The following is a 57,671-nucleotide window of genomic DNA, read 5'->3' on the forward strand; positions in this document are numbered from 1 at the left end:
AAGAGCAGTTGAACAGAAAGGAGTTTTTTGCATGGTAAATGCGACTGTAAAGCACGTCGTTAAACATTCTTTCTTATACAGCTATGCACTTAGTCAACCTTTTTTAATGAATGTTGAAGCATACCCTGCACTTCAAAATCAGCAATTATTGGATTCTTACCGTATGCAACATGGTGAACAAGGTGAAACCGTACGAATGTTGCAAAAAAAGCTAAATAAATTGGAGTACTATGATGATGAAATAGACGGTAAATTCGGTATCCTAACGGAACACGCAGTTAAAAAATTTCAATCGTCTAGGAACATTAAAGTGACCGGGAAGGCGAATATGGAAACTATGAAGCAATTAATTAAAGAAGAAAAACAGCAATATTTAGATCAGATCAAAAAGCTTTCTGGATCTATCTACCCTGGCTTACATAGTGAAGATGTTAAAATAGTCCAACAGTCATTGTATTATTTTGGTTACTATGAAGCTAATATTGATGGGATATATGGCCCTTTGACAAAAAAAGCTTTGGAACTTGCTGAGGAAGAACACGGTATTGAATTAACAAATCGTGTAACAAAGCAATCATTAACTTCATTATATGAGGCGAATGACGAAAAAGAAAAAGAAAAAGCCTTAAATACAACCGTAAAAGAAACAAAAATTGAAGCCGCTGAAAAAGAAGTGAAGCAAGCTTCCGTTAGTGGTGTAGGTAATCAATCGGGTATTATTCAAGAAGCAAGGGCTTATATTGGAACACCATATGTATGGGGAGGAGAATCCCCTGGTGGTTTTGATTGCAGTGGATATATTCATTTTGTTTACAAGCAACAAAATCGTACGATTCCGCGAACGGTTTCTGACATATGGAATTTTGCTACTCCAGTTGATACGCCGTCCGTTGGAGACCTCGTTTTCTTTCAAACGTATAAAAAGGGGCCTTCACATATGGGCATATATTTAGGAAATGGCACTTTTATTCACGCGGGTGAGTCACGAGGAGTAGAAGTTAGTAACATGAATAACTCCTATTGGAAAACGAGATATATAGGCGCAAAGCGAATTCAATAATTTTGAGATTTTGAATGCGTGAATTTTCACTTAATTAGCCGGAATGATCTTGACTACCAATGTAAAACAAGTTATATTGGTATCAAGCGAAGAAGATGTAAGGATTCATTACAAAAGGCAGCTTCCATAGAGGTGGATGTTTGTATGATCCAATCTTCTATCGAGGCTGCTTTTATTTTAAATGTATTCTATTTATTTTCTTTGTATTACCACGTTACCTTTTTTACGTGAAAGAATTTAGGAGGATTATTTACATGCAAAATGGAGTAGTAAAATGGTTTAATGCTGAAAAGGGATATGGCTTTATCCAAATGGAAGAAGGAGACGATGTATTCGTTCACTATTCTGCCATTCAAGAAGAAGGATTTAAGTCGTTAGAAGAAGGACAAGAAGTAACGTTTGAGATTGTTGAAGGAGAACGCGGGCCACAAGCCGCAAATGTTTCAAAAGCATAATACGATTCAAACATATAAAAGTGGTAATCTCTTATAGATTACCACTTTTTCAGGTTTCTTCACAGACTTTTATTTGTACGCTTTTGCTAAAGCTGCATTTTCTTCTGGTATACGAACCGTTAGTAATAAAATATGCAACAACGGGAAAATTAAAGCTGTCCAAACGGCTCCAAACAGTAATGGAATTATAAACAATTCTACGCCAACAATTATATAATTCGGGTGCTTTACATACTTATATGGGCCTTTCTTTATGAGCGCTACTTTCGGTAAAACGATTATTTTTGTGTTCCAAAATCTTCCTAACGTTTGGATGCACCAAATTCTAGCTACTTGAGTTAAGCAAAAGATGAAAAGTAAAAAGTAATTAATCGATAGTTGTGCAGGTGTTTTGTATAATACTTCTAAAATCATCGTTATAAAAAACATCGTATGTAATACGATAAACCATTTATAATGCTTTTGACCGACCTCTAGACCACCTCGTTTTTTCATCCATTCCTCGTTTCTTTTTGCGATATGAAGTTCTGTTAATCGCTGTCCGATAATGAATAATACTATTCCTACAAAAAACCAGTTCTCCAACTACTCATCCCTCCATTCTAGCAATGCTAGCTCTGAACTGAATCCTGGGCCGAGCGCGCTTATCATCGTAGGCTGGTGTAGTGTATGTTCCGCTAATAGCCATTCATAAAGCACATAAAACACAGTCGCAGAGGACATATTTCCATGATTGCGCAACACATTGTATGAATGATTGAGCTGCGTCTTAGATATACGTAATGCCTTTTCCATTGCTTGTAGAACCTTCGTTCCACCTGGGTGAGCAATATATTGTTGGAATCCCTGTTCCTTCCAGATTGTATTTGTTAAAAACTGTTCAACATGACCCTTCCAAATTGATTCAACTAATTGAGGGATCTGTTTAGAAAATAGTACTTCAAAGCCGTTATCACCTATATCCCACCCCATAATGTCGATGCTATCTTTTTTAGTAAACGAGCTTGATTTTGTTATTTTCGGTGCTGGTCTTTTTTGATGATTAACAATGGAGGATTGTTCACCTATTAAAAGAACTGCTGACACACCGTCCCCAAATAATGCCGTCCCAACAAGATTTCCCATACTTAAATCATTTTTTTGGAACGTTAAACTACATAACTCACAGCAAATAATTAAGGCGTTTTTTTCTTTATTTGCTTTTATCCATTCGGTTGCTCTAGAGAGCCCCATTGCTCCACCAGCACACCCTAACCCCCAAAGCGGCATACGAATCATATCTTCCCTAAACGTACGTGCATTTAATATGTGTACATCAATTGATGGCGTTGCAATTCCTGTACTTGATATAAACATAAGCATATCAATTGCTTCATATGGAATCGTATTATTTAAAAAGCTTGAATTTGATAAACAATGATCAATTGCTTCTAACGACTTTTTAGTAGCCCACTCAATATACAAATCATTTTTCTCTTTGAATGAATGTTCTTTAGTAAACCAGTTAATGTCTACTGCAAGCTGCCTTTCGTTAATCATTGTATTATCAAAAACCGGGAGTAATTTATTCAATCCCCTATCATTTCTAGGGAAAATTTCTTTTACAAATTGCTTCACTTGTTGCTGTTTGATGTTGTGGTCCGGAATGCCGAGCCCAATGGAAGAAATATAAGCCAATTTTTAGTCACCTTTTTTATCTTAGCTTTTACTGGAATTCAATATTTATTCTTCAAATGGCCACATATTTTTCACAAACTTTTTAAACATAAATGTTCGTAAAATCATCCTTTCAGTTTGTTCCAGCGTAATTGAACAAATTGTGAAGTGTTGCCACTACTGCTAATTCGGCTTGTATATTTGTGTATCATTAAAGTAGAACGAAGGAGTTAATGGGTAGCTATTTTTCGTTCGAATCGATTACGTACTACCATTACTTTTTAATTTAGATGAAGGGAGCAGTTGTTCATGGAGAAATTAATAAAAACGGACCGTTCAAAAGAAGCACATGAAAAACAAGAAACTGCATTCAAAGGAACGTTTATTTCTGTAATGATTTTAGGTTTGTTTTTAATTGTGTCATGGGTTGGAGTATGGGCATTGTTTTTATCACGTTAAAGAAGGGAGATTTGACAAATGAACATGCATAAATACGAAAAGATTTGGCTTTTATTTGGTACGGCTACGCTATTAATTTTTCTAATTATTGTAGGAATTAGTGCTTTTTATATGGGGAACCAACCGCCAAGCTGTGCGGTCACACTTGATCCAGAAAAAGTGGATGAGACTGCACCTTTCGATGATCCAGGATTGAAGCAAATTGGAGATAATGAATACCAATTAACAATTGTTGCTTCTGCATTTAATTATGATGTCGGTACGGATGATAAGATTGTTCAAATTCCAAAAGGAGCAACTGTTCATTTTAATGTGACAACAAAAGATGTTATACATGGCTTCGAGCTAGCAGGTACGAATGTAAACATGATGCTTGAACCTGGCTATATTAGCACGTATACAAACACGTTTAAAAAGGCTGGGAAATTTACTTTAGTGTGTAACGAATACTGTGGTGTCGGTCATCATTTAATGGCAGCTACAATTGAGGTGATTGAATAATGATAAAATCAATAAGAAGTATTCAAACAGCTGATGCAAAGTTAACAATGGCACATATGTACGTTGCTTTTGCAGCTCTATTCGTCGGTGCCACATGTGGACTCTTGCAAACATTGGAACGTTCTGGTCACTTTACATTACCGGCAGGCATTGGGTATTATCAAATCTTAACTGTGCACGGGGTTGTCCTTGGTTTAGTATTAACTACATTTTTTATTTTAGGGTTTATGCTTGCTGCTCAGAGCAAAACGACTGGCGGTTATAATTCATTCGAACGTAGAGTCGCATGGTTTGGCTTTGTATTAATGACAATAGGTGTAATCATAACTACTATATTTATTTTATTGAATGAGGCAACGGTTTTATATACGTTTTATGCGCCGCTAATGGCTCATCCAGGCTTTTATATCGGGTTAACGCTCGTTATTATCGGTAGCTGGTTAATTGGTTTTGTAATTTTTCGGCGACATGCACGTTGGAGAAAGGAAAATAAAGGCGAACGTAGCCCTTTATTAAGCTACATGGCTGTTATCACAATGTTAATGTGGCAAATAGCAACGTTAGGTGTTGCTGCAGCAGTTTTAGTTCAGTTTTTACCATGGTCTCTCGGAATTACCGATTCAATTGATGTATTAGTTAGTCGTACCCTATTTTGGTACTTCGGACATCCACTTGTTTACTTTTGGCTTTTGCCCGCGTATATGATGTGGTACGCAATTATGCCAAAAATAATTGGCGGGAAAATATTCTCTGATTCTTTAGCTCGTTTATCATTTATTTTATTGCTACTCTTTTCCATTCCAGTTGGGTTTCACCATCAGCTGACAGAACCAGGAATTGATCCGTTTTGGAAGTATATACAAGTAATTCTAACCTTTTTAGTCGTTATTCCTTCACTAATGACTGCGTTTTCTATGTTTGCAACATTTGAAGCACGTGGACGTCAGCTTGGAGGTACTGGACTATTTGGCTGGCTTAAAAAATTGCCATGGAAGGATGTCCGATTTCTTGCCCCTTTCATCGGTATGGTTTGGTTTATCCCCGGCGGTGCAGGAGGAATAATAAACGCTTCAAACCAAATGAACCAAGTCGTTCATAATACGATATGGGTAACAGGGCATTTTCACTTAACTGCTGCGACTTCCGTTATGTTAACTTTTTTTGGAATCGCATATTGGTTGATACCATCTGTAACCGGACGTAAGTTAACAGACAATATGAATAAATTGGGTATCGTTCAGACAATTGTATGGTCCGTCGGTATGGCGATCATGTCTGGCGCAATGCATTGGCAAGGCTTATTAGGAGGCCCTCGTCGTTCTGCTTATTCAGAATACGTTGGAAATGCGGACACTGCCGCTTGGGGAAGCTATCAAATAGCCCAAGCGATTGGAGGATCCATCTTATTTATCGGGATGATTATAATGCTAATTATCTTCATTAACCTAGCATTCTTTGCACCAAAAGGAGAGCAAGAATTTCCAATTGCAACCGTTTCAGAAGCATCTGGAGAAACGCCTAAAGTATTTGAAAAATGGTCACTCTGGATTGGAGTCACAATCGCACTCGTTTTATTTGCATATACAATTCCGTTTATTGATATTATTCAAAATGCACCTCCTGGATCTCCTGGGTTCAAACTTTGGTAACTATAAATAAGGAGACGACACGTATAGATAGCGATCATTAGGAGGGAAGATTTTGAAAAAAATATACATTGTGTTTGCAAGTCTACTTGTTTTAGGAATATCAATTGGCATATTTTATTTGCAAGTAATTCGACCTGGAAATGCTGAGTTGCCAGCCGATGTAGTTATGGAAACGATCTTTGAAGAGGAATATACTTTTTCAAATAACGATAACAAGGCGAGATTAATTGAATTTATGTATACAAACTGCCCAGATGTCTGTCCGTTAACGACGTTAGAAATGGCTAAATTGCGAAATACACTTGTCGATGAAGGAGTATTTGGCGACAATGTAGAATTTATTACAATAACAATTGATCCAAGCTATGATACACAGGAAGTTCTTTCAGATTATGCGAGCCGATTTGAAGTTACTTCACCCGATGATGGATGGACGTTTATCCGAGGGTCTGAAGCAGATACTAAAAAAATTGCCGATGCTTTAGGTTTCATGTATCGTGATCCAGGTACTGGAAATATAATTCATTCAACCTTCACATACTTTATCGATGAGAATAATAATTTAACAGAAAAGTTCACTATGGGAAAAGGATTTGATCGCGATAAAGTATATCGCAGAATTATGAGTACAATCAATTAACTGCATAAAAGGATAAAAAAATAGCTCCTCTCTATTTACGAAAACGTATGTATAAGAGGAGCTTTTATTTAATTTTTTTTGCCAAAGTATTGGTAATAATCGGTACGAACAAATCCATTAAACAGCTTTCTTTTTTTTGTAGCTTTTTTTCCTATATAGCCTTCAATATTTTCAAATGCTGTCATAATGTATATACTCCATGTTGGATTTTCTTTAATCAACTTACCGAGTGCTTCGTAAATATCTTTAATTTCTTTAGTATGTCCGAGACGCACTCCATAAGGTGGATTGCTAATCATATACCCGTTTTCTTGTTTGAGTAGAAGATCGCTTACTTGCATTTGCTTCCAACTAATTAATGTTCCAAGACCTGCTTCTAAAGCATTAGCATTAGCAATGCCAACCATTTTATGATCGATATCTGAGCCCACAATATGAAGATCGACATCATAGTTTGCTAAATCCTCTGCTTCCTCCAACGCTTGTGCCCACAATTTTTGCTTCACAAAATGCCAGTTTTCAGACGCAAATTCCCGATTAAACCCTGGTGCTATGTTTTGACCGATCAATGCCGCTTCAATAGGAATCGTCCCCGACCCACAAAATGGATCGATGAGTGGATATTCCGGACGCCAGTTCGTTAGTAAGACTAATGCCGCTGCTAACGTTTCTTTTAATGGTGCTTCTCCTTGTCCTACGCGATACCCTCTTTTATGTAAACCAACCCCTGAAGTATCTATTGATAATGTCGCCTTATCTTTAAGAATAGCCACTTCTACTTTATATAAAGCACCTGTTTCCGGCATTCTCGATGCAAGACCGTGTTTTAGCTTTAATCGTTCAGCAATCGCCTTTTTCACAATGGCTTGGCAATCCGAGACGCTAAATAAAGTCGATTTATGTGACTTCCCTGATACAGGAAACTGTCCATCCTCACTAATAAACTGCTCCCACGGTAACGCTTTTGTAGCTTCAAACAGTTCATCAAACGTTGTAGCTTGAAATTCACCAACAACTAACTTTAAACGATCTGCAGTTCTTAACCATAGATTACTACGAGGAATAGCTATTATCGGCGCTTCAAAAATAACCTTTCCATTATCTACCTCTGGTTCATAACCAAGCTGTCTTACTTCTTGTGCTACGATCGCCTCTAATCCCATGGCAGCTGTAGCAATTAGTTTTATTGATTGATTCATAACCATTCCCTTTCCCTTCTTACTCCGTTAAATAAGTGTAACATAGTTATTATTTAATGTGCTATTTAAACGAAACGTACGATTGAGTCACGTATTTGTGGGTGTGTTATTTTAAGAAGTTAAAAAACCTCTCTCTTTAGTATTCGTTAATTTTAGTATTGATTCCTACCGACCGCAGTAGATATACACTACGCTTCCTGTGGGCAGTGAAAATCAACGGTGTTATTCATGTGTATATCGTTCGAAGTAAAATTGATCACATATTATCTAGTTAGATTCGTGCATCTGTTCCCCCACAAACATGTTACTCATACGAAACGTACATTGGCTCCAAAAAACGCAAAAAAACTTATTTAACAGTTTGCACTACTAAATAAGTTCTCCGTATGACCATTAAATACTCGATAAGCCATGTTCTGTTCCTTTGTACTATATCGGTGGTCAGCCTTGTACGCCGGTCGTAATCATTTATCTACAAGCTATTACTTGTCCCTTTTTCGGTTCATTTCCCTAATCAAGGATGCCCCTACCATAGTTTGGGTTGCTCACTCATGGGGTTTACCCGTTCCACTCAAAACGTTTCCATTCTGATTTCGTCACTGTGGCACTTTCAAGGCTTTCATCCATATCACTAGGTGACTTAGGTATGAATACCTGCCGTTAACCTAAAAGGTTACCTTGACTTATGATTTCGTCAAGCATGAACACTACAAACATCTCAGTTTGTGTGAGCATGGACTTTCCTCTACACAAAACGTGCAGCGATTACGTGAGTATTTAATTGTGTATGAGCTATTATAACATAAAGACAGGCTTCATTCATTAGTAAAGATTAACAATCACTTCTCCTGTTTCCAAATGATCATCGGTTTAAAAAGAATCAGAATCAATTTCATTGTATTTCTTTCCAAACACAGCCTTCTCCAAATTTGACAGCCTTTTAAGTACATCATAATTTACTTGATGCACAGAATTCGCTGGTCGAGATCTTGTGTGCTCGGAATTTTTCCGTAACCGTTCATTTTCTTGCGTTAATCGCTCAATATGCTGCTGAAAAACAGAATAGTCTTTTATTATAATATCAAGAAACTCATCTACTTCTTCTTGTTTATACCCACGCATCGCTATTTTAAATTCTTTATCTAAAATTTCTTGGTTGCTTAATTGTATGTGATCAAGTTTCATATATAACACCTCATTATGGTTTAATACTATCCAGCCTCTTTTACGATATCAACAATAGTTTATTATCCAGTTTATAGTATTATGCTAAGCTATCTAACATTATAGCATAAAAAAAGAGACACAAAGCTGTCTTCCGATAATAGCCTTTCTTTGCTTAATCCATATCATCCGCATTGAATGAAAATGGTAAAAGCGCCTCCAATGTAACGGTTTTCGTTTGTTCATTTCGGTTTGTAAGATGAATTTTCATATTTGGATCAAAAAATTCACTCATTACTTGTCGACAAGATCCACAAGGTGGCACAGGCCTTTCCGTATCTGCTACAACTGCAAATTCTACAAAAGCAGAATCACCGTTCGCTAACGCATTAAAAATAGCAACCCTTTCAGCACAACATGTAACAGGGTATGCCGCATTTTCAATATTACACCCTGTATAAACTTGCCCTGATTCAGTAAGTACTGCAGCACCTACAGCGAAATTAGAATACGGAACATATGCGCGCGTTCGAGCCTTTTTCGCAGCTTTGATCAATTTCTCTTTCATAACGCCATTCCCCCTATTATAATTCATTCAATAATTGATTAAAAATGTAATTACACGATTTATTTAGTTCCATGTATCGTTTACGCCTTGCGTCAATATAGTAACTATGCAATAAGAGTAACTCCATATTTTCTTTGGTAGATACGATTTGATGCGGATGAACATTAACCTTTCTTTGTTTGATCGCTTGTAAGGAAAGTTCTTGCCACTGTTCCAACAATAAATAGATCGGGTTCGTTTCCTTTTTGACATACAAAAAAAATTGCTTGTCATTCTTATCTTGAGGCTTCAAGCCATTATCATATCGTATTTTTAATGCATCTAGCTCTTTTATTAATTGTTTCGTATTGTTTTTTAATTCAAGCATGTAAAAACCTGCCTCATCATTTACTCTATGTATCAATGTACCATTTTTGGCAAAAAAATAACACCTATTTGACGCAATAGGTGTGTACTCATTCACTTAGTTAATTGATTTAATTTTGCTTTGACATCTTGAATGTTTTCTAATTGGATGTCATACCATTCATTAATTTCATTCGTGCAACAAAGTGTTGTTTTTTGATCAATTAACCGAATTTGATTCAACATATGCAGCAATGCGGTGTCAATGTCAGTTGCAGATACTTCTTTTGTTTCGTTTGCTATTCTTAAAGCAATTGCCATTCACTTCACCCCATTCATATTTTCACGTATAACACTTCTGTTTCAACTATTCGCTTCACTAAATTCATTTCCTTCAAGGTCGACAAAACTAGAACAAAACACTCAAAACTAGTGCAATTTCGCACTTTTTACTTTAACAAAATCGAATCATAAAGAATGAAAATTATGCCATAAATCAATTTTGTTATATAATGAACATGGAATTCATTTCACCAGTTATTCACCCGGCGTGCTCGTTGATTGGAGGTTCGACTATGCGCTATCCAAATGGATTACGGAAAAGCTCGTTTCAAAACAAACGGACGAGGGAATCCTATAGTAATCGTGGCATGAGCTTGGAAGAAGATATTAATCAAACGAATAAATATTACTTAACTACAGACAGGGCGATCATTCATAAAAAGCCAACCCCTGTTCAAATTGTGAAAGTTCATTATCCGAAACGAAGTGCTGCAGTTATTACAGAAGGATACTTTAAACAAGCTTCAACTACGGATTATAATGGGTTATACCGAAATAAATACATCGACTTTGAAGCAAAGGAAACAAAAAACAAAACATTATTTCCTCTCGCAAACATACATGAGCATCAAATAAATCATATGAAGTCAATAATTGCACATGGAGGAATATGCTTTATGATAATACGGTTTTCGTTATTGAATGAAACGTATTATCTTGAATCTGAACTGTTATTTGATAGCTGGAATAAAAAGATGAATGGCGGCAGAAAATCAATTCCTTATGAAGAAATTAAGCAGCATGGCTACTTGATTCCTTGGAACTTTAACAAGAGGGTTGACTACTTGTCGGTAATTGATAAGCTTTATTTTTAGAACGGAGGAATGGAGCATGGCAGACAAAGGCCAATCTCGTACAGCAAGAAGAAAACAATTAAAATCAAAGAAAAAACCGATCTGGAAAAAAATTATTATGATCCTAGCAATGCTTGGTCTACTTATCGGCATCGGTGTAACAATCTTGTTTTCCTACTATATCATTACAGCACCTGAAATAGACGCAGCAAAGCTTTCGGATCCTTTTTCTTCAAAAATATACAATAAAGACGGAGAATTCGTTACAGATATTGCAGCGGATGAAAAACGAACAAAAATAGAATACAATGATTTGCCTCAAGTTTTAATTGATGCAGTCACAGCTACAGAGGACGCACGTTTCTTTAAACATTCTGGCATCGATCTAAGGCGGATTGGTGGTGCGATTAAAGCAAATATTACAAATGGATTTGGTTCAGAAGGTGCTTCTACCATTACACAACAAGTTGTGGAAAACGCCTTTTTATCTTCCGACAAGAAAATAAAATTAAAAGTTCAAGAGCAATGGCTCGCTTTAAAACTAGAGCGAAAATATTCCAAAGAACAAATATTAGAAATGTACTTAAATAAAATTTTTTATGGCAGTGGTGCATACGGAGTTGCAAAAGCTTCTGAAATATATTTTGGTAAAACGGATTTACATGAATTAACACTAGAGGAAGCGGCGATTTTAGCAGGCTTGCCACAGCGCCCTTCGGCTTATAACCCATATAACAATCCTGATTTAATGAAAAAGCGTATGGATACTGTATTAACCTTAATGGTTCGACACGGGAAAATCACTGAACAACAAGCAGATGCTGCAAGACAAGTCGAGATCGCTTCGCTGTTAACTGAGAAACGACCAGATTCCAAACCATATGAAGCTTTTATCCAAAAGGTAGAAAAAGAAGTTCGTGAAAAAGTAGATGGAGCAAATATAAATACAGATGGGTTAAAAATATATACAACGTTAGATAACTCTATTCAAGAGCATGTTGAATTTTTATTAACGGATAGTGAGGAAAATCCGATATCTTATCCAGATGAAGAGCTTCAGGCTGGAATGGTCGTTGTCGATACTAAAACAGGTGGCATCCGAGCAATTGGCGGCAGCAGAAACAATAAGAATGTTGATGGCTGGAACTATGCTTTTAATGAACAAGGCAGACAACCTGGGTCAACCTTTAAGCCGATATTGGCTTATGCACCTGCAATTGAGTATGAAAAATGGTCCACCTATCATCAACTAAATGATGATAAACCATATAAAATAGGCAATATTGAATTCCGAAATCATAACCGCCGATATCAAGGCTGGATGTCTGCTCGTTTTGCGCTTAAACATTCGTTAAACGTTCCGACATTAAAAGCAGCGGATGAAATTGGGCTTGATCGTGTTAAAACATTTGGAGAAGGTCTTGGCATCCAGTTTTATGAAGATACCATTGACATTGGCGATGTGATCGGCGGCTCATCAACAAACACTACACCTTTAGAGCTTGCTGGGGCATACAGTGCTTTCGGAAATGAAGGGATTTACAATGAACCGTATACGGTCACAAAAGTAGAATTCCCTGATGGTTCGAGTGTCGATTTAAAACCAGAACCTAAAGCAGCGATGTCCGATTACACAGCGTACATGGTAACGGATATGTTAAAATCAGTCGTGCGTGAAGGAACTGGTACAAATGCCAATATTCCTAGTCTTCCTGTTGCTGGTAAAACAGGAACAACGAATTTAGAAGGAAAACGTGGCGCAAACAATTCTTGGTTTGCTGGATACACAACGAATTACACCATTTCCGTTTGGACTGGATACGATGACCATAATAAAATAATTGAAAATACGCAAGTACCTCACGCATTATTTAAAAATACAATGACAGAAATCTCGAAAGGTATCGATACGCCTGACTTTGTAAAACCAAGCTCTGTAGTTGAAGTAGCTGTGGAAAAAGGCTCAAATCCCGCTTTGTTGCCGAGCAAATACACGCCAAAAGAAAACATCGTAACCGAGCTATTTGTTAAAGGACATGAACCAACAAAGCAATCTGAAAAGTTTGATGAGCTTGACCCGGTTAGCGATTTAAGTGCAACGTATAATCAAGAAACAAATGAAATAGATGTAGAATGGGCTTATAGCTCTGATGAAGACGTTTCGTTTGAAGTAAGCGGCAATTTAACAGAGGGACAAATGAACAAGCTTTTAACTACCGAAGATACATCCCTTTCTATATCGGAAATTGAACCAGGTAGACAATATACGATTCAAGTTGTTGTTGTGAGTAACGAAAGCACCTTGAAAAGTGAAGCAAAATCAACAACTGTTACGGTACCTGGAGATGACGAAGCCGAAGAGGAAGAAGATCAAGCAGAAGAAGAACCGGATGAATCGGAGGATAATGAGCAAGAAAAAACAAACATCCCACCAGTAGATGGACTTAACTCTGCATATAATAAGGAAAAACAAATTATAAATGTTTCTTGGAATTACAATGGTCCTCCTGCTGCATTTGAAGTGGATGTGAATGGCAATAAGCAGACTGTACAATCGAATGGTATCGAAATAAGCGGTGGCTCACCAGGAAATACGTATACAATTACGGTGACACCAATTGGAACAAAAGGTGCTAATAATGGTGTGAAAGGCGAATCACGCAGTATAAAACAATCGATACCTGATGAGCAAAACGAGAACGTAGCTGAAGATGAGTAACCATTATTTTAAGGCTTAAAACATTTGAGCCTGTGAATACGACATCGAGAGCTGATTTTGTTCATAATTGGATTTTTCATCATAGCAACTTTATTTATCCGAGCCTCATTAAATATAAAAGAAGTCAGTATTTCATCTCTCGATGAATTACCTGACTTCTTTTATTATGTTTGGAACGAAGGACCCGCTCCTCTGTACAGCACCTTTCATTGTACTCCAAGCACATATTACTCATATACGTACTTAAAGTTTTACGTATGTGCTCTCCATCCTTCTGTCCTCTAATTATTGCGTAAGCTTTTTCATTCTCTTCTTTCCTTCTCTACACAAATTTAGTAAAGGACATTGCGGGCATTCTGGATTTCTTGCCTTACAATGATATCTTCCGAAAAAAATCATCCGATGATGCGTAGCTCCCCATGCTTCTTTCGGAACCTTTTTCATTAATGTTTCTTCTACCTCTAAAACAGAATCCTTCCACCGACAGATCGCTAATCGCTTAGAAACACGCTCAACGTGTGTATCAACTGCAATGGCAGGCTCATTAAAAGCTACAGAAAGAACTACATTTGCTGTTTTTCTACCGACACCAGCAAGCGTCATTAATTCCTCTCTCGTATGAGGAACGATTCCCTCAAAATCAGAGAGAAGCGAATGGCAAAGTTTTTGAATATTTTTAGCCTTTGTTCGATTTAAACCTATTGAGCGGATATCTGCCTGCAATTCTTCAAGAGGGACAGCTAAATAATCTTCAGGAGTCTTATATTTGTTAAAAAGATCTTTTGTTACTTTATTTACTAAAACATCGGTACATTGAGCGGAGAGCAAGACAGCAATTACTAATTCGAAAGGGTTGGAATGCGTTAATTCGCACTCTGCATTGGGAAACATATCTTCCATTACACATAAACATTCGTTTATTTGTTTTTTTGTTAGCACTTATCATTCCTCACCTTTCAACCAATTGTAATAGATCGATGTATCTCTCTTAACAGGCTCGTATTGCTTATTTACTTGATTGCTTCGGAAGTTCTTACCAGCAGCTCTGGCTTGTTCTACAGATTTAATCCCTTTCTTTTTCCATTCACGTAAAATCCGATCAATATATTTAAAGTTCAGCTTACCCATTAATACAGATTCTCTCAAGCCGGCTTTGATTAACGCAGGAGCTATATTATCTTCGTCAAGCCATACATTAACCGTTTCAATTTCAAAAGGAGAAAGCGGTCTTCCAAATTCTTGTTCAAAAAGAATAAACAAACTACCTTCATGAAGATCCTTTTGCTCACTATTATCCGTAGTAAACAGTCTTTTCCATAAAGGATTGAGACTATATGCTTCACTAATTTGATTTTGTTCATTTTTAGTTTGTTGTATTTCTAATACATTGCGCTGAATAAGTGTCCGCAATATATTTGCACATTCTTTTTCATTAATTGTTAAATGACCCGCTAATTCAGCTGGTGTAGGGAATTGTACGCCCCTTTGTAAAAAACAGTGTAATTGTAAAATGATCATCATATCCTGTTCATTTAAACCAATTGATGTGTAAGAAGTAAATAATTTCATTGGTACGGAAATTTGATCGGATAATATTTGTTGTAGATCCATATGCTTCGTCATAATAACACCTCTACTTCTATTATATCACGACTCATCGTAAATTTTGCTCTCTCTACGATTAAGTATTGTGTTTACAGATCTTCTATTAAGAAATTACAGCTTGCAATTACCCTATTTGTATTCGTTAATTAGTGTTCATAATAATATGTACTACACTTTTTGTGATCGATCACTAATAGCACGGGCCTAGTCACGTATATATAAAATCGATTTAATATCTGCTATATTAATTAACGAAAAAATCCCTTGCATGCAAGCAAGGGACATTCATCAAGACGTTATTAAGCTTGATTATTAATAACAAAACGCTTTATTCGCTTTGCTGCTTCCTCTAAAATGTCGATCGAAGTAGCATAAGATAAACGAACGTTATCTGGAGCACCAAATCCAGATCCAGGCACAAGTGCAACCTTTTCTTCTTCTAGTAACGCTTCAACCCAATCATCAACAGTTTGAAAACCATTCATTTCAGCTGCTTCTTTTACATTTGGGAAAAGGTAAAAAGCACCATTTGGCTTTTTGCAAGATATTCCAGGGATGTCGATTAGCAATTGATATAACTTTTCCAATCGTTCAGAGAATGTTTTCCGCATTTGAACCGTCGGATCGAATTCAGCTTCATATGCTGCCAATGCAGCGTACTGTGCGATCGATGTCGGATTTGAAGTAGCATGTGAAGCATGATTTGTCATTGCTTTAATAATAGGTTCAGGCCCTGCAGCATATCCAATGCGCCAACCTGTCATCGCATGAGACTTACTAACTCCATTAATAATTACAGTTTGGTCCTTTAACTCACTTGATAATTGTGCAATTGAAATATGTTTATCATCCGTATAAATTAGCTTTTCATATATTTCATCAGAAATAATTAATAAATCATTTTTTAAACAAACGTCCCCTATTTTTTGCAATTCCTCTTTCGTATACATCATACCTGTCGGGTTACTAGGCGAGTTAATGATTATTCCTTTCGTTTTAGCTGTAATTGCACCTTCTAGCTGCTCTGGAGATAATTTGAAATTATTTTCTTCCAAGGCAGGCACAAAGACTGGTTTACCACCTGCTAACTTTATCTGTTCGGGATAACTTACCCAATAAGGTGCAGGTACGATCACTTCGTCGCCATCATTCAATATCGCTTGAAATAAAGTAAATAATGCATGCTTTGCCCCTGTCGTTACAATAATTTCATTGCTTTCGTAATTCAAACTATTATCTTCACTAAACTTTTTTGCAATTGTTGTTTTTAGTTCAGCAACACCACCAGTTGGCGTATATTTTGTTTGCCCATTGTCCATAGCTGATTTTGCTGCTTCGATAATATATGCTGGTGTATTAAAATCAGGTTCACCTACACCTAAACCAATAACGTCAAATCCCTGTTGTTTTAATTCCTTCGCCTTCGCTGAAATAGCCAATGTAGATGAAGGTGTTAATGTATTTACTCTGTTTGCTAACTTCATTTCCTTCCACCTCTTTTATTTAAACATTGTAGAAAATCGAAATTGTTCGTATGGCGTGCCATCGAATAAAGATACGTACTCAAAAACATATCGATGTGTCTTATCCGTATATGTAAGCTCCCATACAGGTTTATTATTAATCATGCCCGGTACAATTTTAATTAGAGTGCATTCCGAACATTCATTTTCCCATTTCTTTAGTATCGATTCTTGATTGATTAACTTGCGCTCATCAAGTACTAAAATTTCCCCATCATTCGATATTGGTACGAATGCAACTTGTTCTTTTTCATCGTTTGTTGTTCCAAAAACAATGTGGTACGTTTCTTTTTCGTAAAATGCAGTTATGTCATTTATTTCGGTAATTTTCGTTTCATTAATAACTTTTTTTTCCGTTTCTGAAAATCCCGCTGTTTTAATGTCAATCATTTCATTATATAAGTATGCGAAATAAGTAAGTCCAGTTATAATTGCAAGTAGAACAAATAAAGCACTCCACTTTACCCACTTAATTGTACGTAAATTCAATTTTATTTACCTTTCTATTTAACAGATTTTGCCCAATTATTATCAAAAATTGTTACTTATAGAACACGACATACGACAAATACTATGAAATGTAAATACCATACAAAAGCATACGTACAAAATATTATAAATCACTTCTAACCCATACCTTACTATTTTATACTAATACATGCAATATGTATTAGTTTTTTTTTAATGCCACTTGCACGATTACGGGTCTGCGTAAATTATTCATAATCACCGCTTAAACCAATCTGTTGCTTGATTTAATAATTCGTACGTAGAATCATAACTAACCGGCACTTCAGGTATTGATTGTAGAAATATTTTTCCATATCGTGCCGTCATTACCCGGGAATCACAAACGAATACAATCCCTCGATCGCGACTTGAACGAATTAGCCTACCAAATCCTTGTTTAAATCGAATGACAGCATGTGGTAAGGCAAGTTCTGTAAACGGATTTTTATTTTTTTGCTTTAAATTATTCGCTTTTATTTCGTACACAGGATGGTTAGGCGGCTGAAACGGCAAGCGAACGATTACTAAGCACGCTAATTGTCCACCAGGTATATCAACACCTTCCCAAAAGGAACTTGTCCCTAGCAAAATCGGTTGTTCATACAGTTGGAAATTTTTAATTAATCGCTGTCTGCTTCCACTTGTTATTCCTTGTGCGAGCAAATCGTAAGCAAAAAACTCACTCATTGCTTCTTTTAATATAAAATATGCCTTCTTCAGCATATCATACGATGTAAATAAAACGAGCATGCGGCCTTTCGTAATTTCCGCCAACGACAAGATTGCTTCACATGTGGAGTAAATATAATCATCTGGATTATCTTGCGCTATAGGCGGAAAATCATTAGGGATAAGAAGCTGTGCTTGCCGTGCATAATTAAATGGAGAGCCAATTTGTTTTGTTCGCACTTCTGTTCCATTTAAGCCGAGACCGGTATGAAAATAATCAAAGGAATCCTTCATCGTTAACGTAGCGCTAGTTAAAATCACACTTTCTTTTTTTGCAAAGAGATTTTCATGAAATGCAGTCGCAACATTAGCTGGCTGGCGATATAAATACACAGCATTTTTAGCCCCGTGATTTTCTACTTCAATCCAGTCTACGTTGCTCGTTGAACGATCTTTATTAAAAAAATGCTCCATGCTAACAATATACGAGTTTAACGTTTCTTTAACGTTATTCAAATTACTTACCGTAGTTTTATTTTCGATTTGATTTTTTATTTTTACGATCAGACGACTGGCATTACGTAAATATAAAATTAGGCGGTTAGCTTTATCAATAAGCTGCTCCCATTCCTTTTTACTTTTATCATACTTATCCAGCCGATATTGCAAACGTCCTACATCATTAAAAGTTGATTTGCTTTTCCTTTTTTCAACTACATATAAATAAATTGATCGGAATAATGCATCAAGCTCATACTTACTATTTGAAATTGCATCATCCCATAAATCAACTTCAATACCTTTTGGATAATCGACTAAAACGGTTGTTATTACTTGATTTAACTGGTTAATTGCATGCTGCATCGTAACATAGCTTAGCTTTAATCCAATATGTTTCGCAGCTGTATCTTCCAAATGATGAGCCTCATCAATAATAACTTTTTCGTAAGGAGGCAACTGGCTGTACGCACTAAATAAATCCGTGCATAATAAGGCGTGGTTCGTTACAATAACTTGAGCTGTTTCTGCTTTTTGTCTAGCTCGACGTGCGTATGACCAATTGTACCATGGACAGTGAATATCCTTGTTGTCTTCTCCTGCGCTCGATATCTTTTTAAAATACGTATAGCCAGTAGAAGTTAGCTGAATTTCATCTATATCGCCTGTTATCGTTTCGGTTAACCATACGAGTATTTTTGCCTTTGTTAGTATAATGTCATAATTAGAATGTTCATTAGCAGTTAAATCATGGGCGAATTTCTCTAGACTAATATAATGGTGTTTTCCTTTTAACAAAGCTACTTGAAAGTTATAACTAATTAGCTTAGCCAACAATGGTATTTCGTTTTCCATAAGCTGAGATTGCAATTGTGTTGTTTGAGTGCTTATTACAATTCGACGTTTCTCGGACAACGCTATGTAAATGGCAGCAATTAAGTAGGCTATTGACTTGCCAATACCAGTGCCAGCTTCAATCGAAGCATGCTTGTTTTGTGTAAAAGCATCAAATACGTATTCTGTCATTTCTCGCTGACCACTTCTACTCTCATAATGCGCAAATACTTGCTGCATTGTGCCATCCTCTTCATATAACTGGTCTAAAAAGTCACCAAATGAAGGTAATTCGACGGCATCTAATTCTCTCCACTGTTCGTCAAGTTTAAATGCAATCCCACGATGAACTACAAATTCTTCATTCTTTTTTGGAGCAGAAAATAGGAGCTGTCGATGACATTGTTCCAATACAATTGCAAGATCAGAATGAAAATGCTTTTCCATTTTCAACAAATGTTCGATCGTTTCAATTGGTAAACGATTTAGCTTCTCTACTAACTTCAAAAAAAGCTCGGCTGTCACATAGGCATCGGAAAGTGCTCGGTGTGGATGTTTATGTGTAAGTGCAAATTCCGTAGCAAGCTGGCCTAGCTTGTAGCTTTTTACGCTCGGTAATACTATTCGAGCAAGCTCTACTGTATCAATCACCGGGTTGTTAATCGCTTTTTTGCCATTTCGTGTCAATTCTGCATTTAAAAAGCGAACATCAAATGTCGCATTATGAGCAATTACATAACTGTTCTCAATATAAGCACGTATTTCATCCGCTTTTTCATAAAATAATGGTGCGTGTTTTACATCTTCGTCTTTAATTCCTGTTAAATTAGAAATAAAAAGCGGAATTGTTTTCTCAGGGTTTAAAACAACTGAATAATTATCTACAATTTTATTGCCTTCTATTGCTACAATTCCAACTTCAATGATACGATCATTTTTTGTTGGAGCATTCCCTGTGGTTTCTAAGTCCAGGACAACAAACCTTTGCATAATCCCACCTATTTCTTTTATTATCCCTTATGTATCATATCGTTCGATTAAAAAAATTAATTACCCGCTTTGTATTACATTTCTGTCATTGGCGGCTCTTGTTCCAGCATTTGTTCAATTTCATTTTCTTCGTTCATAATCGCTACCTTTGGTTTAAAGGTTGTTAGCGCTTCATTTGGGACAATTGCATATGCAATTATGATAACTGTATCTCCTTTTTGAACTAATCGAGCTGCTGCGCCATTTAAACAAACTACACCTGATCCTCTTTCTCCTGGGATGACATAGGTCTCCAAACGGGCACCATTATTATTATTTACAATTTGAACTTTTTCATGGGGGATAATATCTACTTTTTCTAAAATATTTTGGTCAATTGTTACACTGCCGACATAGTTTAAGTTCGCTTCTGTAATCCGAGCGCGATGTATTTTTGCTTTCATTAGTGTGCGGAACATCCTACTTCCTCCTATTTAAATCGATTAACATTATTTCCATTCTCATCTAAAAGTATATTATCAATTAAACGCGCATTCGCAAACTGTACTGCTATAGCCAATATAGACTGTTCATTGATAACTGAAATAGGTCTTAGAGCAGGATAGCTATACAGTTCTACATAATCGATCGATCCACTCGTTTCATTTGTAAGGACAGCTTCTACTTCTTTAATAATCGTATCAGGATTTTTCTCGCCGTCAACTACTAAATTTTGACCTATTTTTAATGCTTTATATAGCGATGCTGCTTCCTTTCGTTCTATCTGTGATAAGTATACGTTTCTACTACTTTTAGCGAGTCCATCGTCTTCTCGAACCGTTGGGATACCGATTAACTCTAAAGAAAAATTCAAGTCTCGTATTAATGCATCTACAACTGCAACTTGTTGCGCATCTTTTAATCCAAAATATACTTTATCTGGCTGAATGATATGGAAAAGCTTTGTTAATACAGTAAGAACACCATCAAAATGACCAGGACGTGAGCGACCGCACAGCACATCTGTTCGATCATTTGCAATAAGTGTAACCATTCGTTCGTTAGGATACATTTCATTTGCACTAGGCATAAATAAAATGTCCACTCCGTTTTTCTCGGCAAGCTGAATGTCTCTACTTTCATTTCTTGGGTACGTTTCAAAGTCTTCATTCGGTCCAAATTGAAGAGGATTTACAAATATGCTAGAAATAACAATGTCATTATCTTTTTTCGCTTGCTGCATTAAAGTAAGATGTCCTTCATGAAAATAGCCCATTGTTGGGACGAAGCCGACTTGCTTCAAGTTTAAATCGATTAATAACCTTTGCATTTCCGTTATCTTTTTTATAATTTTCATATTTTTTGTTACCTGCTTTTCGTTAGTGGTAAATCACTTTTGTTTTTTATAAAAAATGTTTGATCTGCTGTTGGAAACGTCTCGTTTTTAACTTCCGCTACATAGGATTGCAATGCTTTCGTACTTACATCATCAACGTGAGCATACGGTTTAACAAACTTCGGCAAGCGATCTGTACCATAGCGTAAAATGTCATGATACACGAGCACTTGACCATCACAATTTAGTCCAGCCCCTATACCAATTGTAGGGATTGATAAAGAGGAGGTTACAATTTCCGCTAATTCCTTTGGAACACATTCTAATACGAGGCCAATTGCTCCATTTTTCTCCAATTGTTTTGCATCCTCAAGAAGCTTTTCTGCAGAAGCTTTATCTTTTCCTTGTACTTTATATCCACCAAGAACATGAACCGTTTGTGGGGTTAGTCCAAGGTGAGCAAAGACTGGAATTCCACCTTCTGTTAAACGTTTCGTTAATGTAAGGACTGCTTCCGATGCACCTTCTAACTTAATCGCTTCTGCTCCAGTTTCTTGAAACAACTTTGTTGCGTTCATTAACGATTGCTCTAACGAAATGTGATACGACATAAACGGCATATCTACTACAGTAAATGTTTTTTTAGCCCCGCGTTTTACTGCTTTCGTATGGTGTATCATGTCGTCTAATGTAACGTGAACAGTAGAAGTATAGCCGAGAACAACCATACCTAATGAATCACCAACTAAAATTAAATCCACCCCTGCTGCCTCTACTTGCTTTGCTGAAGGATAATCATAAGCTGTTACCATTGTTATTTTTTCTTTATTTTCTTTCATCCGTTGCAATTCAATTCTATTTAGCATGAGATTCATCCCCCTCATTAAACCATGCTATTTCTGCAGAATATAATCTTTCTATTTTTCCGTCTTTTCTTTTAGCAAGTAATGCTCCATCTTCAGCAATCCCAACAAAAGTGCCAAACCATGTAGATTGCATCGTCGTTATTTGGATCGATTCATTTATACGAAATCCATAATCTTCCCACTCTGTTTTCACATTTGGGAAGCCATTTATAATATATTCCTCATATTTTTTTTCAAATGTTTCTAATATTTTTTGAATGAGTTGCTGTAAGTCCCATTTTTTATTCGTTTCAATTTGTAAAGATGTTGCCTTATCTTTAATATCATTCGGTAAATCATCGATTGTTTGGTTAATGTTCATTCCTATCCCTAGCACTATGTATTGGACTTTGTCTTGCTCCGCTTGCATCTCTGTTAAAATGCCAGCCAGTTTCTTTTGGTCGATTAATATGTCATTTGGCCATTTTATTTGCGGCTTAATCAGTGTATGCTTGTAAATTACGTCAGCAATTACCGTAGCAGCTAATAATGTTAATTGTGGGGCAAGGTACGGTAAAATGTGTGGACGCAAAATCAAACTCATCCATATTCCTTTATTTCTTGAAGAATGCCATGATCGATCCATTCTACCTTTACCTTCCGTTTGTTCATCTGCAATTAGTACAGTACCATGTTCTGCTAACTCTAATGCCGCTTGATGTGCTAATCGTTGTGTAGAAGGTGTAGATTTTTTATGAATTATTTTTTTACCGAGCCAATTTGTGTTTAAACCCCATTGAATCGTATTTTCACTGAGCTTACTCGGATAATCAATAATACGGTATCCTTTGTTGGATACTCCTTCGATTGTATATCCATCTTTTTTTAATTCGCGCATATGCTTCCATATCGCACTTCTCGATATTTGTAGCTTTTCAGATAAAACTTGTCCAGATGTAAATTCATCTTTACGCTCTGCCAATAGTTGAATCAACTTATTTCGGGTGGATGACACAATATCCACTCCTTTAGCTTTATATTTTCATTTTTTATGTTATTAAAAACAACTTGCTTTTCCAATCGTTGTAATGATTCATTAATCCATGGTCCTTTTGGCAGTGTTGGAAATAACTCGATTAGTTCATCTCCATTAATGGCCAGCTCATGCTTTGATTGTATTTGCAAACAGGCTTTTGCTTTGTGAATTTTATTCTTTTCGAGATGCTCCTGTGGGTATAGTATGCCGAATAAATTTAAAAACCCATTTATAAATTCTCCCGGCAATTGATAAGCCAACCAATTATCAAAACCGTTATTCTCAAAATAAGTTAATGCTTCTGTCAACTTGATTGCTTCTCTTTTTATTTTATTTGAGCACTTCCATGCCTGCACCCACGAAGGTATTGGTATCTGTTCATCAAGCTTATGAAACAATGCGATAACCTCTCCAAAAGAGAAAAAAGGTCTCCAATCTAAAGTAGACTGAAGTAGTTCCGGATGATCTTTAAAGACAGGTAAATAATTATATATTTTTTCGTTTATTAACGTGTTCATGCCTTTTTTTACGTACGAGCCTGAAAAAAATTTTTGAAATTCATTCGTAATTCTTTCAACAGCTAGCTTTTCGATTTCTGGTTTCACTTTATTCATATGTTTTACAGTAGTTGGGTCAAGCGAAAACCCAAGCTGACTTACAAATCGTAATGCACGTATAATACGAAGAGGGTCTTCCGTAAATCTCTCTTCGCCATTGCCGACCGTTCGAATTATTTTCATCTTTATGTCTTCTTGACCGTTAAACAAATCAATAATATGACCATTCTTATTCATAGCTAATGCATTCATCGTAAAATCGCGTCGTCGCAAATCTTCATCGATTGTCGTAATAAACTTCACTTCGTCTGGATGACGTTGATCCGAATAATTACCGTCTACTCGAAAAGTAGTAACTTCATACGATTTTTTTTCATGGCGTACAATTACCGTTCCGTGATCTATGCCAACTGGAATAACGGAAGGAAAAATAGTACAAATTACATTTGGCGGAGCTGAGGTTGCAATGTCAATATCTTCAATTGAACGTCCCAGAACTATATCACGCACACAACCACCAACAAAATAAGCTTGATGATTGTGCTTTTCTATCGTTTCAATTATGTGTGTCGCTTCATGAAAAGGTTTTGTCAACATAATAAATCACCAATTATTCTTTCATGCTAGTTTCAATGTGATCATAAAGATCGATATATTGTTTTACTATTTCATTAGAGTGAAACTTCGTTTGTGCATTCAAAACTGCAGTTTGAGCGAATTTTGCATGGGTAGATTTATTTTTCAATAAATGAATGACACGATTCGCAGCTTCGTCAATATTTCCTAATTCAACTAAATAGCCTGTCTCATTATGTGTAATAACTTCAGGTATACCGCCTACATTCGTACCAATACACGGAACACCACAAGCCATAGCTTCTAACAAAACGAGTCCAAAGCTTTCTTGCTCTGATAGCAATAATTTAATATCAGATATAGATAGCAAATCACTAATCTTTTTCTGTTTACCTAAAAATAGAACTCGATCACTAATTCCGAGTTTTTCGACGAGTTCATGGGCGCGGGATGATTCCGGCCCATCTCCTACAAGCAGCAATTTCGCATTCATGTGTTTTACTACTTTATTAAACGTATAAATAATATCGGATATTCGTTTTACTTTTCTAAAATTAGAAATATGAATAATAACGTGTTCATCTGGATGCACACCGAATGCAGCTTTTATCGTTGGGTCATTTTTTTTATAATAATCATTTTCATTAATGAAATTATAAATGACGGAAATTTCCTTTTGTATATGTAATGTTCGTTTCGTATCCATTGCTAAGCTATGCGAAACAGCGGTAACTGCATCTGATTTTTCAATTCCGTGCTTAATCATTTGCTCAAACGTTGGATCAATGCCTAAAACCGTTATATCTGTACCGTGCAAAGTCGTAACAATTTTAACGTCATGCTTAGATATTTCTCTCGCTAAAATCGCACATATCGCATGAGGCATTGCATAATGGACATGAAGAATGTCTAGCTTTTCGCGATCAATAATTTCAGCCATTTTTGCGGAGAGTGCTAAATCATAAGGTGGGTATTGAAAAACAGGATAGTGATTTACTTCAACCTCATGGTAATAAATGTTTGGGTGTGTACAGTCGAGTCGAAATGGCATACTTGACGTAATAAAATGAATTTCATATCCTTGTTTTGCTAACAGCTTTCCTAATTCAGTAGCAATCACTCCTGATCCACCAATTGTAGGATAACAGGTAATGCCTATTTTTTTCATAAAAATCCCTTTTCCCTTTGTTTTTTAACTACATCTCTCCAGCGAAAGTCGCCACGTTCCATTCCTCTTATCGCTATCTCTGCTGCTGCTAGGTTGGTACATAGCGGAATGTGATGAACGTCACACAAACGCATTAATGCACTAACGTCTGGCTCATGTGGTTGAGCTGTAAGTGGATCTCTAAAAAAGATAACCATATCCATTTCATTGTTGGCTATTAAAGCTCCTATCTGTTGATCCCCACCGATTGGACCGGATTGAAAGCAATGAACGTGAAGTTCTGTCGCTTCCATAATGATTTTTCCGGTTGTACCTGTTGCAAAAAGCTGATGCTCTCTTAGTACATGATGGTAAGCTATACTAAACTCTACCATATCCGTCTTCTTTTTATCGTGTGCAATTAATGCGATATTCATTAATAAACCACCTGCCTCGTCTATTTAATTTAACCATTTTTATATATCTAAAATGTTTTCTAATCCATAAATAAGGTGTTTTTCATCCATTACCGCTTCGATCGCGAGTTTTATCCCTTCCATGAAAGACTCACGGTGAAAGGAATCATGCTTTATCGTCAGCAATTGGCTTTTTCCGCCGAATATTACTTCTTGATGTGCAACTAATCCAGGTAATCGCATACTGTGAACTCTCATTCCAGCTACTTCACCGCCTCGTGCACCTTCCACGGTTTCAAATTCATTCGGATGCCCTTGTTGCTTGTTTTCTCTAGTTTCTTGGATTAAGTCCATTGTTTTTACAGCTGTTCCCGATGGAGCATCCACTTTTTGATCATGATGTTTTTCAATAATTTCTACATCAGGAAAATACTTTGCAGCCATTTTAGAAAATTGCATCATTAATACAGCACCAATTGCAAAGTTAGGGGCAATAATACAGCCGACATTGTTTGTACTTGCCAGCGTATTAAGCGTTTTAATTTGTTCTGTTGAAAAACCAGAAGTGCCTACTACCGCACGCAGTTTATGTTCAATTGCTAGTTTAGTATTTGTAAACCCTACATCAGGTACAGTTAAATCAAGAAAAACATCTGCTTCTACTTTTTCAAAGCATTCTGCTGGATTTTCAAAAACCGGTACATTACGAGCTTCGTTCAACTCAAAAAACGTTGCCAATTCAATTTCTCGTAACGTTTTTCCGTTGTTTTTTCGATCAATACAGCCAACAAGCTCGATGTGTTCTTCATTCGTAATCATCTTAATAGCTTCGGAACCCATCTTCCCTCGTGGTCCAGCTACAATTACTTTAATACGCATATTCAATCTCCTCCTCGAACAGCATTTTTCGCTATCTCTTTTTCGTCCAACGATTTTTATCTCTTTCTTCTATCTTATTTATTGATAAAAGAAATGCTTCTGATAAGTCAATATCTAATGAATTTGCAAAGCAAGTTAATACAAAAATAAGATCTCCAAGTTCCTCTTCAATTGTTCTTTCTTGTTCTGTCGGCTTTTTAGGCTTTTCACCATAAAAATGATTAACTTCTCGTGCGAGCTCACCTGTTTCCTCCGTCAAGCGTGCCATTAATGCTAATGGAGAGAAGTACCCCTCTTCAAACTGAGAAATATATGCGTCCACTCGTTGCTGAATTTCCTGTGTACGGAATGAAGGTTTAATTATGTTTCCTCCTTTGCTCCTATTTATCTTCTTTCATGTTAGCTAATAGAAGCGTTTTTGACAAATTATTTATTCTTTTGTATCCATTCGAATATGTTCATCTGATTTTCTTGATAACGATTGAGCAAAAAAACAAGTCTCCAATTCATTCAGATTGAGTCAAGTATTTGTGGGTGTTATTTTAAGAAGTTAAAAAACCTTTCTTTGTATTCGTTAATTTTAGTATTGATTCCTACCGACCGCAGTAGATATACACTACGCTTTCCGTGGACAGTGAAAATCAACGGTGTTATTCATGTGTATATCGTTCGAAGTAAAATTGATCTCATATTATCTAGTTAGATTCGTGCATCTGTTCCCCCACAAACATTTTACTCATACATTCATTCATGTAAGTGTTGATAGGATTAAAAAGGTTGCTACGTTATTCAATCGATTTTAATCCTTACGTCTTACATTTCGCCAATAAATCGGATTTTATAATATATTATTCAACATACCTCTACATTCTTTCCAGCAGAACGCTCTTTTTTTTAAAAAAATGTTGTTGAATTTGTTTTACTTTACTAACGTACTCGTTCCAAATCTATTGTTGGAATTATAAAAAGACATCAATTGTATGTTAAAAATTTATTGCTTATACTTAGATTAGATAATTACGACCGAATTTTTGAAAAATAGTCCGTACGTTATTAAAGTGTTTTCACTAAAAAAGGCCCGAAATGGAACCCATTTATAAATGATGACAAATTACATGGTATTCACTCAATATTAAAGCTATATGTGCGGTATTCGGACAAAGCAAAAATCAGACAAGATCGCACGGACTATCTATATGTAAAGCTATAAAAAAACATTTAAACATACATAGGAGGTTTTCAACAATGGTATTCGGATTAAAAATTAAAAATATACTTTTTATTTTATTTGGCGCAGCAGTTTTCTCATTTGGCATTGTACATTTTAATATGCAAAATAATTTAAGTGAAGGCGGTTTTACGGGTATTACTCTTTTACTTTATTTTTTATGGGGATGGGATCCAGCCATTACAAACATTTTATTAAACATCCCTATTTTCTTTATCGGGTGGAAGTTCCTAGGAAGAAACACATTTATTTATACGATAATCGGCACGATCGGTGTATCCGTGTTCCTAAAGATTTTTCAAATTAACCCTTTCCCTACGTACTTACAGTCTGATATGACGTTGGCTGCTTTATTTGCCGGGGTTTTTATAGGTGTTGGTCTCGGAATCATCTTTCGTTACGGTGGTACGACTGGCGGTGTAGACATCATTGCTCGTATTGTTCATAAATATGTTGGTTGGAGTATGGGGAAAACGATGTTTATATTCGACTTTATCGTTATAACAACTTCAGTATTTGTTATACTAGAACTCGTTGAAGGAATGTATACGTTAGTCGCAGTTTATATCGGGGCACGTGTGATTGACTTTATTCAAGAAGGTGCATACTCTGCCCGAGGTGCTACGATCATTTCCCAAAAAAGCACTGAAATTGCTGCTACAATTAATAAAGAAATGGACCGCGGTGTTACGATACTATCAGGGAAAGGAAGCTTTACGGGAGAAAAACAAAATGTATTATATTGCGTTATCGGCCGAAATGAAATTGTACGATTAAAAAATATAATAAATCAAATAGATCCACACGCATTCGTAGCTGTAAGCTCTGTGCATGATGTCATTGGTGAAGGTTTTACATTAGATGAAAATAAAAAACCAATAGAACAGTAGTAAAGCAGCATATAGACCTATTACTTTATTTACTTGTTTTCTATTTTAAATAAGAGAAATTGTAAACGAATACCGAGCATGAATTTCGTTCACCAACTTTATTTGTTATTAAACCTAAAAAATGGTTTCAATCAATGATTGAAACCATTTTATTTTATATGTTTAATACAATTTAAATTACTCAACTAAGTTTATTCGTTACTGGCTACATACATTAAAACAAATCGGATTAACTCCGCAACAGCTACTAAAGCAGCGGCTACATAAGTTAACGCTGCAGCATCTAGTACCTTTTTTGTTTCTCGTTCCTCGTTATTTTGAATGATACCAGTCGTTACAAGTTGTGTCATCGCCCGACTTGAAGCGTTAAACTCAACTGGCAAAGTAACTAATTGAAAAAGTACCGCAGCAGCCATGAAAATAATACCGAGTAATACTAAATTCATTTGATTAAATAGGAACCCACCAATAATGATAAATATAGCTGTGTTAGAGCCAAAGTTTGCAGCGGGAACGAGTGCACTTCTAAATTTTAAAAATGCATATTCTTCTGCATCTTGTATTGCATGACCTACTTCGTGAGCCGCGATTGCAGCGGCAGCCATTGATTGTCCGTGAAAATTACCACTTGATAACCGAACAACCTTTTTTCTTGGATCATAGTGGTCCGTTAGCATGCCTCTCGTTTCCTCAATTTGAACATCGTATAACCCGTTCTCATCTAGTATTTTCCGAGCAACTTGTGCTCCAGACATAAAGGAAGAAGTTACCTTTTTTGAATATTTTTTATACGTGTTTTTTACTCTTGATTGAGCCCAAATAGGGATGATTAATAGTAGCGCAAAATAGATAAGATAGGTACCTAATCCCATTCTTCCATTCCTCCACAACATAAATTATTCATGTTTTATAAGTCAATAATAGTCAAAAAAACAAGGATAGTCAACTATTTGATTTCTCTTTATGTTCACTTTCTTGTTTTTTTTCCAGCCCTTTATATTTTCTCCAGCTAACATACGATAATGTTACTACTATTATCCCTCCAAGAATTACTACAATCCAATTAAAAGGAATATTATTATTTTTTTCTATTGCTGCAGTCGTAAGCACAATCGAACTTGTATGTGCACGAACAAAGGAAGGGTGAAAAAAATTAAAATATAAGATCCCTATTAGTAATGTAAAAGCGCATGCTTGTTTGTTAAAAATCATATAGAGATCACCTCTTATACATCTTCTGTTTCTAATGTATGAGAGTAAAATCTAATTTATAACGGCTGATTCATCAATAATGAGTACGACATTCTTTCCCTACAGTTAATTTATAAGCAATAACGATTGTTATTATACTGAGCCAAAACGTAAAGTACCCAATTTGATCCATATAATTTGTTAAGGATGAATAAATTGGCATCATTCCAAAAACATAATCAATAATGTCATTATGTAAAATCCAAACGGATGCTACGGCTAAATGCTTCAGTTTTATTTTATAATAAGGAGCATACAGTAATCCTTGCAATGCCATCGCGCCATGTGATGCAATTAACATATACCCTTGCCACGAAAGGGAACCATTCATTATAAGAGTAAATATATTCATAACTACAGCCCATACGCCATATTTGAATAAAGATGTGATTGCAAACGCTTCAATATATGGTGTGTTTCTACCAAAAATATAAAATAGCAAGAATAAAGTAAAAAACAGACTAGCTGTAGGGCTATCTGGAACAAAGGGTAAAAAAATTAGCGGTGTAATTTCTAATTGACTTTCATACCATATATACCCGTATATTGTCCCGCCTAAGTTAATAAAAAACAAAAGAACCAAAAACTGTTTATTTAATAATATTTGGTATAAATAGTTATTAAGCATTTTGGCTATGCTCCTTCACAGTTCCTAGTATGAACTATTCAAATAGTAGGTGAAATAAAACACCTTCACCAATAGTGTTGGCAAAGGTGTTTTATTTATTTACTCTACTTGCTCATTAACAGTCATAATAAAGTTAACTAATTGTTCTAGTTCTTCATCAGAACCGTTAAACATTCCTGGTGGCATATTACCAATACCTTCACGAGCAATCGTCGCAATTTCTTCTGCAGTATGCTCTGTTCCAAGTAATGAAGGTCCGGCAGCACCGCCTTCGAGCGATTCTCCATGACAGCTTAAGCAGTTGCTTTCATATATAGCGTAACCAGGATCTTCTGTATCGATTTCTACATCAGATGCAGGAATTGGTTTATTCATTTCTGCGCGCTCTTCCCAGTCTACAGCCGCAGCAGATTCATACGTTAACCAAATAACTGAAGCCAACCCGAGAAGCATCATAGCAACTGCTACTGGTCGCTTCGGTGGTCTTCGTCCAGGCCCACTATCGAGAAATGGAGCTAATAATAATGCCCCAAACGCTAGACCAGGTAAAATCAAAATACCAAATATAGTATATGATCCACTTGCAAAATCATATTTTAACAATTCATATAAAAATAAGAAATACCAATCCGGTAATGGAATATAACTTGCATTTGTTGGATCTGCCACTCCTTCAAGCGGAGATGGATGAGCTAAAACTAAACTTAAAAATCCAATTAAAAATACAGAACCAACCAACCATTCTTTGAGTAAAAAGTTTGGCCAGAAATATTCCGTTCTGCCGGGATATTCTGAGTAATCTTTCGGTATATTCGGCGTTCTATCTGCAGAGATTCGTGAATCTCCGACAAACCGCATTCCTTTACCCCTTTTCACAGTAATCCCTCCTCTTCATTTTATAGTGGTCCAGCAATACCTTGTCTACGAATTAAAATAAAGTGTACTGCCATTAAACCAAATAATGCAGCCGGTAGGAAGAACACGTGTATCGCAAAGAATCTTGTTAACGTTTGCGCACCAACAATAGTTTCATCACCAGACAACAATGTTTTTAACTCAGGTCCAATTAGTGGCACCTGATTTGCGATATCAAGTCCAACTTGTGTTGCAAAATAAGCTTTATTATCCCAAGGTAGTAAATACCCTGTAAATCCTAGTCCAAGCATTACAAAAAAGATGAGCACACCAACCATCCAGTTTAATTCACGTGGTTTTTTATATGCTCCTTGGAAAAATACACGCATCGTATGTAATAACAACATTACAATAATTACACTAGCTCCCCAATGGTGCATCCCTCGTACAATCTGTCCGTGGGCTACTTCGGTTTGTAAGTAATAAACCGACTTCCAGGCATTTTCAATATCTGGAACATAATACATTGTTAAAAACATTCCAGATAAAATTTGAATAACAACTACGAAGAATGTTAATCCCCCAAAGCAATATACAAATGCAGAAAAGTGATATGCAGGGTTAACATGCTCGGGTACTTCATGATCTGCAACATCACGCCATATCGGCGTAATATCTATGCGATCATCAATCCAGTCATATATTTTTTGCAGCATAACTTATTACGCCTCCCCTCTAGGTTTTGCTTCACCAAGGTACAACATACCGTTTTCAACCTTGTGCTCAAAAACATCCAATGGTGCCAAAGGTGGTGTATGTGGCACGTTTGTACCGTCTTTATAATAACGGCCATTATGACATGGACAGAAAAATTCATTTGGAAATTCTTCGCTTCCTTCCCAGGAAACAAAGCAACCCAAGTGTTTACATACAGGTGAAAAAGCTTGAATTTCTCCATTCTCATCTTTAAACACCCATGCTGTTTTCTTTACATCTGACTCGTACCATCCATCAACTTGTTCAATTTCCCAATCCACACGTTGTGGCTCCTCGGTAATGTCGTCTACAGATAATCCAACATTGGCTAAATCTCCTGCAGCTGACTTTTGTTTTAAAACCGGATCAATTGCCATACGAATTGGTGAAATTAGCATTCCTGCTGCCATAAATCCACCTAAACCAGTAAGAGAATAATTTAGAAATTGTCGACGGGACACTTGTTGTTTCTTATCGCTCATGGTTTCCCCCCTCTATCACGTTAATCACGGACAAATATATTTTAAATTGATTACTAGGACATTTCCATAATAGCCTAAACTATGAACTCGGTCAATATATATCATTTTTGTTAACAAAAGTTTTGGAATTAGACAAAGCTTGCTACGTATTTTAATAGCTTTTGCATTTAATCATTTTTCCATAACGAATGAATAAGTTCTCCAATTTCCTCAGCCTGTCCTCTTATAATCGTAGCCATCTCTTTTGAATGCAAATTACCTTGTATCCCAGGAATCCAGATTAATTGTCCATTCAGCTCGTTTTCATATTTGCGCCATACTGGATCAAATGTAATAAATAGAACATGTTTAAACGGTTGCCTTTGTGCATCTTCTACCCATAAATTTAGTCGTGCTGCTTCTTTATCGAGCTGATCGTTTTTTAAATAATTATAGCCAGGAGCCAACAAAACCCTTCCTGATAATTCTTTTTCAATTTCATTGGTAAAAAGCAAGAGTGATTCACTTTGCATGGCGTTTTTCCCTAAACGGCTATCGTTTGAGAAATGAAAAGGAATTAAAGGAAACAGTACGGTATCAATGTACTCTTTCGCTTTAATATATTGCTCCAGGTCATTCGCATTCCACTTCATGTCTTTTTCACTTCCCTTCTAAGTATGGATAATAATTTATAAAAATATGCGCACAGCAAATAATAGGTTCTATCTACACCAAGTACGCGCTAGTTATAATCATTCTTCTTAAGCGTTGTAAGCTTTTTCGCTAACATGGCAAACAATTCATCATCTCTGTTATCGAGTGCTTCGTCTATCTTTCTTTTTAACTCTAGCTTTTTCTTATGCATGAGAATACCGTTCAAAAGCATTTCTGCTCGCTTACGATCGGCCGCTAGCAATACATCCTCCCTCGTACTATAAGGGTTATCCTCTCGAACTAATGCATAGTTTGCATTTTGAATGGCATCTTTGAAATGGAGTTCTATAAATAATTTTTCGTTATTATTTAGCCGGATGTCGTGATATGCTTTATCTGGATTTAAAGTAGTCAGGTGTTGCTTAAAATAGATAAAAGCTGGTTTTTCAGAACACGTAGCTGCCAATTTCAAGCTACGTGGACAGCCTTGAACAGACGAAATAAAATGAACATTTTTTAATATATCACGATGCTTCGCAATATATTTTAAAATCCATTCACTTTCTTGTTTTTTCATTTGGTAATTTCGTAAAAACCAATAGATAAACGCTTGCTTTTCTTCGGTTGATACGATCGTTTGCATTGTAAACTCCTTCTTCCTTATTTGAAGCGTTCTAAATACGCTTCTACATCACTATCCAGTGGTTCCAATTCCAAATAGGCTTTTAATATAGAAATTGCCCTGTCTATTTTACCATCTTCTACTAGAAAGTATCCAAATTCCTTTAAAAAATCAGCATCCTCTATAAAATGGGAATATGCTTCATTATAAGCCACCAAGGCGTTCGGATAATCCTCTAGTTCATTGTAAACACGTGCTTTTTCCCAATCAAATATCGGGTCGATTGCTCCATTGCTAGTTGCCATATCAATAACGTGATTTATTTCTTCCCATTCATTTTGTTCTTTTAATAATTCAATTAACAACAAAATAGCCTCTTTATACTCAGGATCTAACGCAATAGCTTGGGTTGCATATTCTTTACTTTCATCTACTTTATTTAGTTGACGCGCGAGCGTACCGGCAAGGTAATACAACTGTTTGTTAAATTCATCTTTCTGTATTCCAGTATAACATGTTTGATACGCTTCCTTAATTAATCCTTCTTCTTTAAACGCCTTAGCTAACTCAACGTAAACGGCTTGATAATATGGATCAAGCTCAATAACTTTCTTCCAAGCGTTAATTGCGCCAGTATATTGCTTTGCTTGATAAGCAATATACCCATACTTAAACAACGTGTCTGGATCGTCTTCAATCGTTGTCTTTTCAAAAGAAGCTAAAGCGGCCTCATACTCCCCCATCGCAGCTTGTGCCTCACCTAATCTACTATATATTGAAACATTTCCTACAATAGGCGATACAGGAAGTACCTTTTCATAAAACGTAATTGCATGCATGTATTTTCCAATTGAAAAGAACAGTTCCCCTAATGCAAAGTCTATTATTGATTCATTTGGATCTCGTTCTTTCGCTTCGTGTAATTTACGCTCGGCCACTTCGTATAAACCGAGTGATTGGTATAAATCCGCTAATTGTAGTAATGCCTGCGTATAAAACGGATTTTCTTCATCAATTTCATTTAATAAATCAATTGCTTGATCATCTTTTTCAAGCTCTATAAGCATGTCTGCCAACACAACTTTTAATTCAGCCTCATTCGGATACTGCGCTAACAAAGTATATAGAACTTGAATTCCTTCATCAAGAAAGCCCCACTGTACGTATAATTCAGCAATTGCAAATTGCTCTTCCACATTTGCTTTTTTTAAATGATCTTGTAGTAATTGAAGTGCTTCCTCGCTTTTATTATCTTCCATTAGTTGGTGCGCTTCTTTAATTGTATCCATTTCAAAGCATCCTTTCTTTTGATGCACATTTAAAAACCGGGCGTAAACTAAATCTTCTATTTTGACACGTATGAAAATCTATCCTTCTACTCATCCGAAAATATCTAAATTCCCTCAAACGATTATTCTGCAAGTTTTTTCCGTACGGGTTACTGTCGTAACAAGTGGAAAAGAATCTACATCATTGCAGATTCTTTACGGTGTTGTAATTTGATCCATATGTTCAAAAAACTGTGGATAGGACACAGCGATTGATGATATGTCATCAAGAACAACTGCTTCTTTTGTTATTAAGGAGCTAATAGCACCCAGCATAGCGATACGGTGATCGTTATAGGTTGAAACCTTCCCTCCGGATAATTCTGCCTTTCCATGAATAATCATCCCATCTTCCGTAGCTTCAATTGGTGCACCTAATGTTGTTAAAACATCTACTACGGCAGCAATCCGATCCGTTTCCTTTACACGTAGCTCCTTAGCATCTCTTATCGTTGTAGTACCCTCTGCTTGTGTTGCTAACAACGCAATTATTGGTATTTCATCAATAAGTCGTGGAATAATATCACCTTCAATATCAACCGCCTTCAATTTTGTATAAACAATTGAAATATCTCCTAACTGCTCGCCACCTATCGTTTTCTCATTACTAATCGTAATATGTGCTCCCATTTGTAGCAACAAATCAATAATGCCTGTTCTCGTTTTATTTAGTCCTACACTTTTCAATACAAGCGAACTACCTGGAACAATTGCCGCTGCTACGATAAAGAAAGCAGCAGATGATATGTCGCCTGGTACTTGGACATCAGTCGCTTGAAGACTATTTTTATTCGAAATTTTTATTTCATTATGAGTAACTTGTATGTCTGCTCCAAATGCTTTTAGCATATTTTCTGTATGATTTCTCGTTAATGTTGGTTCAATAACTGTCGTTGTCCCTTCAGCAAAAAGTCCTGCTAAAAGGAGAGCTGACTTTACTTGAGCACTTTTTACTGGAAGGGTGTACGTTATACCTTTCGTAGCCCCACCGCGTATTGTTAGTGGAAGCATACTCCCGTTTGCTCGACCATCAATTTTTGCTCCCATACTTTTGAGCGGGACAACGACTCGATCCATCGGTCGTACGGTTAAAAAAGGATCTCCATAAATAACAGATAGGAAAGGAAATCCGGATAATAGCCCAATCATAAGTCTGGCGGTTGTACCGGAGTTTCCAAAATATAAAGGTTCTGTCGGTTCCTTAAAGTTGGTTGCACCAGCCGAATTAATTGTTACACGTGTTCCTTGTCTGTCAATAGTCACTCCTAAAGCTTGAAACGAACTTATTGTATTTAAGCAATCTTCTCCTGCGAGAAAATTCTCAACTATTGTAGTACCTTTAGCTAACGAACCAAGCATTATAGCCCGATGAGAAATGGACTTATCACCAGGTATAGTTAAAGTGCCTTTAAGTGGCTGTGTAACAGGAAATAATTTTTTTACACTCACGCAGCGTCACCATCCTAATTTTCAATCGATATTTCATACCCCTTCTGCTGAAGAAGTTGGCAGCTCATTAATTGTTCTTCTTTTGTAGAAACACTTAATCGAAGCGCTCCATTGACATCGTCTCTAATTTCTAAAATACGGATATTCTTTATACTAATATCATTATCTGCTAGCAATTGTACAACCTTCGCAAGTGCCCCAGGCTGGTCTTTAATATCGACATACACATCGTAATAAGCAGGAAGTGCACCTCGTGCAGACGGTTTCAAGCCATCACGGAATGCTTTTGCTTGTTGCAAATAAGATATCATGTCTTCTTTTTTATTTCCATCTACTATGTGCTTTAACGTTTCCATTTCTTTAATCCATTCCTCGAGCAATACAGACATCTTATTCCCGTTGTGTAAGAAAATGTCTTGCCACAACGTAGGGTTGCTTGAAGCAATGCGAGTTATATCTCGAAACCCTCCTGCTGCCAGTTCTGGTAAAAAAGCATGGCGAGTTTCCCATTTTCTTGCTTGGTGAACAAGTGAAGACGCAATTAAATGGGGGAAATGTGATACGACACTTGTCATTTCATCGTGTTCATCTGGTTGTAACGTAATGAAATGACTTTTTGTATCTTTTAATACGTTTTTTAATATATTTATCTTATCATTTGCGCAATTAGTTGTAGGCGTTAGCACATAAATGGCATTTTCAAATAAATGTTCTTTTGCCGCTCGAACTCCGGCTTTATGTGACCCAGCCATCGGGTGACCACCAATAAAAGTGATTTTATCGTTCGTAAGCTTATTGGCTGCATCTAATATCGTACCTTTTACAGAGGATACATCAGATACGATAACTTCTTTACGAAAAGAAATCGCATCAAGCTTTTTTAATAGCTGGATCGTTTGAGAGATAGGTGCAGCTAAAAACACAATATCTGCTTCTTTAACTGCTTCGGAAAAATTAGAGTATGACGTATCGATCATGTGATGTGCCTTCGCATAATCCAATGTCTCCTGACTGAGATCATAACCGATTATATAATTTTCATTTGATTGCTTAATTGCTTTAGCGAGAGAGCCACCTATTAATCCAAGCCCAGCTACAACGATTTTACGTGCTTCCATAACGATACCTCTTTACTAATAAGTTAGAATTGTTTTAATACTTGTTTTAGTCTTTCCATATCTTGTGCCTTCCCAATCGTTATTCGAACGGTTTTGGGGTAGCCTAATAGATTACCAGAACGCACGATAAATCCATTTTCTAATAAATACTGTGTAAACAGATCGGCATCCTCTGGAGTGGATACGAGTAAAAAATTCGTATGTGACGGATAAAAATGCCAATTGATTTCTTTCAAAAATTGTTCAAAAGATTCTTTCACACTCTTGTTTTCCGCTACCGTTCTTTCAATAAACAATGAATCATCTAATGCAATTGCCGCAGCTTTTTGTGCAAATGCAGATGTGTTAAAAGGCCCTCTTACAATATTAATTTTCATAGCAATCTTTTCATTCGTTATACCATATCCAATACGCAAGCCTGCTAACCCATAGGCTTTTGAAAATGTGCGTAAAACGATTAAATTATTGTAGTGGGAAATATTGTCGGCAACATCCATCTGCTCTTCCTCTTCAACAAATTCATAATACGCTTCATCAAGCACAACAAGTACATCCTCCGGACAACTGCTCATAAATGTATGAAAGTCTGCTCGGGAAATAAGCGTACCTGTTGGATTGTCTGGCGAGCAAAGCCAAACAACTTTAGTATGATTATTAACTGCTTTAGACATTTCCGATAAATCATGCTGACCATTTTTCGTTGGTACTTCAATTACTTCTGCACCTTCAATTCGCGCATTGTGCTTATATTGCGGAAATGTAGGGGCGGCCATAACTGTATTCGTTCCTTCATGTAAGTACGTCCGACAAATAATCTCAATTAATTCATCAGAGCCACCACCTAATACGATTTCCGCTTCATTTACCCGCCATTTAGCAGCTAACTTTGACCGCAATTCGGCTGCATGTCCATCCGGATATATTTCAAAGGGAAGTGCTATATTTGGCAATTCCGTTTTAAGCTTTTCAGAATAGCCATATGGATTTTCGTTAGAAGCAAGCTTTACGATTCGATCTAAATTGAATTGTTTCTTTACTTCATCCATTTGCATCCCTTGTTTGTAGGGAGCCATCTCATTTAATACGGCTTTAGCCTTCATTCCCTTTGTCCCCTTCCATGTTCACTAAATCCGGCCGTAAACGTACAGCATTATTTTGAAAAATGTGCTGTATATCTGTTTGTTTTGCTTCTGTATTAATAACCATCATCACACGTATACAATTTTCTAGGCTGCCTGGTACATCAATTTCTGTCATACACATAACCGGTACAAAGCTCCAACCAGGCATTTCTCTAACTGACTTAGCAGGAAATCCTGCGTTAAGGTCTTTCGTAACAGATATAAGTACATGGGAAATGGATTGTACATCAATATTGTTGGCAGAAATCATCGTTTCAACCAAATTTCTTGTGTTATCCATTATTTCATTTTCTTCGTTTTCGTTAACAGTTGTTGCACCCCGTATACCACGAATCATTTATTCACCAACTCTTTTAAAAATATGTCTAAATAAGTATGTAATTGTTCCTCTTGTATTTCTTCCACGATTGGTTTAGCAGCTTGCTTCAACAACACCATTTGTATACGATTATTCATTGTTTTTTTATCCGATTTCATTCTATTAACCAATTGCTCTTTATTTAAGTTTGGTAAGTTTAATGGATAATTATTCCGTTCTAACCATTGATATAGCTTCTCATATGGAAGCTTTATATCGTATTTATATTCACTTACACGTAATGCAAATAAAAGACCGATTGCTACTGCTTCACCATGTGTCATCGTTCCATAGCCGAGCTCAGATTCTAATGCATGACCGAGCGTGTGGCCTAAATTTAAAAACATCCGTATGTTTGACTCTTTCTCGTCTGCTTCCACAATTTCAGCTTTTATTTTAATACCTTGACAGAGGTGATTTACAAGCTGTTGACTGTTTAAGGAGTTCAAATTTTTTTCCATTAGTGTGTTAAAAAAGGTCGAATCAGCAAGTAATGCTTCTTTCACTAATTCAGCATAGCCTGATCGTATTTCATGAGCGTTTAATGAGCGTAACGTATGAACATCATACACTACTGCCTGTGGCGCGTAAAAGCTTCCGATCATATTTTTACCTAACTCGTGATTTATTGCTACTTTTCCACCTACACTGCTGTCGTGCGCTAATATTGTTGTTGGTACTTGGATATAATCTATTCCACGCATGTATGTAGCAGCAGAAAAACCCGTCAAATCTCCGATTACTCCCCCTCCGAGAGCAATCATTAAAGATTTACGATCAAGTCGATTAGAAATTGCTTTTGTCTGTAGTTTATAAAAAAAATCGATACTTTTTGTTTGTTCACCAGAAGGAAAAATAATTTCTATTAACTTGTATCCAGCCAAAACGTTTCGTAAATCTTGTAAATATAAGTTAGCTACCTTTTCATCCGTAACGATCATAATTGCAGAATAATCTTTTCTTAAATATGATTTAAGCTGGAAGCGAATATCTTCTCCAATATAAATCGGATATTGATGAGAAGAAGACGATACTACAATTTCGTTCACTAAAAACACCTGATTTCTTCGCGATATTCATCCAATGCCTTCTTAAGCTGCGGAAATGAATCACTCGTAAAATGCTCCGTAATAGCTTTAGCAAGTTCAAAGGCGACTACGTGCTCCATTACTACAGCAGCTGCAGGAACCGCACAAGAATCGGAACGTTCAATACTAGCATTAAACGGTTCTTTCGTATCAATATCAACGCTTTGCAACGGTTTATACAGTGTTGGTATCGGCTTCATTACACCTTTGATAACGATTGGCATTCCTGTAGTCATACCACCTTCAAAGCCACCTAAACGATTCGTTTTACGATAGTAGCCTCTTTCTTCATCCCAAGCAATTTCATCGTGCACTTCACTGCCGTTTTTTCTAGCAGCATCAAAGCCGATCCCGATCTCTGCGCCTTTAAACGCATTTATACTTACTACACTTCCAACAAGTTTACTATCTAACTTGCGATCATAATGAACGTACGAACCAATTCCAGCAGGCATTCCTTCAACATAAACTTCTGCAATACCTCCGATCGAGTCGCCATCCTTTTTAGCCTGATCTATCGCATCCATCATTTGCTGCTCAACCGTTTTATCTAGCGTACGTACAGGGGAAGCTTCAGATATTTCCTTACGCTCATCCATCGTCAATTCAACATTATCCTTCGCTTTAATGCCTGCAATTTCCTTCACATACCCAACAATTTCAATACCTAGGTGTTTTAACAACGTTTTCGCTACCGCTCCAGCAGCAACACGAGCAGTCGTTTCGCGCGCGGAAGAACGCTCTAATACATTGCGCATGTCTCTGTGGCCATACTTTAACGCACCATTTAAATCAGCATGTCCAGGTCGAGGTCTGGATACAACTCTTCGGATTTTCGCATCATCTTCTATTGGCTCTTCTCCCATAATTTTCAACCAATGTTTAAAATCGTCGTTACGCACAACAAGCGAAATAGGTGAACCTAACGTATAACCGTGTCGAACACCACTTACGATATCGACTAAATCTTTTTCAATTTGCATTCGTCTTCCGCGGCCATGTCCTTTCTGTCTTCGCAATAATGATTCATCAATGTCTTCTTTTAATAACGGCATCCTTGCAGGTACACCTTCTATTATTGTTGTTAATTGCTTCCCATGGGATTCTCCTGAAGTTAAGTAACGCATATATATGCCTCCAATTCCTATATTAAGATCATGTTTGTATAATTATTAATTTATATGTACTTTGCTTATATCATAACAAATTTTACGCAAGTAGCTCCTTGCCGTGTATTAAAAATTTAACCGATTAATTTATTATGTATTAAATATTTTATCCTACCGATGAAATATGCTAGTCATAATCGTTTAGCATATGGACAGTTAAAAAAAGAGAACTATTTCTATTTCCTATGTTATTTAATTTATTAAACCTTTTTTTCGTAAAAAAACGTGTCTAATAATGAAAAACCATAATTATGAGGACTAAAAATTTGCTCCGTGCTACCGACGAATAATACACCATTAGGCGAGAGCGCTTCGCTAAAATTCGTATATATTTTTTCTTTTGCTTCGTCCGTGAAATAAATTAATACATTCCGACAAACGATTAGATCAATGGATTTCGGGTACTTTTCAGTAAGTAGATCATGCCTCTTAAAATAAATATCCTTTTTTAGAGAAGGATCAATTTGATATAAATTATTTTCTTTCGTAAAGTACCGATTTTTTAACTGTCCCGGTAAATCTTTTAGTGCTCTTTCTGGATATATTCCCTGGTTCGCTTTATCCAGCGCCCCCTGGTCAATATCAGTTGCTAAAATAGTAACACTCAAATGTGGGAAATATTCCTTGAATAAGATTGCTAAAGTATAAGGTTCTTCTCCAGTAGAACAAGCTGCACTCCATATATTTAACTTATTTTTATTTTCAGATAAAACCGGAAGAACAGTTTGATGCAAGACGTCCCATCTTTTTGGGTTTCGATAAAACTCCGATACATTTATTGTTATACGATCAATAAATTCACTAAGCAATTGTTCATCATTATCAAGAGCTTTAAAATATTGATGGAATGTTTGGAAGCCTCGTTTGTCCCTTAAAGAAGTAAGTCGCCTCTTCATTTGGGCTTCCTTGTATAAATGGAGATCAATCCCAAGTTTGCCTTTTATTTTTGAAACAAATTCTTGATAATTTCCAGCCATCTACACGCCTCTTTCCGCAGTTACGTTGATGAAAAAACAACCTACATAATAAGCCCCCGTTGTGTTAACAGAGGCTTGTAGGTGATCTTAGTAAATCCACTCATTATCTTGTTTTGAATAAGATAAGAGCTCCAAGTCATCGAAAAACAAAGCAACTTCTCGTTCAGCGCTTTCTTGTGAATCTGATCCGTGAATAATATTTTTACCGACTGTCATTCCAAAATCACCACGAATCGTACCTGGTGCGGCTTCCTGCGGATTAGTAGCTCCGATCATGTCGCGAGCTGTCTTAATAACATTTTCACCTTCCCATACCATCGCAAAAACGGGACCAGAAGTAATAAAATCAACAAGTTCACCAAAAAATGGTCTTTCTTTATGTTCTCCGTAATGATTTTCTGCTAGTTCGTTAGAAATGATCATTAACTTTGAACCGACAAGCTTAAAGCCTTTATTTTCAAATCGTTTTACAATTTCTCCAATTAAATTCCTTTGTACACCGTCTGGTTTAACCATTAAAAAAGTTTTTTCCACGTTTACACCTCGTTATTTTTTCATATAGTTTTTCATTGCTCAAATCGTATACAACCGATAAAATTTTATCAAAAATTAAACTATTTTACAACTAACTTAAGACCGTCGTTTCCCGATAATGCTCGCTATATCTTGTAAAGTTTGCTTTGCTTTGTGATCAGGAAGTCCTTCTAGCGATGCTAATGCCCTAGTTAAATACTTCTCACTTATATCATAGGAACGTTCTATTGCTTTTGTTTTTTTGAGTGATTCTAACAAAATTGATAGAGATTCCTCCGATATGTTATTTGCATCGTAAAAGGTTTCATGTAGTTGTTTTTTAAAGTATGGATCTCTAAGCGCAAATAAAACCGGCAACGTTACATTGCCTTGCAGCAAATCACTTCCAGTTGGCTTACCTAACTCTTTATTCGTTGCAGTAAAGTCCAAAATATCATCTATGATTTGAAAAGACATTCCGATATTGTATCCATATTGATATAGCTTCTGTGCATCTTTTTCGGATACGCCTGTTGCAATTGCACCAATCTTACAGCTTGTGGCAATGAGTAAAGCTGTTTTTCGTTTAATTCTACGAAAGTAGTCTCTAATATGCTGATCCCAGTTGTACTTACCTTGAATTTGTTCTATTTCTCCCTCAACAACTTCAACCAATGTTTGCGATAGTATTTGGTGTATCGCGGGATTTTCTATTGTCGTAATATTTTCTAACGCGCGTGCTAGTATATAATCTCCCGTATACATGGCAACGCGGTTGCCATAATGATGCTTAATCGTAGGCTTTCCGCGTCTAAGTTCTGCATCGTCAACTACATCATCGTGTACCAGCGTGGCCATATGAATCAACTCTAAAGAAAGTGCTACTTTTTTTATACGCTCGATATCAAAAGTGCCGAATTGACCAGATAATAACACAAAAACAGGTCGAATTCTTTTCCCCCCAGCCTGCAATAACTGAATCGATGCCTCGCGTAATACAGGGTGGTCTGCTTGAATTACTTGTCTCAACGCTCGTTCTATTTCTGCTAAGTCTTTTTTTAAATAACTATATATTTTTGCTAGTTTCATGCATGTCACCTTTTATTCATAAGTTCGCATACTGGCTCACTATTTTGTTGCCAAATGCATTGCTGCTACTCCACCTGTATAACTCTTCACTTGAACATGCGAGAAGCCAGCTTGTACAAACATTTGTTTTAATTTGTTTTTGTCGGGAAAATCTTTTGCTGATTCATGCAACCAGGCATACTCTTGATAGCTTTTTGCAAAAATCTTTCCGAACAAAGGCATAATATAGCGAAAGTACAAAAAATATAATTGTCGATAGCCGATTAAGGTTGGTTGGGATGTCTCTAAACAAACAACAATTCCACCTGGCTTAACGACGCGATGCATTTCTTTTAATACTTTCATGTAATCTGGTACGTTACGTAAACCAAATCCAATTGTAACGTAGTCAAATGAATGATCATCATACGGAAGATCCATAGCATTCCCATGAATAAAAGAAAGCTGTTCAAGTTGAAGCATATCATTTTTCTTTTTAGCAACGGTAAGCATGTTTTTACTGAAATCAAGTCCAACTACATGTCCAGATGGACCAACTGCATGAGCTAATGCAATGGACCAATCTCCCGTGCCACAGCATAGATCAAGTGCCTTGGCCCCTTGTTCGACATTCATTCGCTTCATGACATCTTTTCTCCATGCTTTGTGCCGCTTAAAAGAAATAATTGAATTCATCGTATCGTATTTGTCGGAAATCTTTTCAAACACATGATGTACACGTTCTTCTTTCTTTTTACTATTCATTGCTGCCCTTCTTCCACCAAAGTACTACAATTGTGTCTCACTTGTTGTAATCGTTGTTGAACATGTGCTTTTAGCGGCTTTAAATGATTTGGAAATGTGTCTAGTATAGCTTCTGTTTTTTCTATGCTATTATTTACAAACGAATCATAATCAGATGAAATCGAAGTTAAGTTGCTATTCATCGATTGGAACCAGTATTCAAAAAGGTTCGAATAACCGTATATTTCGAGCTTTTCTTTTTCTTTAATTAATTGATTCATTGTTAACCACGGTTCAATTAGGGGAATGATATTTTTCTCGCTGATTGTTTCTGCAATACGTGTAATTAACAACGTTTCAATCTTTCCAATTAGCGCAACGAACTCAGCGAATGAACCATACTCATTGTAAAACAGTTTCATTTTATACTCATTTATTTCTTTAATAGCCGTTGCCAAAACTTGAATCATTTCCATATCCTCTATGCTTGCTAATAACGCATAGTATAAACCGCTATAATAGTCGCCTGCTAACACGTACAATTGTTTTTTCGTTCGTTCGTTTTGATGCTCCGTCTTATCGTTTGCAACAGGAACAAGTTCATGTGTATCTAATGCGATTTGCACTAACATAGTCGTTAAAATATATTGTTTCTTTTTGTATTTTGACAATTTTGATTGATTTAATAGTGTTGTTAATAAATATAGTTTTTCTTTATCAATCACTGGCTTTTCAATGTACTTCTCTATAAATGAATGTTTGATTTTATTTTCAATTAAAGCTAGCATTTCCTCGGTATCGATCGTAGAACTGGACAATACAACCACCTGAGCCCTTTCATAGTTTCTATTTGCTATTATAACATAATTTAGACATTGGCTCATAAGATTCTAACAGAGAAAAGTATGCGAAAAGGTGAGTCATACGAGAAGTAAGAATAGTACTAGTTGCTCATTTCACCATGACCAGTTTGTATCGTTACCTTCCCACGAATCTTCATTGCAGAGGTGTGCTCAGTAAATTGAGCAATCATGATTTCATTTTTATCTAATTTCTCAGAATGATGGAATCGCGTATCTTCTCCTCTAGTTAGACCGATAACGTGAACACCATCTTCTAATGCTTTTATTACAAAATAATCGGATTTGAAATTTGGATTTTCCATTACGAACCTACCTTTGCTCATTTACTTACCCTACTATCGCTTATTAATGCATCCTTGTCAATTATAAAATGTCAAAAATCCATCCGAATGACAACCGATTTTAGCCAATATAAAAAGGGTACGAATATTCGTACCCTCTAAGCCCTATGTAAAAATAATTAATGTTATTTAACAATATCCTTAAGGGCTTTACCCGCCTTAAAAGCAGGAACTTTGCTTGCAGGAATTTCAATTTCTTCTCCTGTTTGTGGATTGCGACCTTTACGTGCAGAACGGTCACGTACCTCAAAGTTACCAAAACCGATAATTTGAACTTTTTCACCTTTTTTAAGTGAATCCATGACCGAATCAAATACTGCATCTACTGCTTTGGCAGCATCTTTTTTGGAAAGTTCGCTTTTTTCAGCAACAGCGTTTACTAAATCAGTTTTATTCATGACATTCACCTCCTCCCAATGAAGTCGACCACATGGAACAAATGAAAACTGTTATTTCCATTTGTTCACCATTTTGTCTAGTTTTATACTCTAGTGTCATCATTTTCATTGATGATAAGGCTTATACTAACTGACTTTGCAATAAAATTCAACATTATTTACTGATTTTATCAAGATTTTTTCGTTTTTAGGACGATGTACTCAATTTCTACCAAAAAAGTAAAAGAACCCCGCAATACTGCAACGTACGATTACAAAACTTTTTGACTATTAACGGGTGGTAAAGGTAGATTTACTATGTTTTCTCCCTCGTTATAACCCTTTTATTTAGAAATGTAACAGCTTGACGAAAAATTACAAAGCAACGATTTCAAACTACGTAATTCCCATATAATTTAGAGGAGCAGTAACAAATAGCACTATTGAATGAAATGCGTCTGATTCCCTTTATCGTTCCACAGTATTGAATCATTTCTACTTATATTGATTAAAGATAAGCGTAGCTAAAGAATAAAATAAAAGAATACATTTATCGGGAAAAGAAGGAATGAAAATAAACAGCAGATATCCATGATGCACTTAGCAAAAGATGCGGACCCTTCTAAATAACAAAACTTAGAGAGAGCTTCCAATCTTCCGTACTAAGTGCGTTGAATATCTACTGTTACAAAACAAGTCGTATAAGGACTTCTAAAAAGAGTGAAGGTACTTTCAGAATGCCTTTTCATACACGTAACAATCCAAATCGACAGTTTAATTTAAATGGACGTATATTGCTACAAAATAATTGCTATTAATCCACCTGATCCTTCGTTAATAATTCGCTCAAGTGTGTCCTTTAATTTATACCTCGCATGTTCAGGCATCAGTGAGATTTTCGCTTGAATCCCTTCTCTTACGATGGAATTCAAAGATCTTCCAAAAATGTCCGAATCCCAAATTGATAATGGATTTTCTTCAAAATCTTGCATTAAATAGCGTACCAACTCTTCACTTTGTTTCTCTGTCCCAATAATTGGTGCAAATTCAGACTCAACTTCAACTTTTATCATATGAATAGAAGGAGCTACTGCCTTAAGTCGTACGCCGAAACGCGACCCTTGACGAATGATTTCTGGCTCATCCAACACCATATCCTCAATTGAAGGAGCAGCTATACCGTAGCCAGTTTGCTTTACCATTTGTAATGCACCTGAGATTTGATCGTACTCTCGCTTTGCATAGGCGAAATCTTGCATTAACTCTAACAAATGATCTTTCCCACGGATTTCCTCTCCGACGATTTCTTTTAATACTTCATCATACAAATGGTCTGGTGCATGCAAATCTATTTCTGCTAGTCCTTCTCCCATTTCCATTCCTGCTAAGTTTGCTTTATCAATATAATCGTATTCTGCAAACTCACCAATTATGTGATCAACATCACGCAGCCTTTTTATGTTTTTAACAGTTGAATGAATTGCTTCTTGATAGTTTTCTCGTAGCCAATGCTCTTCTTTCAAAACCATTACCCAGCTTGGTAAATTAACGTTCACTTCTAAAACCGGAAACTCATAAAGTGATTCTCGAAGCACGTTATAAACATCATGCTCCGTCATTGTTTCAATGCTCATTGACAGTACTGGTATATCATGTTTTTCTGCGAGCTCTTGACGTAATAATTCAGTTTCTTTACTCGTAGGTCTTACAGAGTTAATAATCATAATAAATGGTTTGCCAACTTCTTTTAATTCCTCTACCACTTTTGTTTCAGAATCTACATAATCGGAACGTTCAATTTCACCAAAGCTTCCATCGGTAGTTATAACAACTCCAATTGTAGAATGTTCTTGTATCACTTTACGAGTGCCTATCTCTGCTGCATCATGAAATGGAATTGGATCTTCGTACCAAGGCGTATGAATCATTCTTGGCCCATTTTCATCCTCAAATCCTTTTGCCCCGTTTACAGCATATCCGACACAGTCTACAAGCCTAATATTTACATCCAGACCTTCCTCTACATGTATGGACACCGCTTGATTTGGTACAAATTTTGGTTCTGTAGTCATAATTGTTTTACCGGCTGCGCTTTGCGGAAGCTCATCATGTGCTCGAACCCGTTCGCTCTCTTCCTCAATGTTTGGTAATACAACGAGCTCCATAAATTTTTTAATAAATGTTGATTTCCCTGTTCGGACTGCTCCAACCACACCTAAATAAATATCTCCATTCGTCCGTTTCGAAATATCTTTAAAAATATCAATTCTCTCCAAACGATCCCCTCCCAGTCTCATTACCATTACAAGTGAAAAACCTACGAATAATTGACATTACAAGTCTATGATGTTGTCCTATTAAAATATGACTTAATTATCATAATTGTATAAAATATTTTTCGGCAATCATTCACCTCATTTGCTCACTTAACATTTCTAAATAACGAGGCATGTCACATGTTTTCTATGTATAAAAAGCATGAAAAAAGCCTTGAAACAATATATGCTTCAAGGGGAGATTATATGATTTTTTATTTGTTTTCTAAAAACGTCGGTTCTCCATCCACTATCGTATATGGTAGTGAATATACTGGTACAAAAGGAGTGTTCTCAGCTAATAAATACCGAATGTCGTCCCCTTCCTTATAATTGGAGGAGAATTCATCTAGAGCCTTACGTAAATCAATTCGATAGTCGATATATATTTGACCGTCTGTGTCCATCACTATTGGTAGATTTTGTCTAGAATATGGGCTAACCGCATGTAATTCATGACTAAAACCGAGTTTATCAAAATCAATTGTAAATATCCCTTCCTCAACTTTACGACCATAAGGTGGATAAATGTTTTTTGAACGATAGATCTCCAATTTTACATTAATCTTTCTTATAACTTCTGTATTACGCAAATCAATTAGTTTAACCCGAGGATTCGATTCAGGTGTAATTAATGTATATTGATAAACACCACCATTTTCATACGCGTTTCCCGGAATTTCCGTAAGTATGTTACGATCCTTTAACATATTAAAATCAACGATATATTTTTCAAATATAGGTGTCTCGTTAGGCTTAGTCTTAATTGGTAATAAACCACCTGTTTCCGATCGAAATTGCTCGATAGCAGCTTGAACCATTTCTAATTGGTCTTCGTTTGGTGTTTGGTTTTTAGCTAGTTCATTATCTGGATATAAACATCCTGTCATTAAAATGGCGATAAGAATAATGAATAAAATTTTATATGTATATTTCATGATGAGATGTCTCCTCTCATTTTTTACGATGATGGCCCACTGAATACAATGAAAAATACGATAACGGCACCTATAATTAAACAAATATAAGCTAAAATAGCAACGACTCCTGCAATCCAACCGTTCAATTTCCTTCTGCTTATTTGGATAAACACGATTGCTAAAATAAGTAATGCGATCCCGACAAATGAAATGATTTCTTTTAATCCTGAGGCTGACATATCTTCACTCCTAACCACATGTTTGCAAAATGATTATAACATAGGAGATTATCTGTAAGCAGTTAATACCTATTGTTTATCTGTTTCGAATAGCATAAAAATTCCGAGATGAAGGGGCTGGCTTCACCTCGGCTTTGACTAAACAATTCCCACAGCAACTCTATCCATGAATGCTTGTGCGATTTATATTATGCGAGCATACAAACAAATGTATCCTCACTTGCCCATGGAAAAAATTTATTTGAAAAATTTACTCAATGACTGCATATCTGTCGGCAATTTGTTTTGAATGATCGTCTGGACAATTTTATCCTCTTTGTCTTTAGATATTCGTTTATTTGCCATCCTAGATAAATGTTGAACTAGATTCCTAACAGTCTTCTCATCTGAAAAATCGGCATTTTTGACGGAATTAGCAATCTTATAAATATCTGCTTGTTTAATATTACTATTTTGCTCAATTTTATCAAATGGGCCTTTACGGTTACTCACACAATCCCTCCTTGCTAATATGTCAACATATTATATGCAATAGAGGAGAATTCGTGTTATCGAACATCATGAATTTTCCATAACGAAGCCAAGTCGTCCATTTCCTCACGCTTATCACGATTCATTAATTGTTCGACAACTGCTTTTGGTGCTTTACTGTTAAATAAAATGTCATAAATACCGGTTGTTATTGGCATATCTACTTGCTGTTTTTTAGCAAATTCGTAAGCGGCTTTTGTAGTTCGAACACCTTCTACAACCATGCCCATTTCTTTTAATACTTCGTCTAATGGTTCACCCTTGCCAAGTAAGTGACCAGCACGCCAATTTCTACTATGTACACTTGTAGACGTAACTATTAAATCACCAACCCCTGACAAGCCAAGGAATGAAAGTGGATTCGCCCCAAGGGATGTTCCTAATCTGGCTATTTCGGCTAGTCCTCTAGTAATTAAAGCTGCTTTTGCATTATCTCCAAACCCTAGACCATCCGACATTCCTGCTCCTAATGCAATTATGTTTTTCAATGCACCACCTAATTCAATCCCAATAACATCTGTACTCGTATAAACACGGAAAAACTCATTAATGAAAACATCTTGTGCAAACGTCGCTTTTTCTATATTAACTGCAGATACAGTAACTGTTGTAGGATGGCGCATCGCCACTTCTTCTGCGTGGCTTGGTCCAGATAGCACGACAATATCTTCATAAGCATACGCGGGAATCTCTTCATGAATCATCTGTGAAATCCTTTTTAACGTTCCTGGTTCGATCCCTTTTGTAGCATGTATTATTGTAGCTTCGGGATGTATATGTTCAGCTAATTTCGAGCAAACTTCTCTAATTGCACTTGAAGGTACAACAATAACGATTGCTGCAACGTCTTTTACTGCTTCCTTTAAATTAGAATAAGCTATTATCTGCTTTGGAATAGATTCTTTTAAATACTGTTCATTTTTATGCGTACGATTAATTTCATTCGCTTGTTCTTCTCGATGTGTCCACAATCGAACATCATGACCATTATCAGCTAAAACAATGCTTAAAGCAGTGCCCCAGCTGCCTGCGCCTAAGACAGCAACTTTTGTCATTGTATGTTCCCCCTTAATTTCTTTTACGAGCAACTATTTTAATCGGCGTTCCGCTAAAGCCAAACGCTTCTCTTATTCTATTTTCCAAAAACCTTTTATACGAAAAATGCATTAACTCGGGATCATTCACAAATACAGCAAATACTGGTGGCTTTACTGCAACTTGTGTCGTATACAAAATTTTAAGACGGCGCCCTTTTATCGTAGGTGTTGGATTCATCGCAAGTGCATCCATAATGACATCATTTAACACGTTTGTTGCAATTCGTCTAGCATGATTTTCGCTCGCTAAGCGTATTGCTGGCAAAAGCGTATGTAATCTTTTTTTTGTTTTTGCTGATAAGAAAATGATTGGCGCGTAATCCAAAAACAAGAAGTGTGCCCGGATTTTTTCTTCGAAGTTTTTCATCGTTTGTTCATCGGTATTAATCGTATCCCATTTATTAACAACGATAACTACTGCACGTCCTGCTTCATGTGCATAGCCAGCAATTTTTTTATCTTGCTCTCTGATTCCCGTCTCAGCATCTAAAAGAACGAGAACAACATCCGAGCGATCAATGGCCTTTAATGCGCGTAATACACTATATTTCTCGGTAGCTTCGTATACTTTTCCTTTTTTACGCATACCAGCAGTATCAATAATAACAAAATCTTGATTATCTAACTGAACGTATGTGTCAATTGCATCTCTCGTTGTACCTTCGATAGAGCTTACAATGACCCGCTCTTCATTTAATATTGCGTTTACTAACGATGATTTTCCGACATTTGGACGCCCGATTAAAGAGAAATGAATAATATGCTCTTCATCATCTTGCTCATCGGTCACTGGAAAACGTCCGACTACTTCGTCCAATAAATCACCCAAGCCGAGGCCATGCGATCCTGAGATCGGAAAAGGCTCGCCAAAACCAAGTGCATAAAACTCATATAATTGTTCACGCATTTCTGGATTATCTATTTTATTTACAGCTAATACAATCGGTTTATTAGATTTGTACAACAGCTTAGCTACTTCTTCATCAGCTGCTGTTATCCCCTCTCTCCCATTAACAATAAAGATAATTACATCTGCTTCATCAATTGCGATTTCAGCTTGATGTCTCATCTTTACTAATAACGGTTCATCTGTTATTTCAATCCCACCTGTATCAATAAGGTTAAATGTAGATGCAAGCCATTCTGCTTGCGCATATATTCGATCTCTTGTTACTCCTGGAACATCTTCAACGATTGATATTCTCTCACCGACCAATCGATTAAAGATCGTTGACTTGCCAACGTTTGGTCTACCTACAATTGCTACAGTTGCTTTCCTCATGAAAGGTTCACCCTTACTTTTCTATTAACTTCAATTAAGTTTAGCAAAATCTGGTCTATTTCACAACGATTGAATCGTTTTTGATTGAGTCAAGTATTTGTGGTTGTTAGTTTAAGAAGTTAAAAAACCTCTCTTTGTATTCGTTAATTTGAGTATTGATTCCTACCGACCGCAGTAGATATACACTACGCTTTCCGTGGAGGCTGAAGCCGTGCCCGCGGAAAGCATCCACCTGCAGTGAAAATCAACGGTGTTATTCATGTGTATATCGTTCGAAGTAAAATTGATCACATATTACCTAGTTAGATTCGTGCATCTGTTCCCCCACAAACATTTTACTCATACATCGTTTTTAGATTGTGTATCGTATTTAAAGATAGTATCTTTTAAAAGAAGCAACAGTAATTTTACTGATTTAATCACTCTAAGTAAATAGACGATTTTCATGTTTATCCATTTCTGACTATTCATTAAAGTCTTGCACATTCCCATTGTAATCCTAGTTTCCGATTCCGTTCATACCTATATTTTTAATTCGCGGTATGTAATACGTTGGAAGCAAAAACAGTACCATCACCGCAGCTTGATCTAAAAACTGTAAATGACCTATTTCACTTTGCAATGAATAACTAGACAACATAAAAGAATAGAAGATTTCACCAAAGCTAATACCTAGTAAGCCAATTAATAGTCGATGGATAAATTGTTCGCTCATCATTGTTAGTAATAAGCATAATACAATCGAAATTAATAATTCTCTAGGCAATATAAACCATATCGGCGTTATCTTTTCCCATATTAAAATTGCAGTATACCCGATAGTAACTGTGAAGGAAGCAAATAACGCATAGTACATTTGAGTAAGCTGGGTATAAAGTAAAGCACTTCCTGCTAATAAAATGAGAAGTGCAGCCGATACGGTACTTACACCAATAGGTACATAAATTGTGGAACCAATTATAACAAGTAATATCCAACCTGAAACAACCGTTCGCAATAGTGACTTTTTTATAAAAAAAGTTGTGATAATCCAAAATATCCAGCTGAGCCAATAAAAGAGCATCCCTGATTCCAAAGCTACCACCTACCATTAGCATTATAACTAGTATCTGTTGTTTTTAAACGACCCCTTCCACTTTTTATCATTCAAGTTATTGAAAATGCTCTTTTGCCATTTCAAAAGGAGTCTATTGATTAACACTTCGTCCTGCCAGTAGTTGCTTTAATACGATCCTGAAATGAATGTAGCCGAGCGCAATTTTGGCGATTTAGTTCTGTATATATATTGTAAAACTAAAAAAAGTCCCAATCATCGAAACGTGATGATCGGAACCACTTTCACATAATATTCAACTGATTAACATAAAGGTCAACGAGTTATTATTTATATTTGTTTAGCTTATCACCAATAATGTCGCTTAGTTGAAAGCTAGATTGATCGTCTTCTTTTGTATACTGCTTGTATTGTTCTTCTTCTTGTTCCTGCTCCAATTCACGGATGCTTAACGATATTCTTTTTTCACTTTCATTTACATCTAACACTTTAACTTGTACTTTTTGGCCTTCTTCTAAAACTTCATGCGGCGTACCGATATGACGATTCGCAATCTGGGAGATGTGTACAAGACCTTCTACACCTTGCTCTATTTCAACAAAAGCACCAAAGTTTACAAGTCTTCTTACCGTTCCTTCCACAGTATCACCTCTTGAAATTCGATCCTCAATACCGGACCAAGGGCCTGGAAGTGTGTTTTTTCGAGATAAGGAAATGCGCTCATTATCTCTATCAACAGATAAAACTTCTACTTTTATGACATCACCCTCTGCTACCACATCAGCAGCATTTTCTACATGCTCATGTGCTAATTGAGATATATGAACCAATCCATCAACGCCACCAATATCCACAAAAGCCCCAAAGCTTGTCAAGCGCTGTACAGTTCCTTCTAGCACTTGACCTGCTTCAATCGACTGAAGCAAATTCTGTTTTTTCGCTTCTTCTTCCGCTTCTGTAATCGCTCGATGAGATAAAATTACGCGATTTTGCTCTTTATCTAAATCAACTATTTTTACTTGTAATGTTTTATTAAGATAATCTGAAAAGTCATCTACAAAATACGTTTCAACAAGTGACGCAGGAATAAAGCCGCGAAGACCAACGTCTACTACGAGCCCGCCTTTAACTATTTCTTTTACTTCTGTTTCGAACGTTGCATTATTTTTATATTTCTCTTCCAAATTCGCCCAAGCAGCATCTGCCTCAACAGCTTTTTTAGAAAGAATGATATCTTCATCATCTACTTTTTTTACTTTTAATGTTAATTCTTCGTCTTCTTTAACAACGTCGGACGGGTGCTCAATATGCAAGTTAGACAACTCGCTAATAGGTATAATGCCTTCCGCCTTTTGACCGATATCGACTAAAACTTGTTTCTCTTCTAGCTTGACTACTTTTCCCTTTAACGTATCTCCAACGTTTACTGCACTGAAATCGTTCGTATTTGATTCGCTCATGACCTATTGCCTCCTAAACCTATTAGAAAATGAAAAATACATCTGTGTGTGTTTTAATTCTGTTTTAAAATAGGAACAATTATATTCCAGTATAACACACTTCTTCTTAATAACTTCTACTATTTAATTTTATTTGTCAAGTAAAATAAATATGAATTACAAGATAACGATCTTATTTATAAAAGACAGCCACTTTATGATATACCCGTTAGCAAAAGCAATTAACCTTTAATTTTTTTATCTATTTCATTAACCATTTTTTCTGCCACTTGTTCGATAGATAAAAATGTTGTGTTAATCTCTAGTGCATCGTCTGCTTTAATTAAAGGTGCTATCGTACGCTTCGAATCCATTTCATCCCGTTTTTCAATATCTGACTTTAACTCCTCTAAGTTGGAAGTAAAACCTTTACTAAGGTTTTCTTCATGTCTTCGTTTTGCACGTTCATCTACAGATGCGATGAGAAAAAATTTAACATCAGCATTTGGCAATACGTAAGTACCGATATCTCTACCATCCATAACTACTGAACAACGTTTTGAAAAAGCGCGTTGCCTTGATACCATTTCTTCGCGTACGTTGTGAGATTGTGCTACGATCGAAACGTTTTTAGACACTATATCTGAACGAATAGCAAACGTAACATCCTCCCCATCCAACCATACACTTTGACCGTCTTCTTCCGCATGTAAATCGATTGTTGTTTCTTTAAGTAATTCAGTTAGTTTTTGTTCATCATCAAGCTGAATATTTTCATTTAATGCTTTTAACGTAAATGCACGGTACATTGCACCAGTATCTATATAGACGAACGATAATTGTTTAGCAACGAGTTTTGCTACGGTACTCTTTCCTGCAGCAGCAGGGCCATCAATTGCAATTGCTATTTTTTCATTTTGTTGTTTATCCATATTCTCATCTCCTTGTATCGTATATTTAGGCATTAATCTTAAACGTTTTGACCATCAAACCTGCAGGCTGTACACCTTGATATTCGACCCTAGATGTTAGTAGCTCCAAGGCGCCTTCGATACAAGGATTGTACGCATAAACGAGGCTGCTGATCAGCGTTCACATTTGTTCACTTATCATCGCAGATCTTGCATCTGATCCTACGTATGTATCTTAAATACATATAAACTTAAAAAACTTGGCATCAGCCAAGTTTTTGTTTGTTTTCTACGTATAAATCATACCATAATTCTTTAAAAAATACGCTATAATCAATCATAAATAGTGTAACGCATTTGCTAGTACATATTTTTTTAGATGAAGTGCCTTTTTTTCCGCTTGCAAGTTGGTAACAATGACCACTCGTACAACACATGTCTTTTTGGCACAATACCAAAACGCACCCGAACGCACGAAGGAATGTTTTCCCACACCTACTTACATATACGGACGGACTTATATCAATTCTTTTTTCCGAGCCTCTCTCTGCTTTTCAAAGCAATAAAATATTATGTGCTGCCGCTCCTTTTGCGTAATAGAAGTGAATTTCAAAGCGGCGAGATGAATATTTTCTTCCGTTTTCACGTTTATTACGATTGCTTCTATATTCAAATATATAAATTTTCCTGATTGGAGTCGAAACGTAATCCATAGCTCTAATTTTTGATCGATTTTCAGCTTCGACTGCTGCGGAACTACTATGGATAATCCACCACCGCTAATGTCTCTTGTCACGGTAGTAAATGGGTCGATATTTTTATTTGGACAATGAATCGCTACATCAACGGACGTTTCAATACGAACATACTGCCTGCGCTGTATACGTTTAAGATTTTCTCGTTGAGGAGAAGGTATTTTGTACCCATGTACTCTAAGCGTTATTCGCTCCTCTATTGTTGAATAAAATTGGTAAACGGCTTGGTCATTACCGACGAACGTAATCGACACGCGATCACCTTTAGTAAGATAGACTGTTTTTTGTGTATGAATA

At 36.3% G+C, this 57,671-nt stretch carries 62 protein-coding genes and 1 other RNA gene (1 of these 63 running past the window's edge); 9 read left to right on the forward strand and 54 right to left on the reverse strand.

Annotated features, from left to right (window positions below):
- A partial coding sequence (locus ACLIBH_RS02150; RefSeq protein ID WP_439315037.1) for a C40 family peptidase occupies positions 1–1,060 on the forward strand: 1,060 nt, incomplete at its 5' end.
- A gap of 254 nt (positions 1,061–1,314) precedes the next feature.
- Positions 1,315–1,515, forward strand: coding sequence for a cold-shock protein (locus ACLIBH_RS02155; RefSeq protein ID WP_439315038.1), 201 nt, complete (start codon positions 1,315–1,317; stop codon positions 1,513–1,515).
- A 69-nt stretch (positions 1,516–1,584) separates the two neighbouring features.
- Here ACLIBH_RS02155 and ACLIBH_RS02160 read toward each other — a convergent pair whose 3' ends face one another.
- Together ACLIBH_RS02160 and ACLIBH_RS02165 are read right to left on the reverse strand one after the other, a co-directional pair.
- The gene (locus tag ACLIBH_RS02160; protein WP_439315039.1) at positions 1,585–2,100 is read right to left on the reverse strand and encodes an isoprenylcysteine carboxyl methyltransferase family protein; all 516 of its coding nucleotides are present in this window, start codon (positions 2,098–2,100) and stop codon (positions 1,585–1,587) included.
- Positions 2,101–3,192, reverse strand: a complete 1,092-nt coding sequence (locus ACLIBH_RS02165) for a type III polyketide synthase (RefSeq protein ID WP_439315040.1) — start codon at positions 3,190–3,192, stop codon at positions 2,101–2,103.
- 288 nt (positions 3,193–3,480) lie between these two features.
- Here ACLIBH_RS02165 and ACLIBH_RS02170 point away from each other — a divergent pair, with 288 nt between their 5' ends.
- From ACLIBH_RS02170 to ACLIBH_RS02185, 4 genes are read left to right on the forward strand one after another with little or no spacing between them, the layout of a single operon-like run.
- Positions 3,481–3,630 carry a cytochrome c oxidase subunit 2A gene (locus ACLIBH_RS02170; protein WP_439315041.1) on the forward strand — a complete coding sequence of 50 codons (150 nt, stop codon included), beginning with the start codon at positions 3,481–3,483 and terminating at the stop codon, positions 3,628–3,630.
- Between the two features lie 18 nt (positions 3,631–3,648).
- Positions 3,649–4,131 carry a cytochrome c oxidase subunit II gene (locus ACLIBH_RS02175; protein WP_439315042.1) on the forward strand — a complete coding sequence of 161 codons (483 nt, stop codon included), beginning with the start codon at positions 3,649–3,651 and terminating at the stop codon, positions 4,129–4,131.
- Complete coding sequence (locus ACLIBH_RS02180; RefSeq protein ID WP_439315043.1) at positions 4,131–5,780, forward strand: b(o/a)3-type cytochrome-c oxidase subunit 1; 1,650 nt, start codon at positions 4,131–4,133, stop codon at positions 5,778–5,780. Before ACLIBH_RS02175 ends, ACLIBH_RS02180 begins: the two co-directional genes overlap by 1 nt.
- Positions 5,781–5,832: 52 nt before the next feature.
- Entirely contained in the window at positions 5,833–6,420 is a 588-nt protein-coding gene (locus tag ACLIBH_RS02185; protein ID WP_439315044.1) for an SCO family protein, read from the forward strand.
- Between the two features lie 68 nt (positions 6,421–6,488).
- Here the strand turns inward: ACLIBH_RS02185 and ACLIBH_RS02190 are convergent, their stop codons facing one another.
- The 6 genes from ACLIBH_RS02190 to ACLIBH_RS02215 all read right to left on the reverse strand — a co-directional run bounded on the left by ACLIBH_RS02190 (position 6,489) and on the right by ACLIBH_RS02215 (position 10,017).
- Positions 6,489–7,619: a THUMP domain-containing class I SAM-dependent RNA methyltransferase gene (locus tag ACLIBH_RS02190; protein WP_439315225.1), complete on the reverse strand. Its 1,131-nt coding sequence runs from the start codon at positions 7,617–7,619 to the stop codon at positions 6,489–6,491.
- 400 nt (positions 7,620–8,019) lie between these two features.
- Positions 8,020–8,396, reverse strand: an RNA gene (rnpB, locus tag ACLIBH_RS02195) — RNase P RNA component class B.
- Between the two features lie 93 nt (positions 8,397–8,489).
- Positions 8,490–8,804 carry a cell division regulator GpsB gene (gene gpsB / locus ACLIBH_RS02200; RefSeq protein ID WP_439315045.1) on the reverse strand — a complete coding sequence of 105 codons (315 nt, stop codon included), beginning with the start codon at positions 8,802–8,804 and terminating at the stop codon, positions 8,490–8,492.
- A 154-nt stretch (positions 8,805–8,958) separates the two neighbouring features.
- The gene (locus ACLIBH_RS02205; RefSeq protein ID WP_439315046.1) at positions 8,959–9,351 is read right to left on the reverse strand and encodes a cytidine deaminase; all 393 of its coding nucleotides are present in this window, start codon (positions 9,349–9,351) and stop codon (positions 8,959–8,961) included.
- A 16-nt stretch (positions 9,352–9,367) separates the two neighbouring features.
- Positions 9,368–9,718 carry a DUF1798 family protein gene (locus ACLIBH_RS02210; RefSeq protein ID WP_439315047.1) on the reverse strand — a complete coding sequence of 117 codons (351 nt, stop codon included), beginning with the start codon at positions 9,716–9,718 and terminating at the stop codon, positions 9,368–9,370.
- Between the two features lie 92 nt (positions 9,719–9,810).
- Positions 9,811–10,017 carry a hypothetical protein gene (locus ACLIBH_RS02215; RefSeq protein WP_439315048.1) on the reverse strand — a complete coding sequence of 69 codons (207 nt, stop codon included), beginning with the start codon at positions 10,015–10,017 and terminating at the stop codon, positions 9,811–9,813.
- Positions 10,018–10,271: 254 nt separating this feature from the next.
- Between ACLIBH_RS02215 and recU the strand changes: the two genes are divergently transcribed.
- On the forward strand, positions 10,272–10,853 hold the full coding sequence (gene recU, locus ACLIBH_RS02220) for a Holliday junction resolvase RecU (protein ID WP_439315049.1): 582 nt from the start codon (positions 10,272–10,274) through the stop codon (positions 10,851–10,853).
- Positions 10,854–10,869: 16 nt separating this feature from the next.
- Entirely contained in the window at positions 10,870–13,551 is a 2,682-nt protein-coding gene (locus tag ACLIBH_RS02225; protein WP_439315050.1) for a PBP1A family penicillin-binding protein, read from the forward strand.
- A 285-nt stretch (positions 13,552–13,836) separates the two neighbouring features.
- Here ACLIBH_RS02225 and nth read toward each other — a convergent pair whose 3' ends face one another.
- From nth to ACLIBH_RS02295, 14 genes are all read right to left on the reverse strand, one after another.
- Positions 13,837–14,490 carry an endonuclease III gene (gene nth / locus ACLIBH_RS02230; protein ID WP_439315051.1) on the reverse strand — a complete coding sequence of 218 codons (654 nt, stop codon included), beginning with the start codon at positions 14,488–14,490 and terminating at the stop codon, positions 13,837–13,839.
- Positions 14,491–14,493: 3 nt separating this feature from the next.
- Complete coding sequence (locus ACLIBH_RS02235; RefSeq protein WP_439315052.1) at positions 14,494–15,174, reverse strand: DnaD domain-containing protein; 681 nt, start codon at positions 15,172–15,174, stop codon at positions 14,494–14,496.
- 281 nt (positions 15,175–15,455) lie between these two features.
- A complete protein-coding gene (locus tag ACLIBH_RS02240) occupies positions 15,456–16,640 on the reverse strand; it encodes a pyridoxal phosphate-dependent aminotransferase (RefSeq protein ID WP_439315053.1) in 1,185 nt (394 codons plus the stop codon).
- 15 nt (positions 16,641–16,655) lie between these two features.
- A complete protein-coding gene (locus ACLIBH_RS02245; RefSeq protein ID WP_439315054.1) occupies positions 16,656–17,168 on the reverse strand; it encodes a cell wall elongation regulator TseB-like domain-containing protein in 513 nt (170 codons plus the stop codon).
- A 237-nt stretch (positions 17,169–17,405) separates the two neighbouring features.
- Positions 17,406–20,180, reverse strand: a complete 2,775-nt coding sequence (gene dinG, locus ACLIBH_RS02250) for an ATP-dependent DNA helicase DinG (RefSeq protein ID WP_439315055.1) — start codon at positions 20,178–20,180, stop codon at positions 17,406–17,408.
- A gap of 74 nt (positions 20,181–20,254) precedes the next feature.
- Positions 20,255–20,638: an aspartate 1-decarboxylase gene (panD, locus tag ACLIBH_RS02255; protein WP_439315056.1), complete on the reverse strand. Its 384-nt coding sequence runs from the start codon at positions 20,636–20,638 to the stop codon at positions 20,255–20,257.
- Between the two features lie 11 nt (positions 20,639–20,649).
- Positions 20,650–21,516, reverse strand: a complete 867-nt coding sequence (gene panC / locus ACLIBH_RS02260) for a pantoate--beta-alanine ligase (protein ID WP_439315057.1) — start codon at positions 21,514–21,516, stop codon at positions 20,650–20,652.
- 8 nt (positions 21,517–21,524) lie between these two features.
- Complete coding sequence (panB, locus tag ACLIBH_RS02265) at positions 21,525–22,361, reverse strand: 3-methyl-2-oxobutanoate hydroxymethyltransferase (protein WP_439315058.1); 837 nt, start codon at positions 22,359–22,361, stop codon at positions 21,525–21,527.
- Positions 22,351–23,355: a biotin--[acetyl-CoA-carboxylase] ligase gene (locus ACLIBH_RS02270; protein WP_439315059.1), complete on the reverse strand. Its 1,005-nt coding sequence runs from the start codon at positions 23,353–23,355 to the stop codon at positions 22,351–22,353. The genes panB and ACLIBH_RS02270 overlap by 11 nt, the downstream gene beginning before the upstream one ends.
- Positions 23,331–24,530: a CCA tRNA nucleotidyltransferase gene (locus tag ACLIBH_RS02275; protein ID WP_439315060.1), complete on the reverse strand. Its 1,200-nt coding sequence runs from the start codon at positions 24,528–24,530 to the stop codon at positions 23,331–23,333. Before ACLIBH_RS02275 ends, ACLIBH_RS02270 begins: the two co-directional genes overlap by 25 nt.
- A gap of 13 nt (positions 24,531–24,543) precedes the next feature.
- Positions 24,544–25,677, reverse strand: coding sequence for an N-acetyl-alpha-D-glucosaminyl L-malate synthase BshA (bshA, locus tag ACLIBH_RS02280; protein ID WP_439315061.1), 1,134 nt, complete (start codon positions 25,675–25,677; stop codon positions 24,544–24,546).
- On the reverse strand, positions 25,674–26,093 hold the full coding sequence (locus tag ACLIBH_RS02285; protein WP_439315062.1) for a methylglyoxal synthase: 420 nt from the start codon (positions 26,091–26,093) through the stop codon (positions 25,674–25,676). Before ACLIBH_RS02285 ends, bshA begins: the two co-directional genes overlap by 4 nt.
- Positions 26,094–26,132: 39 nt before the next feature.
- The gene (gene dapB / locus ACLIBH_RS02290) at positions 26,133–26,951 is read right to left on the reverse strand and encodes a 4-hydroxy-tetrahydrodipicolinate reductase (protein WP_439315063.1); all 819 of its coding nucleotides are present in this window, start codon (positions 26,949–26,951) and stop codon (positions 26,133–26,135) included.
- A 31-nt stretch (positions 26,952–26,982) separates the two neighbouring features.
- Entirely contained in the window at positions 26,983–27,273 is a 291-nt protein-coding gene (locus ACLIBH_RS02295) for a nucleotide pyrophosphohydrolase (protein WP_439315064.1), read from the reverse strand.
- A 923-nt stretch (positions 27,274–28,196) separates the two neighbouring features.
- On the opposite strand from ACLIBH_RS02295, the gene ACLIBH_RS02300 reads away from it, so the two are divergent.
- Positions 28,197–29,069 (forward strand): YitT family protein, encoded by an 873-nt coding sequence (locus ACLIBH_RS02300; protein WP_439315065.1) that lies wholly within the window; start codon positions 28,197–28,199, stop codon positions 29,067–29,069.
- Between the two features lie 191 nt (positions 29,070–29,260).
- On the opposite strand, the gene ACLIBH_RS02305 is transcribed toward ACLIBH_RS02300, so the two are convergent.
- From ACLIBH_RS02305 to ACLIBH_RS02460, 32 genes are all read right to left on the reverse strand, one after another.
- Positions 29,261–29,941, reverse strand: coding sequence for a zinc metallopeptidase (locus ACLIBH_RS02305; protein WP_439315066.1), 681 nt, complete (start codon positions 29,939–29,941; stop codon positions 29,261–29,263).
- Between the two features lie 70 nt (positions 29,942–30,011).
- Entirely contained in the window at positions 30,012–30,281 is a 270-nt protein-coding gene (locus ACLIBH_RS02310) for a sporulation protein YpjB (protein WP_439315067.1), read from the reverse strand.
- Positions 30,282–30,354: 73 nt separating this feature from the next.
- The gene (locus tag ACLIBH_RS02315; protein ID WP_439315068.1) at positions 30,355–30,948 is read right to left on the reverse strand and encodes a DUF1405 domain-containing protein; all 594 of its coding nucleotides are present in this window, start codon (positions 30,946–30,948) and stop codon (positions 30,355–30,357) included.
- Positions 30,949–31,047: 99 nt separating this feature from the next.
- Positions 31,048–31,824, reverse strand: coding sequence for a c-type cytochrome (locus ACLIBH_RS02320; RefSeq protein WP_439315069.1), 777 nt, complete (start codon positions 31,822–31,824; stop codon positions 31,048–31,050).
- Between the two features lie 20 nt (positions 31,825–31,844).
- The gene (qcrB, locus tag ACLIBH_RS02325; RefSeq protein WP_439315070.1) at positions 31,845–32,519 is read right to left on the reverse strand and encodes a menaquinol-cytochrome c reductase cytochrome b subunit; all 675 of its coding nucleotides are present in this window, start codon (positions 32,517–32,519) and stop codon (positions 31,845–31,847) included.
- Positions 32,520–32,525: 6 nt separating this feature from the next.
- On the reverse strand, positions 32,526–33,041 hold the full coding sequence (locus ACLIBH_RS02330; protein WP_439315071.1) for a ubiquinol-cytochrome c reductase iron-sulfur subunit: 516 nt from the start codon (positions 33,039–33,041) through the stop codon (positions 32,526–32,528).
- A 167-nt stretch (positions 33,042–33,208) separates the two neighbouring features.
- Entirely contained in the window at positions 33,209–33,673 is a 465-nt protein-coding gene (locus ACLIBH_RS02335) for a DUF2487 family protein (protein ID WP_439315072.1), read from the reverse strand.
- 89 nt (positions 33,674–33,762) lie between these two features.
- Entirely contained in the window at positions 33,763–34,317 is a 555-nt protein-coding gene (locus ACLIBH_RS02340; protein WP_439315073.1) for a ReoY family proteolytic degradation factor, read from the reverse strand.
- A gap of 17 nt (positions 34,318–34,334) precedes the next feature.
- Positions 34,335–35,585 (reverse strand): tetratricopeptide repeat protein, encoded by a 1,251-nt coding sequence (locus ACLIBH_RS02345; RefSeq protein WP_439315074.1) that lies wholly within the window; start codon positions 35,583–35,585, stop codon positions 34,335–34,337.
- A 195-nt stretch (positions 35,586–35,780) separates the two neighbouring features.
- Positions 35,781–37,073 (reverse strand): 3-phosphoshikimate 1-carboxyvinyltransferase, encoded by a 1,293-nt coding sequence (gene aroA / locus ACLIBH_RS02350; RefSeq protein WP_439315075.1) that lies wholly within the window; start codon positions 37,071–37,073, stop codon positions 35,781–35,783.
- A gap of 14 nt (positions 37,074–37,087) precedes the next feature.
- Positions 37,088–38,191 (reverse strand): prephenate dehydrogenase, encoded by a 1,104-nt coding sequence (locus ACLIBH_RS02355; protein WP_439315076.1) that lies wholly within the window; start codon positions 38,189–38,191, stop codon positions 37,088–37,090.
- Between the two features lie 23 nt (positions 38,192–38,214).
- Positions 38,215–39,291: a histidinol-phosphate transaminase gene (gene hisC, locus ACLIBH_RS02360; RefSeq protein ID WP_439315077.1), complete on the reverse strand. Its 1,077-nt coding sequence runs from the start codon at positions 39,289–39,291 to the stop codon at positions 38,215–38,217.
- Positions 39,281–39,670, reverse strand: coding sequence for a chorismate mutase (aroH, locus tag ACLIBH_RS02365; protein WP_439315078.1), 390 nt, complete (start codon positions 39,668–39,670; stop codon positions 39,281–39,283). The genes hisC and aroH overlap by 11 nt, the downstream gene beginning before the upstream one ends.
- Entirely contained in the window at positions 39,667–40,740 is a 1,074-nt protein-coding gene (aroB, locus tag ACLIBH_RS02370) for a 3-dehydroquinate synthase (protein ID WP_439315079.1), read from the reverse strand. The genes aroH and aroB overlap by 4 nt, the downstream gene beginning before the upstream one ends.
- Positions 40,740–41,906: a chorismate synthase gene (aroC, locus tag ACLIBH_RS02375; protein WP_439315080.1), complete on the reverse strand. Its 1,167-nt coding sequence runs from the start codon at positions 41,904–41,906 to the stop codon at positions 40,740–40,742. The genes aroB and aroC overlap by 1 nt, the downstream gene beginning before the upstream one ends.
- 242 nt (positions 41,907–42,148) lie before the next feature.
- Positions 42,149–42,925 (reverse strand): CheR family methyltransferase, encoded by a 777-nt coding sequence (locus ACLIBH_RS02380; protein WP_439315081.1) that lies wholly within the window; start codon positions 42,923–42,925, stop codon positions 42,149–42,151.
- Positions 42,926–43,012: 87 nt separating this feature from the next.
- Positions 43,013–43,459 (reverse strand): nucleoside-diphosphate kinase, encoded by a 447-nt coding sequence (ndk, locus tag ACLIBH_RS02385; protein ID WP_439315082.1) that lies wholly within the window; start codon positions 43,457–43,459, stop codon positions 43,013–43,015.
- A 96-nt stretch (positions 43,460–43,555) separates the two neighbouring features.
- A complete protein-coding gene (gene hepT / locus ACLIBH_RS02390) occupies positions 43,556–44,527 on the reverse strand; it encodes a heptaprenyl diphosphate synthase component II (RefSeq protein WP_439315083.1) in 972 nt (323 codons plus the stop codon).
- Between the two features lie 39 nt (positions 44,528–44,566).
- Positions 44,567–45,271: a demethylmenaquinone methyltransferase gene (locus ACLIBH_RS02395; RefSeq protein ID WP_439315084.1), complete on the reverse strand. Its 705-nt coding sequence runs from the start codon at positions 45,269–45,271 to the stop codon at positions 44,567–44,569.
- Positions 45,268–46,068 carry a heptaprenyl diphosphate synthase component 1 gene (locus tag ACLIBH_RS02400; protein WP_439315085.1) on the reverse strand — a complete coding sequence of 267 codons (801 nt, stop codon included), beginning with the start codon at positions 46,066–46,068 and terminating at the stop codon, positions 45,268–45,270. The genes ACLIBH_RS02395 and ACLIBH_RS02400 overlap by 4 nt, the downstream gene beginning before the upstream one ends.
- A gap of 125 nt (positions 46,069–46,193) precedes the next feature.
- A complete protein-coding gene (gene mtrB / locus ACLIBH_RS02405; protein WP_439315086.1) occupies positions 46,194–46,415 on the reverse strand; it encodes a trp RNA-binding attenuation protein MtrB in 222 nt (73 codons plus the stop codon).
- A 164-nt stretch (positions 46,416–46,579) separates the two neighbouring features.
- Positions 46,580–46,852 (reverse strand): HU family DNA-binding protein, encoded by a 273-nt coding sequence (locus ACLIBH_RS02410; protein ID WP_439315087.1) that lies wholly within the window; start codon positions 46,850–46,852, stop codon positions 46,580–46,582.
- Between the two features lie 776 nt (positions 46,853–47,628).
- The gene (gene spoIVA, locus ACLIBH_RS02415; RefSeq protein WP_439315088.1) at positions 47,629–49,107 is read right to left on the reverse strand and encodes a stage IV sporulation protein A; all 1,479 of its coding nucleotides are present in this window, start codon (positions 49,105–49,107) and stop codon (positions 47,629–47,631) included.
- A 254-nt stretch (positions 49,108–49,361) separates the two neighbouring features.
- The gene (locus tag ACLIBH_RS02420; protein WP_439315089.1) at positions 49,362–50,084 is read right to left on the reverse strand and encodes a hypothetical protein; all 723 of its coding nucleotides are present in this window, start codon (positions 50,082–50,084) and stop codon (positions 49,362–49,364) included.
- Between the two features lie 23 nt (positions 50,085–50,107).
- Positions 50,108–50,305 carry a DUF2768 domain-containing protein gene (locus ACLIBH_RS02425; RefSeq protein WP_439315090.1) on the reverse strand — a complete coding sequence of 66 codons (198 nt, stop codon included), beginning with the start codon at positions 50,303–50,305 and terminating at the stop codon, positions 50,108–50,110.
- Positions 50,306–50,542: 237 nt separating this feature from the next.
- On the reverse strand, positions 50,543–50,797 hold the full coding sequence (locus tag ACLIBH_RS02430; RefSeq protein ID WP_439315091.1) for a stage VI sporulation protein F: 255 nt from the start codon (positions 50,795–50,797) through the stop codon (positions 50,543–50,545).
- Positions 50,798–50,853: 56 nt separating this feature from the next.
- On the reverse strand, positions 50,854–51,891 hold the full coding sequence (locus ACLIBH_RS02435; RefSeq protein ID WP_439315092.1) for an NAD(P)H-dependent glycerol-3-phosphate dehydrogenase: 1,038 nt from the start codon (positions 51,889–51,891) through the stop codon (positions 50,854–50,856).
- Between the two features lie 13 nt (positions 51,892–51,904).
- Positions 51,905–53,215 carry a ribosome biogenesis GTPase Der gene (der, locus tag ACLIBH_RS02440; RefSeq protein ID WP_439315093.1) on the reverse strand — a complete coding sequence of 437 codons (1,311 nt, stop codon included), beginning with the start codon at positions 53,213–53,215 and terminating at the stop codon, positions 51,905–51,907.
- A 499-nt stretch (positions 53,216–53,714) separates the two neighbouring features.
- Positions 53,715–54,290, reverse strand: coding sequence for a YphA family membrane protein (locus tag ACLIBH_RS02445; RefSeq protein ID WP_439315094.1), 576 nt, complete (start codon positions 54,288–54,290; stop codon positions 53,715–53,717).
- 305 nt (positions 54,291–54,595) lie between these two features.
- A complete protein-coding gene (gene rpsA, locus ACLIBH_RS02450) occupies positions 54,596–55,729 on the reverse strand; it encodes a 30S ribosomal protein S1 (protein WP_439315095.1) in 1,134 nt (377 codons plus the stop codon).
- 221 nt (positions 55,730–55,950) lie between these two features.
- Complete coding sequence (gene cmk, locus ACLIBH_RS02455) at positions 55,951–56,640, reverse strand: (d)CMP kinase (protein WP_439315096.1); 690 nt, start codon at positions 56,638–56,640, stop codon at positions 55,951–55,953.
- Between the two features lie 496 nt (positions 56,641–57,136).
- Positions 57,137–57,671, reverse strand: the 3' portion of a protein-coding gene (locus ACLIBH_RS02460; protein ID WP_439315097.1) for a flagellar brake protein. 122 nt of this gene lie beyond the right edge of the window; 535 of the gene's 657 nt are visible here — the last part of the coding sequence; its start codon lies off the right edge, out of view; the stop codon is at positions 57,137–57,139.

The organism is Virgibacillus sp. W0430 (assembly GCF_051846935.1).
Classification (GTDB): Bacteria; Bacillota; Bacilli; order Bacillales; family Amphibacillaceae; genus JBPYCR01.

Coding starts and splice junctions, on each gene's coding strand:
- ACLIBH_RS02180 (WP_439315043.1), top strand. CDS start 4,131: ATGATAAAATCAATAAGAAGTATTCAAACAGCTGATGCAAAGTTAACA.
- dinG (WP_439315055.1), bottom strand. CDS start 20,180: ATGCAAAGGTTTGTTGTCCTGGACTTAGAAACCACAGGGAATGCTCCA.
- dapB (WP_439315063.1), bottom strand. CDS start 26,951: ATGCGTATTAAAGTAATTGTAGCTGGACCACGAGGGAAGATGGGTTCC.
- recU (WP_439315049.1), top strand. CDS start 10,272: ATGCGCTATCCAAATGGATTACGGAAAAGCTCGTTTCAAAACAAACGG.
- ACLIBH_RS02275 (WP_439315060.1), bottom strand. CDS start 24,530: ATGTTGACAAAACCTTTTCATGAAGCGACACACATAATTGAAACGATA.
- ACLIBH_RS02170 (WP_439315041.1), top strand. CDS start 3,481: ATGGAGAAATTAATAAAAACGGACCGTTCAAAAGAAGCACATGAAAAA.
- ACLIBH_RS02210 (WP_439315047.1), bottom strand. CDS start 9,718: ATGCTTGAATTAAAAAACAATACGAAACAATTAATAAAAGAGCTAGAT.
- ACLIBH_RS02240 (WP_439315053.1), bottom strand. CDS start 16,640: ATGAAGTTAGCAAACAGAGTAAATACATTAACACCTTCATCTACATTG.
- ACLIBH_RS02190 (WP_439315225.1), bottom strand. CDS start 7,619: ATGAATCAATCAATAAAACTAATTGCTACAGCTGCCATGGGATTAGAG.
- ACLIBH_RS02410 (WP_439315087.1), bottom strand. CDS start 46,852: ATGAATAAAACTGATTTAGTAAACGCTGTTGCTGAAAAAAGCGAACTT.
- ACLIBH_RS02225 (WP_439315050.1), top strand. CDS start 10,870: ATGGCAGACAAAGGCCAATCTCGTACAGCAAGAAGAAAACAATTAAAA.
- der (WP_439315093.1), bottom strand. CDS start 53,215: ATGAGGAAAGCAACTGTAGCAATTGTAGGTAGACCAAACGTTGGCAAG.
- mtrB (WP_439315086.1), bottom strand. CDS start 46,415: ATGGAAAATCCAAATTTCAAATCCGATTATTTTGTAATAAAAGCATTA.
- ACLIBH_RS02175 (WP_439315042.1), top strand. CDS start 3,649: ATGAACATGCATAAATACGAAAAGATTTGGCTTTTATTTGGTACGGCT.
- aroC (WP_439315080.1), bottom strand. CDS start 41,906: ATGCGTTACTTAACTTCAGGAGAATCCCATGGGAAGCAATTAACAACA.
- ACLIBH_RS02235 (WP_439315052.1), bottom strand. CDS start 15,174: ATGACGAAGCATATGGATCTACAACAAATATTATCCGATCAAATTTCC.
- ACLIBH_RS02335 (WP_439315072.1), bottom strand. CDS start 33,673: ATGAAGTGGAATGCGAATGACCTGGAGCAATATATTAAAGCGAAAGAG.
- panB (WP_439315058.1), bottom strand. CDS start 22,361: ATGCTAAATAGAATTGAATTGCAACGGATGAAAGAAAATAAAGAAAAA.
- ACLIBH_RS02345 (WP_439315074.1), bottom strand. CDS start 35,585: ATGGATACAATTAAAGAAGCGCACCAACTAATGGAAGATAATAAAAGC.
- ACLIBH_RS02155 (WP_439315038.1), top strand. CDS start 1,315: ATGCAAAATGGAGTAGTAAAATGGTTTAATGCTGAAAAGGGATATGGC.
- ACLIBH_RS02435 (WP_439315092.1), bottom strand. CDS start 51,891: ATGACAAAAGTTGCTGTCTTAGGCGCAGGCAGCTGGGGCACTGCTTTA.
- panC (WP_439315057.1), bottom strand. CDS start 21,516: ATGAAAATTATAAAAAAGATAACGGAAATGCAAAGGTTATTAATCGAT.
- ACLIBH_RS02355 (WP_439315076.1), bottom strand. CDS start 38,191: ATGGAAGCACGTAAAATCGTTGTAGCTGGGCTTGGATTAATAGGTGGC.
- hisC (WP_439315077.1), bottom strand. CDS start 39,291: ATGAAGGCTAAAGCCGTATTAAATGAGATGGCTCCCTACAAACAAGGG.
- ACLIBH_RS02315 (WP_439315068.1), bottom strand. CDS start 30,948: ATGCTTAATAACTATTTATACCAAATATTATTAAATAAACAGTTTTTG.
- ACLIBH_RS02310 (WP_439315067.1), bottom strand. CDS start 30,281: ATGATTTTTAACAAACAAGCATGCGCTTTTACATTACTAATAGGGATC.
- ACLIBH_RS02285 (WP_439315062.1), bottom strand. CDS start 26,093: ATGAATATCGCATTAATTGCACACGATAAAAAGAAGACGGATATGGTA.
- gpsB (WP_439315045.1), bottom strand. CDS start 8,804: ATGAAACTTGATCACATACAATTAAGCAACCAAGAAATTTTAGATAAA.
- hepT (WP_439315083.1), bottom strand. CDS start 44,527: ATGAAACTAGCAAAAATATATAGTTATTTAAAAAAAGACTTAGCAGAA.
- cmk (WP_439315096.1), bottom strand. CDS start 56,640: ATGGATAAACAACAAAATGAAAAAATAGCAATTGCAATTGATGGCCCT.
- qcrB (WP_439315070.1), bottom strand. CDS start 32,519: ATGCTGCAAAAAATATATGACTGGATTGATGATCGCATAGATATTACG.
- bshA (WP_439315061.1), bottom strand. CDS start 25,677: ATGAAAAAAATAGGCATTACCTGTTATCCTACAATTGGTGGATCAGGA.
- ACLIBH_RS02395 (WP_439315084.1), bottom strand. CDS start 45,271: ATGAATAGTAAAAAGAAAGAAGAACGTGTACATCATGTGTTTGAAAAG.
- ACLIBH_RS02330 (WP_439315071.1), bottom strand. CDS start 33,041: ATGAGCGATAAGAAACAACAAGTGTCCCGTCGACAATTTCTAAATTAT.
- ACLIBH_RS02420 (WP_439315089.1), bottom strand. CDS start 50,084: ATGAAATATACATATAAAATTTTATTCATTATTCTTATCGCCATTTTA.
- rpsA (WP_439315095.1), bottom strand. CDS start 55,729: ATGAGCGAATCAAATACGAACGATTTCAGTGCAGTAAACGTTGGAGAT.
- panD (WP_439315056.1), bottom strand. CDS start 20,638: ATGTTCCGCACACTAATGAAAGCAAAAATACATCGCGCTCGGATTACA.
- aroH (WP_439315078.1), bottom strand. CDS start 39,670: ATGATTCGTGGTATACGGGGTGCAACAACTGTTAACGAAAACGAAGAA.
- ACLIBH_RS02340 (WP_439315073.1), bottom strand. CDS start 34,317: ATGCAAACGATCGTATCAACCGAAGAAAAGCAAGCGTTTATCTATTGG.
- ACLIBH_RS02305 (WP_439315066.1), bottom strand. CDS start 29,941: ATGGGATTAGGTACCTATCTTATCTATTTTGCGCTACTATTAATCATC.
- ACLIBH_RS02300 (WP_439315065.1), top strand. CDS start 28,197: ATGGTATTCGGATTAAAAATTAAAAATATACTTTTTATTTTATTTGGC.
- ACLIBH_RS02205 (WP_439315046.1), bottom strand. CDS start 9,351: ATGAAAGAGAAATTGATCAAAGCTGCGAAAAAGGCTCGAACGCGCGCA.
- ACLIBH_RS02215 (WP_439315048.1), bottom strand. CDS start 10,017: ATGGCAATTGCTTTAAGAATAGCAAACGAAACAAAAGAAGTATCTGCA.
- ACLIBH_RS02425 (WP_439315090.1), bottom strand. CDS start 50,305: ATGTCAGCCTCAGGATTAAAAGAAATCATTTCATTTGTCGGGATCGCA.
- ACLIBH_RS02380 (WP_439315081.1), bottom strand. CDS start 42,925: ATGGCTGGAAATTATCAAGAATTTGTTTCAAAAATAAAAGGCAAACTT.